Annotated in this window: 51 protein-coding genes, 1 tRNA gene and 1 other annotated feature (2 of these 53 running past the window's edge); of the genes, 19 read left to right on the forward strand and 33 right to left on the reverse strand. The window is 67.8% G+C overall.

Annotation, left to right across the window (positions count from 1 at the left end; translation table 11 throughout):
* Positions 1-410 carry the 5' portion of a c-type cytochrome gene (locus tag AC0QTQ_RS09635; protein WP_480256392.1) on the reverse strand. It extends 88 nt beyond the left edge of the window, so only the first 410 of its 498 coding nucleotides appear in the window; the start codon lies at positions 408-410; the stop codon falls past the left edge of the window.
* A gap of 291 nt (positions 411-701) precedes the next feature.
* Between AC0QTQ_RS09635 and AC0QTQ_RS09640 the strand changes: the two genes are divergently transcribed.
* From AC0QTQ_RS09640 to AC0QTQ_RS09650, 3 genes are all read left to right on the forward strand, one after another.
* Complete coding sequence (locus AC0QTQ_RS09640) at positions 702-1106, forward strand: OsmC family protein (protein WP_480256393.1); 405 nt, start codon at positions 702-704, stop codon at positions 1104-1106.
* A 457-nt stretch (positions 1107-1563) separates the two neighbouring features.
* Positions 1564-3297, forward strand: coding sequence for a histidine kinase N-terminal 7TM domain-containing protein (locus tag AC0QTQ_RS09645; RefSeq protein WP_480256394.1), 1734 nt, complete (start codon positions 1564-1566; stop codon positions 3295-3297).
* Between the two features lie 113 nt (positions 3298-3410).
* On the forward strand, positions 3411-6182 hold the full coding sequence (locus AC0QTQ_RS09650) for a DUF2339 domain-containing protein (RefSeq protein ID WP_480256395.1): 2772 nt from the start codon (positions 3411-3413) through the stop codon (positions 6180-6182).
* A 70-nt stretch (positions 6183-6252) separates the two neighbouring features.
* On the opposite strand, the gene pdxR is transcribed toward AC0QTQ_RS09650, so the two are convergent.
* A complete protein-coding gene (gene pdxR, locus AC0QTQ_RS09655) occupies positions 6253-7743 on the reverse strand; it encodes a MocR-like pyridoxine biosynthesis transcription factor PdxR (protein WP_480256396.1) in 1491 nt (496 codons plus the stop codon).
* A gap of 112 nt (positions 7744-7855) precedes the next feature.
* Here pdxR and AC0QTQ_RS09660 point away from each other — a divergent pair, with 112 nt between their 5' ends.
* Entirely contained in the window at positions 7856-8545 is a 690-nt protein-coding gene (locus tag AC0QTQ_RS09660) for a benzoate/H(+) symporter BenE family transporter (RefSeq protein WP_480256397.1), read from the forward strand.
* A 315-nt stretch (positions 8546-8860) separates the two neighbouring features.
* On the opposite strand, the gene cueR is transcribed toward AC0QTQ_RS09660, so the two are convergent.
* A complete protein-coding gene (cueR, locus tag AC0QTQ_RS09665; RefSeq protein WP_480256398.1) occupies positions 8861-9286 on the reverse strand; it encodes a Cu(I)-responsive transcriptional regulator in 426 nt (141 codons plus the stop codon).
* Complete coding sequence (locus tag AC0QTQ_RS09670; protein WP_480256399.1) at positions 9286-11763, reverse strand: heavy metal translocating P-type ATPase; 2478 nt, start codon at positions 11761-11763, stop codon at positions 9286-9288. Before AC0QTQ_RS09670 ends, cueR begins: the two co-directional genes overlap by 1 nt.
* A 169-nt stretch (positions 11764-11932) precedes the next feature.
* Between AC0QTQ_RS09670 and AC0QTQ_RS09675 the strand changes: the two genes are divergently transcribed.
* Positions 11933-12121, forward strand: a complete 189-nt coding sequence (locus tag AC0QTQ_RS09675) for a heavy-metal-associated domain-containing protein (protein WP_480256400.1) — start codon at positions 11933-11935, stop codon at positions 12119-12121.
* A gap of 633 nt (positions 12122-12754) precedes the next feature.
* Here the strand turns inward: AC0QTQ_RS09675 and AC0QTQ_RS09680 are convergent.
* From AC0QTQ_RS09680 to iscR, 11 genes are all read right to left on the reverse strand, one after another.
* A tRNA-Arg gene (locus AC0QTQ_RS09680) sits at positions 12755-12831 on the reverse strand.
* Positions 12832-12915: 84 nt separating this feature from the next.
* A complete protein-coding gene (locus AC0QTQ_RS09685; protein ID WP_480256401.1) occupies positions 12916-14136 on the reverse strand; it encodes a cysteine desulfurase in 1221 nt (406 codons plus the stop codon).
* Positions 14137-14147: 11 nt separating this feature from the next.
* On the reverse strand, positions 14148-14723 hold the full coding sequence (locus AC0QTQ_RS09690) for a YIP1 family protein (RefSeq protein WP_147435465.1): 576 nt from the start codon (positions 14721-14723) through the stop codon (positions 14148-14150).
* 11 nt (positions 14724-14734) lie between these two features.
* Positions 14735-15220, reverse strand: a complete 486-nt coding sequence (locus tag AC0QTQ_RS09695) for a YIP1 family protein (protein ID WP_480256402.1) — start codon at positions 15218-15220, stop codon at positions 14735-14737.
* Between the two features lies 1 nt (position 15221).
* Positions 15222-16508: a SufB/SufD family protein gene (locus AC0QTQ_RS09700; protein WP_480256403.1), complete on the reverse strand. Its 1287-nt coding sequence runs from the start codon at positions 16506-16508 to the stop codon at positions 15222-15224.
* On the reverse strand, positions 16505-17275 hold the full coding sequence (gene sufC, locus AC0QTQ_RS09705; RefSeq protein ID WP_121532352.1) for a Fe-S cluster assembly ATPase SufC: 771 nt from the start codon (positions 17273-17275) through the stop codon (positions 16505-16507). Before sufC ends, AC0QTQ_RS09700 begins: the two co-directional genes overlap by 4 nt.
* A 30-nt stretch (positions 17276-17305) precedes the next feature.
* Positions 17306-17911, reverse strand: a complete 606-nt coding sequence (locus AC0QTQ_RS09710) for a hypothetical protein (protein WP_480256404.1) — start codon at positions 17909-17911, stop codon at positions 17306-17308.
* Between the two features lie 31 nt (positions 17912-17942).
* Positions 17943-18476: a hypothetical protein gene (locus AC0QTQ_RS09715; protein WP_480256405.1), complete on the reverse strand. Its 534-nt coding sequence runs from the start codon at positions 18474-18476 to the stop codon at positions 17943-17945.
* Between the two features lie 105 nt (positions 18477-18581).
* Positions 18582-20096 carry a Fe-S cluster assembly protein SufB gene (gene sufB, locus AC0QTQ_RS09720; protein WP_480256406.1) on the reverse strand — a complete coding sequence of 505 codons (1515 nt, stop codon included), beginning with the start codon at positions 20094-20096 and terminating at the stop codon, positions 18582-18584.
* A gap of 36 nt (positions 20097-20132) precedes the next feature.
* Positions 20133-21209 (reverse strand): cysteine desulfurase family protein, encoded by a 1077-nt coding sequence (locus AC0QTQ_RS09725; protein ID WP_480256407.1) that lies wholly within the window; start codon positions 21207-21209, stop codon positions 20133-20135.
* 157 nt (positions 21210-21366) lie between these two features.
* The gene (iscR, locus tag AC0QTQ_RS09730; RefSeq protein ID WP_128147312.1) at positions 21367-21825 is read right to left on the reverse strand and encodes a Fe-S cluster assembly transcriptional regulator IscR; all 459 of its coding nucleotides are present in this window, start codon (positions 21823-21825) and stop codon (positions 21367-21369) included.
* A gap of 191 nt (positions 21826-22016) precedes the next feature.
* Here iscR and AC0QTQ_RS09735 point away from each other — a divergent pair, with 191 nt between their 5' ends.
* The 5 genes from AC0QTQ_RS09735 to AC0QTQ_RS09755 are packed head-to-tail and all read left to right on the forward strand — an operon-like array spanning position 22017 to position 25238.
* Positions 22017-22676, forward strand: a complete 660-nt coding sequence (locus AC0QTQ_RS09735; protein ID WP_121532364.1) for an alpha/beta hydrolase — start codon at positions 22017-22019, stop codon at positions 22674-22676.
* Positions 22676-22939, forward strand: a complete 264-nt coding sequence (locus AC0QTQ_RS09740; RefSeq protein WP_480256408.1) for a hypothetical protein — start codon at positions 22676-22678, stop codon at positions 22937-22939. The genes AC0QTQ_RS09735 and AC0QTQ_RS09740 overlap by 1 nt, the downstream gene beginning before the upstream one ends.
* On the forward strand, positions 22936-23535 hold the full coding sequence (locus AC0QTQ_RS09745) for an HD domain-containing protein (protein WP_480256409.1): 600 nt from the start codon (positions 22936-22938) through the stop codon (positions 23533-23535). Before AC0QTQ_RS09740 ends, AC0QTQ_RS09745 begins: the two co-directional genes overlap by 4 nt.
* Positions 23532-23963, forward strand: a complete 432-nt coding sequence (locus AC0QTQ_RS09750) for a hypothetical protein (RefSeq protein WP_480256410.1) — start codon at positions 23532-23534, stop codon at positions 23961-23963. The genes AC0QTQ_RS09745 and AC0QTQ_RS09750 overlap by 4 nt, the downstream gene beginning before the upstream one ends.
* A gap of 60 nt (positions 23964-24023) precedes the next feature.
* Positions 24024-25238 carry an NADP-dependent isocitrate dehydrogenase gene (locus tag AC0QTQ_RS09755; protein ID WP_121532372.1) on the forward strand — a complete coding sequence of 405 codons (1215 nt, stop codon included), beginning with the start codon at positions 24024-24026 and terminating at the stop codon, positions 25236-25238.
* Positions 25239-25293: 55 nt separating this feature from the next.
* Here the strand turns inward: AC0QTQ_RS09755 and AC0QTQ_RS09760 are convergent, their stop codons facing one another.
* Positions 25294-25530, reverse strand: a complete 237-nt coding sequence (locus AC0QTQ_RS09760) for a hypothetical protein (RefSeq protein ID WP_121532374.1) — start codon at positions 25528-25530, stop codon at positions 25294-25296.
* Between the two features lie 417 nt (positions 25531-25947).
* Between AC0QTQ_RS09760 and AC0QTQ_RS09765 the strand changes: the two genes are divergently transcribed.
* The 4 genes from AC0QTQ_RS09765 (at position 25948) to typA (ending at position 29488) form a co-directional block, all read left to right on the forward strand.
* Positions 25948-26565, forward strand: a complete 618-nt coding sequence (locus AC0QTQ_RS09765) for a YitT family protein (protein ID WP_121532376.1) — start codon at positions 25948-25950, stop codon at positions 26563-26565.
* Positions 26566-26639: 74 nt separating this feature from the next.
* Positions 26640-27254 (forward strand): YitT family protein, encoded by a 615-nt coding sequence (locus AC0QTQ_RS09770; RefSeq protein ID WP_121532378.1) that lies wholly within the window; start codon positions 26640-26642, stop codon positions 27252-27254.
* 19 nt (positions 27255-27273) lie between these two features.
* Positions 27274-27606: a DMT family transporter gene (locus AC0QTQ_RS09775; RefSeq protein WP_121532380.1), complete on the forward strand. Its 333-nt coding sequence runs from the start codon at positions 27274-27276 to the stop codon at positions 27604-27606.
* Positions 27607-27667: 61 nt separating this feature from the next.
* On the forward strand, positions 27668-29488 hold the full coding sequence (gene typA, locus AC0QTQ_RS09780) for a translational GTPase TypA (RefSeq protein ID WP_480256411.1): 1821 nt from the start codon (positions 27668-27670) through the stop codon (positions 29486-29488).
* Between the two features lie 173 nt (positions 29489-29661).
* Here typA and AC0QTQ_RS09785 read toward each other — a convergent pair whose 3' ends face one another.
* From AC0QTQ_RS09785 to AC0QTQ_RS09800, 4 genes are all read right to left on the reverse strand, one after another.
* Positions 29662-30738, reverse strand: a complete 1077-nt coding sequence (locus tag AC0QTQ_RS09785; RefSeq protein ID WP_480259216.1) for an ABC transporter ATP-binding protein — start codon at positions 30736-30738, stop codon at positions 29662-29664.
* A 44-nt stretch (positions 30739-30782) separates the two neighbouring features.
* The gene (locus AC0QTQ_RS09790; RefSeq protein ID WP_480256412.1) at positions 30783-31589 is read right to left on the reverse strand and encodes an ABC transporter permease; all 807 of its coding nucleotides are present in this window, start codon (positions 31587-31589) and stop codon (positions 30783-30785) included.
* Complete coding sequence (locus AC0QTQ_RS09795; protein WP_121532386.1) at positions 31586-32467, reverse strand: ABC transporter permease; 882 nt, start codon at positions 32465-32467, stop codon at positions 31586-31588. Before AC0QTQ_RS09795 ends, AC0QTQ_RS09790 begins: the two co-directional genes overlap by 4 nt.
* Positions 32468-32669: 202 nt before the next feature.
* Positions 32670-34082 (reverse strand): aminotransferase-like domain-containing protein, encoded by a 1413-nt coding sequence (locus AC0QTQ_RS09800; protein WP_480256413.1) that lies wholly within the window; start codon positions 34080-34082, stop codon positions 32670-32672.
* 89 nt (positions 34083-34171) lie between these two features.
* On the opposite strand from AC0QTQ_RS09800, the gene AC0QTQ_RS09805 reads away from it, so the two are divergent.
* Positions 34172-34369 (forward strand): DUF1127 domain-containing protein, encoded by a 198-nt coding sequence (locus AC0QTQ_RS09805; RefSeq protein WP_480256414.1) that lies wholly within the window; start codon positions 34172-34174, stop codon positions 34367-34369.
* A gap of 146 nt (positions 34370-34515) precedes the next feature.
* On the opposite strand, the gene AC0QTQ_RS09810 is transcribed toward AC0QTQ_RS09805, so the two are convergent.
* The 11 genes from AC0QTQ_RS09810 to lipA form a co-directional block, all read right to left on the reverse strand.
* Entirely contained in the window at positions 34516-34764 is a 249-nt protein-coding gene (locus AC0QTQ_RS09810; protein WP_121532392.1) for a hypothetical protein, read from the reverse strand.
* A 107-nt stretch (positions 34765-34871) separates the two neighbouring features.
* Positions 34872-36167: an amidohydrolase family protein gene (locus AC0QTQ_RS09815; protein ID WP_480256415.1), complete on the reverse strand. Its 1296-nt coding sequence runs from the start codon at positions 36165-36167 to the stop codon at positions 34872-34874.
* Positions 36164-37111: an ABC transporter permease gene (locus tag AC0QTQ_RS09820; protein WP_480256416.1), complete on the reverse strand. Its 948-nt coding sequence runs from the start codon at positions 37109-37111 to the stop codon at positions 36164-36166. Before AC0QTQ_RS09820 ends, AC0QTQ_RS09815 begins: the two co-directional genes overlap by 4 nt.
* Positions 37108-38154 carry an ABC transporter permease gene (locus AC0QTQ_RS09825; RefSeq protein ID WP_480256417.1) on the reverse strand — a complete coding sequence of 349 codons (1047 nt, stop codon included), beginning with the start codon at positions 38152-38154 and terminating at the stop codon, positions 37108-37110. Before AC0QTQ_RS09825 ends, AC0QTQ_RS09820 begins: the two co-directional genes overlap by 4 nt.
* Entirely contained in the window at positions 38144-39676 is a 1533-nt protein-coding gene (locus AC0QTQ_RS09830) for an ABC transporter ATP-binding protein (protein ID WP_480256418.1), read from the reverse strand. The genes AC0QTQ_RS09825 and AC0QTQ_RS09830 overlap by 11 nt, the downstream gene beginning before the upstream one ends.
* Entirely contained in the window at positions 39673-40692 is a 1020-nt protein-coding gene (locus AC0QTQ_RS09835) for a BMP family protein (protein ID WP_480256419.1), read from the reverse strand. Before AC0QTQ_RS09835 ends, AC0QTQ_RS09830 begins: the two co-directional genes overlap by 4 nt.
* 151 nt (positions 40693-40843) lie before the next feature.
* Positions 40844-43087: a Hint domain-containing protein gene (locus AC0QTQ_RS09840; protein WP_480256420.1), complete on the reverse strand. Its 2244-nt coding sequence runs from the start codon at positions 43085-43087 to the stop codon at positions 40844-40846.
* A 128-nt stretch (positions 43088-43215) separates the two neighbouring features.
* On the reverse strand, positions 43216-43974 hold the full coding sequence (locus AC0QTQ_RS09845; protein WP_480256421.1) for a Hint domain-containing protein: 759 nt from the start codon (positions 43972-43974) through the stop codon (positions 43216-43218).
* Between the two features lie 149 nt (positions 43975-44123).
* Positions 44124-45218, reverse strand: a complete 1095-nt coding sequence (locus tag AC0QTQ_RS09850) for a Hint domain-containing protein (RefSeq protein ID WP_480256422.1) — start codon at positions 45216-45218, stop codon at positions 44124-44126.
* Between the two features lie 331 nt (positions 45219-45549).
* Positions 45550-49512 carry a Hint domain-containing protein gene (locus tag AC0QTQ_RS09855; protein WP_480256423.1) on the reverse strand — a complete coding sequence of 1321 codons (3963 nt, stop codon included), beginning with the start codon at positions 49510-49512 and terminating at the stop codon, positions 45550-45552.
* A gap of 797 nt (positions 49513-50309) precedes the next feature.
* Positions 50310-51260 carry a lipoyl synthase gene (gene lipA / locus AC0QTQ_RS09860; protein WP_121532408.1) on the reverse strand — a complete coding sequence of 317 codons (951 nt, stop codon included), beginning with the start codon at positions 51258-51260 and terminating at the stop codon, positions 50310-50312.
* Between the two features lie 219 nt (positions 51261-51479).
* Here lipA and AC0QTQ_RS09865 point away from each other — a divergent pair, with 219 nt between their 5' ends.
* A complete protein-coding gene (locus AC0QTQ_RS09865; RefSeq protein ID WP_121532410.1) occupies positions 51480-52028 on the forward strand; it encodes a peroxiredoxin in 549 nt (182 codons plus the stop codon).
* Positions 52029-52219: 191 nt separating this feature from the next.
* Here the strand turns inward: AC0QTQ_RS09865 and AC0QTQ_RS09870 are convergent, their stop codons facing one another.
* On the reverse strand, positions 52220-53695 hold the full coding sequence (locus AC0QTQ_RS09870) for a SulP family inorganic anion transporter (RefSeq protein WP_480256424.1): 1476 nt from the start codon (positions 53693-53695) through the stop codon (positions 52220-52222).
* Between the two features lie 56 nt (positions 53696-53751).
* Positions 53752-53809 (reverse strand) — a sequence feature (sul1 is cis-regulatory element that is thought to sense ions involved in sulfur or methionine metabolism; They are found in Alphaproteobacteria).
* Positions 53810-54023: 214 nt separating this feature from the next.
* On the opposite strand from AC0QTQ_RS09870, the gene AC0QTQ_RS09875 reads away from it, so the two are divergent.
* The 3 genes from AC0QTQ_RS09875 to AC0QTQ_RS09885 all read left to right on the forward strand — a co-directional run bounded on the left by AC0QTQ_RS09875 (position 54024) and on the right by AC0QTQ_RS09885 (position 55423).
* On the forward strand, positions 54024-54632 hold the full coding sequence (locus tag AC0QTQ_RS09875; protein ID WP_480256425.1) for a DNA-3-methyladenine glycosylase I: 609 nt from the start codon (positions 54024-54026) through the stop codon (positions 54630-54632).
* A 69-nt stretch (positions 54633-54701) separates the two neighbouring features.
* Complete coding sequence (locus AC0QTQ_RS09880) at positions 54702-55073, forward strand: hypothetical protein (RefSeq protein WP_480256426.1); 372 nt, start codon at positions 54702-54704, stop codon at positions 55071-55073.
* Between the two features lie 167 nt (positions 55074-55240).
* On the forward strand, positions 55241-55423 hold the full coding sequence (locus AC0QTQ_RS09885) for a hypothetical protein (RefSeq protein ID WP_480256427.1): 183 nt from the start codon (positions 55241-55243) through the stop codon (positions 55421-55423).
* Between the two features lie 45 nt (positions 55424-55468).
* On the opposite strand, the gene arsB is transcribed toward AC0QTQ_RS09885, so the two are convergent.
* Positions 55469-56478, reverse strand: the 3' portion of a protein-coding gene (arsB, locus tag AC0QTQ_RS09890; protein ID WP_480256428.1) for an ACR3 family arsenite efflux transporter. Its footprint extends 10 nt past the window's final position; the window shows 1010 of its 1020 coding nt (coding positions 11-1020); its start codon lies off the right edge, out of view; it ends in the stop codon at positions 55469-55471.

Below are 56478 nucleotides of genomic sequence, written 5' to 3' on the forward strand. Positions count from 1 at the left end.
GGCTGTGCGCGCAGCCAGGTGACCAGCGCGGCAAGGTCATCGGCGTTCAGCGCCGCATAGCTTGCCCAGGGCATGACCGGGGCCAGCACCCGCCCGTCGGGCAGCACGCCGGTGGTGATCGCGGTGGCGATCTCGGCCTCGCTCCAGTCTCCGAGCCCGGTCTTGTCGGGCGTCAGGTTCGGCGGCCAGAAGGTGCCGAGCCCGGGAAGTTCGAAGCCGACGGTGCCGCCCGCCAGCCCCTTCTCGACGAGCGGCATGCCGTCGGGGGCGCGCGGCATGTGGCAGCCGGCGCAATCCATGATGCGCGCGAGATAGGCGCCGCGCGCGACGAGATCGGTGTCTTCCGCATGAAGCGCCGCCGGGGCGGTCGCGAGCGAAAGCGTTGCAACGACGAGGAACCGAAGGGTCATCTGTATCTCCTTGGAGGCCGGGCCGGCCCCGTCTGCGGTGCAGCGGGTGCCGGCCTGGCAAGGTGGATAGTGAGGGGTGGCCAGGGATGTCCTGAGGGCAGGACCCTAGGCCGGTCAGCGTCGATCCGTATGTTAAGAGAATACGAAAGGCGCCGCGGTGCTTGCTAAAAGAGTGCTAAACGCCGCAGCGGCGCCCTGCCCTTCGCGCTTGACCGCACCGGCCCGATCCGCTTCGACTGGTCGCAGGCCGGGGCGGGGAAGCCCCGACCGCTCGCAGGACTGGATCAGCCGATGATGGAATACCACGTTTCCGCCCGCCGCATCGATGCGCATGGCAGCCTTGCCCGGGCGAAGGAGGCCGAGGTGGTGCTCGATACCGACCTGGCCGGGCGGCGCGATGCGATGAACCCGGTCGAGCTGCTGCTCTCCGCCCTCGCCGCCTGCATGCTGAAGGGGGTCGAGCGGGTCACGCCGCTGCTGCAGTTCCACATCGACGGCGTCGAGATCGCGCTGGAAGGGGTGCGGCAGGACGCCCCGCCGCGGCTGGTCGCGATCCGCTACGAGATCGTGGTCGACAGCCCGGAAAGCGACCAGAGGCTCGACCTGCTTCACCGCAATATCCTGAAATACGGAACGATTTCGAATACGCTCTCGGCGGCGCTGCCGCTGGAGGGCGGATTGCGCCGCAAGGTCTAGGCCGGACCGCCCGCGCCGGCAGGGCCGGGATCGCGCGGCGCGCACTACCTTGCGGAGAGTGCGGCGGCCACGCCGGGCGGTGCCGTGTTCCGCGCCGGTGGCGCGCAAGGACGGGAGCGATAGGCCGGTGGGACGCCTGGGCTCCCGCCGCCGCACCATCCCCGCCGGACGCTCCCGCCACCATTGCCGGTCTTTCCGCCTTGTTTTCAAAACCTTCGCACTGTAGCGTCGGGAAGCTGACCCAACGACATCACGATCAGGTTGTTCAGAGCGACTTGGGTGGCCGCCGATCTCACTCCGAAGAAACCTCGACATGCTCTCGCCCCTGCACTGCCCGCCGCGCAACTCAAGGTTGTCACGCTAGACCATGCCCTGCCTGACCAATCTGGAATTCTCCCTGGCCTCCGCCACCGCTGCCGCGTTGTGGGCGGTCTGTGCGCTGATCTTGGCTTCGGTCATGCGGAACAACCGCTTCGCCGGGCAGCCGGCCTTCGTGCTGACCTTCCTCGCGATGCTGTGGTGGTTGTTCACGGTCACCATGGATCTCGCCTCACCGGGGGAAAGCTGCAAGGTCGGCTGGTCGCTTGCCGCCTGGCCCGGGATCACGCTGCTGCCGATCGCCTGGACCTTCTTCGTCTTCGATTACACGATGAACGCGAGCCGGCGCCGCCGGCCGATCCGCCTTCTGCTCTATATCGGGCTGCCGAGCCTCGTCAGCCTGATCGCGCTGACCAACAGCCAGACCCATCTGCTCTATGGCACCGGCACCCGGCTGGTGACGGAGGACGGGCGCAGCTTCGTCTATTTCGATCACGGCCCGCTCTTCTTCACCGTCGCCGCCGGGCTCTACATCTTCGTCAGCAGCGCCCTCGGCGTGCTCGTCTATGCGCTCGTCATGGCGAAGCGGATCATCCGCCCCTTCCTGAGCGTGCTGATCGTCGTCACCTCCGCCCCGCTTGCCGGCAATCTCGCCTATGTGCTGTGGGAGGTCACCGTCTTCGGCTTCGATCCGACCCCGTTCCTGTTCGCGGTCTCGCTCATCGCGCTCAGCTGGCTGCTGCTGAACAACACGATGATGGACACCGCGGCGCAGGGGCGCAACCTGCTGTTCTACGTGATCCAGGACCCGGTCATCATCATCGACGCCGCCGGCCGCTTTGCCAGCGCCAATCCCGCCGCGCGGGCGCTCTTCAACAAGAAGATGCTGAAGCACGGCGAGAGCATCGAGCGGCTGGAAAGGATCGGGCCGTTCCTGCAGTCCTTCATCGAGACGGGCGTGTTCGACAGCACCGACCCGATCCGCCTCCGCGGCCGGATCTTCGAGCCGCGCATCCGCCCGATCGACAGCCCGATCCAGACCAAGACCTCGCTGCTGGGCTGGTCGGTCTCGCTGGTCGACATCACCGAACGCGAGCACGCGGCCGAGGCACTGCGCGAGGCGCTGGCCCATGCCAAGGCCGCCAACCATGCGAAATCGCAGTTCCTCGCGATGATCAGCCACGAACTGCGCACGCCGCTGACCTCGATCAAGGGCGGGCTCGATCTGGCGCTTCACGGCGCCACCGGCGAGCTGAACGAGCCGCTGCGCAACCTGCTGACCATCGCGCAGCGCAACAGCCTGCGGCTGATGAAGCTGGTCGACGACGTGCTCGACCTGCAAAAGCTCGATCTCAGCACGATCACGCTCGAGCTGCGCGACCTGGACGCCGATGCCTTCCTGCATGACGTGATCGAGGAATACGAGGCCTATGCGACCGAGGCGGACGTGCGCCTGGTCATGGTCTCGGAGCCGGTGAACCGGCAACTGCGCGTCGATCCCGACCGGCTGAAGCAGGTGGTCGGCAACGTGATCTCGAATGCCGTCAAGTTCTCGCCCGAGGGCGGGCGGGTCGAGTGCTCGACCCGGCGGGGCGAGACGATGCTGCGGGTCTCGATCCGGGACAGCGGCATCGGCATTCCCGAGAACAAGGAAGACCAGGTCTTCGGGCGCTTCAATCAGGTCGAGAGCAGTGCCGCCAAGGCCTCGGGCGGCTCGGGGCTGGGCATGCACATCGCCAAGATCCTGATCGAGAGGATGGGTGGCGCGATCTGCTATGAAAGCCGCCTTGGCCACGGCACCACCTTCCACATCGATATCCCGTTCGCGCCGCAGGCGGCGCCCGAGGTCGCTGCGGTGCCGGCCGGCGCGTGACCGCTGCCCCGCCGGGAGGGCCCTCTGCCGCGTCAAGGCCCCCGCGTGCCGCCCGGATGATTGCTCCGGCCGGCGCGGCCCGGTAGTCTTGGGGACCGGTATTGGAGTTGCGCATGGACGGTTTCGAGTTTCTTCTCGTCATTTTCGGGATCGCCTATGGCGTGATGGTCGTGATCGGCCTGCCGGTGCTGCTGTTTCTCGTGCCCGCGTTGCGCAGCCGGGTGCGGCGGCTCGAGGAAGATCTCGCCGCGCTGAAAGCCGGGGCGCCGGCTCCGCAGCCGGACATGGCAGTCACGGCCGGCATGGCCGCCCCGCAGCCCCCCGCCAAGCCCGCGCCCGTCACGCCCGAGTCGGCCCCCTCCGACGAGGTCGCGCCGGAGGCGCCCCCGCGTGCCCTGCCGCCGCCGCTGCCCGTCCTGCCGGACGCCGCACCGACGCCGCACCCGATGCCCGAGCGCGAGCCCGGCGCGCTTGCTCCGCTCGCCGCCTGGCTGCGCGCGAACTGGACGCTGGCCATCGCCGCGCTCTCGCTGATCCTCGGCGGGCTCTTCATGGTGCAATATGGCGTCGAGAAGGGGCTGCTGACGCCGCCCCTGCGCGTCCTTGGCGGGCTGGTCCTCGGACTTGCCCTGATCGCGGGCGGCGAGGCGATCCGGCGCCGCAGCGGCGATGTCGCGACGCCGGCAACCCGCGCCCTGCCCTCGACGCTGTCAGGCGCGGGCGCGGTGGTGATGTTCATCGCGATGGCCGCGGCGCATGCGCTTTACGGGCTGATCGGCCCCGGCGTGGCCCTTGCGGGGCTGGCGCTGATCTCGGGGGCGACGGTGCTGATGGGGTGGTTCTACGGGCCGGTGCTGTCGGCGATCGGGCTGATCGGAGCGGGGGCCGCGCCCTTCCTGCTGGGCGGCGGTTCCGACAGCGCGCGGCTCTTCTATGGCTATTTCCCGCTGGTGGGCGTGGCCGGACTGGCGATCGACAGCTTCCGCCGCTGGGGCTGGGTCTCGGCGCTTGCGCTTGGCGTCGCGAGTTTCGGCCTCGTGCTGCTCTGGGGCTCGGTCCCCTTCGCGCCGGGCCTTGCCGGGGCGGCGCTGGTGCTGGGCTTTGCCGCGCTGACCTTCCCCGAGCGTCACCTGACCCCGCGCCACGCCGGCGCACCCGTCACCGCTCTCTTCCGCGGCCCGCGGCCCGAGGTGCCGACGCTGATCGCCGCTGCCGGCGCGGCGATCGCCACCCTTGCCGGGCTGATGATCGTCGCGGGCGCCGGAACGCCGGCCGAGTCCGCCCTCGGTTTCGCGCTTCTCGTCGGGCTGTTCGCGGCGGCCAGCCTGTGGCTCCACCGCGCCCCGGCGCTTGATGCGCTGGCCGTGCTTCCGGCGCTGGCCTTCCTGCTTGCCCTGATGATCGAGCCGATGCACGGCGGCCCGCTGCTCGGCGGGCTCTTCGCCGCGCTGAATGCCGCGCCCGGCGAAGAGATCCCGCACCCGCCGACGCTCTGGGCGCTGGCGCTTGCCGGCGCGGCGCTTTCGGCCCTTGCCTTCGCGCGGCTGCGCCATGCCCGGGCAAGCGGCGAGGCCGATCCGAGGCTCTGGGCCTTCGGAGCGGCGAAACTCGGCACCGCGACGATCTTCGCGCTCGAGTTCTTCTGGGCGCCGGGGCTTTTCCTCGGCCCGGGCCCGTGGTCGCTCGTGGTGATCGCGATGGCGGCGCTGATGGTGCTGTTCGCCGAGCGCCGCGCCCGGATGGGCGGCGAGGCCCTGCCCCGCGACCTTGGCCTTTTCGCCGCGGCGGCAGTGCTGCTGATCGCGCTCGCCTTCTTCATCCTGCTCACCAAGGCGGCGCTGACGCTGGGGCTGGCGCTGCTGGTCGTGCTGGCGGCGCTGACCGACCGCCGCTTCCGGCTGCCGCTGATGGGCTGGATCGCGCAGCTTGGCGTTGCCGTCATCGGCTATCGGCTGCTGGCCGATCCGGGCTTCGCCTGGAGCCTTTACAGTGCGAGCTGGCCTGCCTTCGCGCTCAGCCACCTCGGCCCGATCGCCGCTTTCGAGGCGGCGCGCCGCCTCGCCCGTCCCGAGCGGGCGGGCCTGCGCGCGGTGGCGGAATCGGCGCTGATGACCACGGTTGCGCTGTTCGTCATGCTGACCATCGCGCGGCTGATCCCCGACCGCGACACCCACACCCATTGGTTCGAAGGGCTGTCCGCGGCGATCTGGTGCGGTGCGGCCTTCGGGCAGATCTGGCGGCTGCCGAGCAGTGGCCGGGCGATCCGCCGGCTGCGCGGCGTCATTGCCGCGCTGAGCGGGCTTGCCGCACTGGTCGCGCTTCTCGCGCTGGCGCGCGATCTTGTCGACATGCTGGACTGGGGCGGCGATCCGGTGCTTGGCCCGCCGCTGCTCGACAGCCTTGCGCTCGCCTTCTGGCCGCTCGCCGCGACGCTGGCGGTGGCGGCGGTCTTCCTCGGCGCGCCGGGGCGGCCCGGCGCCCGCCTCTTGCGCCCGGGCCTTGCCGGCGGTGCGGGGCTTGCCACCCTGATCTGGGGCTGGCTCGAGATCCGGCGGCTGTGGCGCGGGGCGGACCTGTCGCTGCCGGGCCCGTCGGATGGCGAGCTTTACAGCTACACGGTCGCGCTGCTCGCAGCCTCGCTCGCGCTGCTGGTTGCCGCCGTGCCGCGCCGCTCGCTCACGCTGCGCCGGATCGCGATGGCGGGGGTGGCACTGACCATCGCCAAGGTGTTCCTGCTCGACATGGCGGGGCTGTCTGGGCTGACCCGGGTCGCCTCCTTTGTCGGGCTGGGCCTTGCGCTCACCGGGCTGGCCTGGCTGAACCGGCAGATCGACGCGCATTGGCGCGCGACCGGCCCCGAGGTGCCGCCACCGGACGCGCCCTGACGGCCCATCGTCACAGGATGGCGGGGGGCGTTCGCGGTCTGCACGCTCCCCGCCGTCGCTTCGGTGCACGCTAAGACCCCGCCACACCGCGAAGCGCCTGCGCCAGTTTCTTGACCGCGCTCTCGATCTCGGCCGGTGTGTAGGCCGCGAACCCCATCAGGAAGCCCGCCTTGCCGTCGCCGGCTGCATGAAGGGCCGATAGCCCGAGCAGTTCGATGCCGACGGCCCGCGCGGCATCGATGGCGGTGCGCTCGGAGAGATCGCAGGTCAGAACGCAGGGCATTTGCAGGCCGCCCGTCGGAACGCGCGGCGCGACAAGATCGGAAAGGTGCCTGCGGACAAGGGTCGCGAGCACCTCAAGCCGTTCGGCATAGACGCCGCGCATGGCGCGCACATGGGCTCCGAAATGCCCGCCGTCGATGAACCGCGCCAGCGTCAGTTGCGCGATCTGCGCCGTGTGCCCGTCAAGCAGCGTGCGCGCCACGGTCATCGGCGTGACGAGCTGAGGCGGCAGGACGGCATAGCCGATCCGCAGGCCGGGAAAGAGCGATTTGGTGAAGGTGCCGATATAGATGGTGCGGTCATGCGGATCGAGCCCTTGCACGCAGGCGGTCGGCTTGCCCGCATAGTGGAATTCGCTGTCGTAATCGTCTTCGATGATCCACGCCTGATGGCGGACCGCCCAGTCGATGAGGGCAAGGCGACGGTCGAGCGCCAGCGTCGCGCCGGTCGGGAACTGGTGCGAGGGGGTCAGGAAGACGGCCTTGGCCTTGCGGGCTTCGGTCAGGATCTGCTCGACCACGACCCCCTGGCGATCGACGCGCACCGGCAGGCATTCCAGCCCCGCCGCATCGAATGCCTTGCGCGCGCCGTGATAGGCGGGGTCCTCGATGAAGATCCGATCGCCCGGATCAAGCAGCATGTTGGCACACAGGGCCATCGCCTGCTGCGAGCTTGTGAGGATGAGCACGCGCTCGGCGGTGGCGCGCGCTCCGCGTTCGAGATTCACGTAGTCGGCGATGGCCCGCCTCAGCGGTTCGGTTCCTTGCGGATCGCCGTGAAGCAGCGCCTGCGTTCCGGTTTCCTTCAACACCTGCCGTTCGAGACGTTCCCACAGCCGCAGCGGGAAGCTGCGCGTTTCGGGCACGCCCGGCGCGAACGGCCGGGGGCACAGGAGCTCGCGCACGCCGCCACTGCGGAACATGGCGTTTCCGCGCGTGCTCAGGTTCGGCGCCCGGTCGCGCAAAAGCGCGTCACGCGGCGAGAGCCGTCGACCGGGCGCGAACTCCGTCATCTGTGCGACGAAACTGCCGCTTCCGACGCGCCGGTCGATGAAGCCCTCGGCATGAAGCTGCGTGTAAGCGGTCTCGACCGTGTCGCGCGAGACGCCGAGCGATCCGGCAAGTGCGCGCGAGGCCGGCAGCGGCTTTCCCGGGCCAAGCGCACCGTCGAGGATCAGTTGCCGGATCGCCCGCTGGATCCGCGCATGAAGCGGCATCGCCGCATGCGCGGGATGGGCGAGCCACGCCTTCACCGACTCGAGTTGGGAATGCTTGAACAAATGGACTGCTCATCATGAGAAAAGTGGCGGGGAACATCAGGCCATTGATCCGCTAGATGTCAAGGCTGACGCCATCGGCCTCGCGCCGCAATTCAGGAGCCCATCCAAGCCTATGCCGCCCTCTTCCTCGTCCTCCCCCATCCGTCTGACCGATCTCGCCCATCCCGTCGTCGCGGGCCTGATCTCGGTCATCGTCAACTATGGTGGCACCTTCATCCTCGTCTTCCAGGCCGCGAAGGTCGCGGGCCTCGGCCCGGAGCTGACGGCATCGTGGGTCTGGTCCGTCTCGATCGGCGTGGGGCTGACGGGACTGATCCTCAGCCTGCGCTATCGCGAGCCGATCATCACCGCCTGGTCGACCCCGGCGGCGGCCTTTCTTGTCACGGCGCTGGCGACGACGCCCTATGCGGAAGCGGTCGGGGCCTACATGATCTCGGCGCTGGCGTTCGTGCTGCTGGGCCTGTCGGGCTATTTCGAGAAGGTCATCCGCCTGATCCCGGCCGGTCTCGCGTCGGGCCTGCTTGCCGGCATCCTGCTGCAATTCGGCATCGGCGCCTTCGGCGGTGCGAGCGTCGACCCCGTTCTGGTCGGGCTGCTGATCGTCACCTATGTCCTGCTGAAACGCTTTTCCGCGCGCTATGCCGTGGTGGGCATCCTCGTTCTCGGCTTCGCCTTCCTTCTGATCGAGGACCGTGTCGAGCTGTCGGGGCTTGAGCTCAGCTTCGCCGCGCCGGTGTTCTCGATGCCGGACTTCTCCCTCAATGCGCTGCTGGGCGTCGGCGGTGATTTTGGGGGCTGGTGATCGGTCTTGTCGTCTACGGCGTGCTGAACGGCCGCCTGCCGCGTCGCGCGCGCGCCGATGCGGTCATTGGCGAGAACGCAGCGAAGTGAGGGCACCGGGACACCGGTGTCGGGCCCGCTGACCTCGATCCGCTGTGCGGAGCGCATGGGCCGCTCGGCAATTGCCGAGGCAGTTTCACGGCCGAAGGTCACGGTGGTCCCGACAGCACTCCTGTCGAACCATCCCGGCGTTGAGGCGCTGCGCGGCCGGGGGGGCGGAACGCGGCAGAAGCATGTCAGGTGACGCCTGCACGCCATGCCGTGAACCGCATCGTGCCTAGCGGGCCATCGCGTCCTGAGGGGCATGGGACGGGGCGCTGCCGCCGAGGTCTTCGAGGATCGGGCAATCCGGGCGGTTGTCGCCGCAACAGGCGTCGGCAAGATGGCTCAGGGTGTCGGCCATTGCCTGCATCTCGGCAATCCTGCGTTCCAGTGTGCTGACCTGCTCGAGCGCGAGGCGTTTGACATCCGCGCTGTGCCGGTCACGGTCGCTCCACAGCGCCAGCAGCTCTGCAATCGTGGCCACCGGGAACCCCAGATCGCGCGCGCGGCGCACGAAGCGCAGGATCTGCACGTCGCGATCGCCATAGCTGCGATAGCCCGCGCCGGTGCGTGCCGCCGCCGGGATCAATCCGATCGACTCATAATAGCGGATCATCTTGGCCGAGACCCCCGAGGCGCTGGCCGCTTCGCCGATGTTCATCAAGCAGTTCCTTTCATGGGAGCAAACCGTTTCAGCCTAAGCGCATTGCCGAGCACGAAGACCGAGGACATCGCCATCGCCCCGGCCGCGAAGACCGGCGAGAGCAGGATGCCGAAGGCGGGCCAGAGCGCGCCCGCCGCGAGCGGGATCAGCGCGGTGTTATAGGCGAAGGCCCAGAACAGGTTCTGGCGGATGTTCGCCATCGTCGCGCGCGAGAGCGCGATCGCCTCGGGCACCACGGTGAGGCGGCCCGACATCAGCACGACATCGGCGGCCTCGATCGCGATGTCGGTGCCGGTGCCGACCGCGATGCCGACATCCGCCGCGGCCAGCGCCGGCGCGTCGTTGATGCCGTCGCCGACGAAGGCGAGCTTGCCCGCCGCCTTCAGCCGTTCGACGGCCTGCACCTTGCCCTCGGGCAGCACCTCGGCCACGACCTCGTCGATGCCGAGCTGGCGGGCGATGGCCTCGGCCGTGCGGGCATTGTCGCCGGTGATCATCGCCACCCTCAGACCGAGCGCGTGCAGGGCGGCGATTGCCGCGGGCGTCGTCGCCTTGACCGGGTCGGCCACCGCGAGCACCGCGGCCACCCGGTCGCCAAGCGCGGCATAAAGCGGGGTCTTGCCCGCCTCGGCCAGCGCCTGCGCATTCGCCGACAGGGGGCCGATCTGCAGCCCGAGGCTCAGCATGAACCGGTCGGCGCCGACCGCGATCCGCCCCGCCTCGGTCTGTGCCGAAACGCCCTGCCCGGTCTGCGAGACAAAATCACGGATTTGCGGCAGATCCAGGCCTTCGGCCTCGGCCGCCTGCACCAGCGCGCGGGCGATCGGGTGTTCGGATTTCGCCTCGACTGCCGCGACTGCGGCCAGCACGGTGGCGCGGTCGAACCCGGGTGCGAGGCTCAGATCGGTCAGCTGCGGGCGGCCCTCGGTCAGTGTGCCGGTCTTGTCGAGCGCGACCACGCGCACCTCCTGCAGGCCCTGCAGCGCGTCGCCCCGCCGGAACAGGATGCCCAGATCGGCGCCGCGCCCGGTGCCGACCATGATCGAGGTCGGCGTGGCCAGCCCCATCGCACAGGGGCAGGCGATGATCAGCACCGCCACCGCGTTGACCAGCGCGAAGCTCAGCGCCGGGCTTGGCCCGAAGATCAGCCAGGCAAGGAAGGTGAGCGCGGCAAGCCCCATCACCGCCGGCACGAACCACAGCGTGACCCGGTCGACCAGCCCCTGGATCGGCAGCTTGCCGCCCTGCGCCTCTTCGACCATGCGGATGATCTGGGCGAGCATCGTGGCCTGCCCCACCGCCGTCGCGCGAAAGACCAGCGCGCCGGTCTGGTTCACCGTGCCGCCGGTGACCGCGCTGCCCGCGCGCTTCTCGACCGGCAGCGGCTCGCCGGTGATCATGCTCTCGTCGATCCAGCTTGCGCCTTCGGTGACCTCGCCGTCGGTGGGCACCCGCTCGCCGGGGCGCAGCTCGATCTCGTCACCCGCGCGCAGCTCGGCCACCTCGATCTCGCGCAGCCTGCCGTCGCGCCGCACCCGGGCCGTGCGCGGCTGCAGACCCACGAGACGCTGGATCGCCTGCGAGGTCCGGCCCTTGGCGCGCACTTCCATCCAGCGCCCGAACAGGATCAGTGTGACGATCACGGCGGCGGCCTCGTAATAGACGTTCACCGTGCCTGGCGGCAGCAGGCCCGGCGCGAAGGTCGCCACCAGCGAATAGCCCCAGGCCGCGAGCGTGCCGACCGCGACGAGACTGTTCATGTCAGGCGCCCCCTTCAGCAGAACGGGCACGCCCTTGCGATAGAACTCCCGGCCCGGCCCGATCATCACCGCCGTGGTGAGGATCGCCTGCAGCAGCCAGTTCGCCTGCTGCCCGAGCACCGCCATCACCAGCGCATGAACCGGGGCGAACAGATGCGCGCCCATCTCGATCACGAAGATCGGCAGCGTCAGCGCGGCTGCGAGGATCAGCTTGCGCTTGAGGCCGGCCTCTTCTTCGGCCTTGCGGGCCACGGTCGCTGCGGTGGCGGCACCGCCTTCCGCGGCGACATGCGCCTCATAGCCCGCCGCCTCGATCGCCCGGATCAGCGCCTCGGCCGCTGCGGTGCCGCTGACCTGGGCGTGCTCCGTGGCAAGATTGACGCTGGCCGATGTGACGCCGGGCACGGCGCCGAGGGCGCGCTCGACCCGCCCCACACAAGAGGCGCAGGTCATCCCCTCGACCTCGAGCTCGATCGTTTGCGCGCGCACGCCGTAGCCCACCGCCGCGACTGCCCTCGCAAGCGCCGCACGGTCGATCCCGCTGCCGGTGACCTCGGCCCGTTCGGTGGCGAGGTTGACCGCAGCGTCTTCGACCCCGGGCGCGGCCTTCAGCGCCTTTTCGACCCGGAGCACACAGGAGGCGCAGGTCATGCCCTCGATGTCGAGCGTGACTTTCTCGCGATGAAGGTCATGAAAAGAAGCGGGTTTCGTCATGGCGGCATCCTTCGATGAATTCGGTCCGCTGTTCCAGATAGGGGTTCCCACCATGGCAAGGTCAAGGGGGAGCAGAATTTTCGATGACCTTCGAGCGAAGACTTGACCTTGCCATGGTGGGAAGCCCTATCTGTCAGGGCATGATCTGCAGTCCCGAAAGGAGAGCACCATGCAATTCCATATCGAAACGATGACCTGCGGCGGGTGTGCGCGCGGCGTGACCCGGGCGATCCAGTCGGTCGATCCGGCGGCCGAGGTTCAGGCCGATCCGCCTTCGCGCAAGGTCGAGGTCAAGACCGACGCCCCGCGCGCGGCGCTGGTCGCGGCGCTGACCGCTGCGGGTTTCGAGCCCGCCTGACCCGGCTCCGATCGTGGCTGCGGAAGGCCGGTTGCCGGATATCATGGCCGGCAGACCGCACGCCGGCCCGGGGTCTTCCTGCCGATCCGCGGATCGACGGGAAGACCGCAACCGACCGCGGCTGTCTTGCGAGGACTTGCACCACGCATCTTGAAACGCCCGGCGCTTCCGAGAGGCTGTCGGGCCCCATCATCGCTGCCGTTCGGCCTGCACGGGCGCCGGCATCCCGTTTCTCGCGCGCCTGCGCTTCGGGTTGCAGACATCTCGATCTGATCGAGCACGGCCTGCCTTGCCTTTCCGCGCGTCCGGCGGGGGCTGCGCCTGATCCGTTCGCGCGTGAGCACGTCGAAGAACCTCCCGGCGCCCGCATTGTCATGACAGGTCTCACCGCGGCTCGTCGAATGCGCGAGAGCATGGGCGCGACCGCCCAGCCCATGCGGGTGAACGGACTGCTCTGATCCGGGCGGAGGACGGCTTGCAGGAGGACACCTGTCCCTTGCCGGCTTTGCATCGACCAGCCGATCGCCTGCCGGGAAAAGAGACCGATGACCAACAAGGATGGGAAACCGTTGCGAGTCACAGATAGTGTTGGGAAGTTTGCGGGGCAACGTCAACATGAGATGCTGAGTTGATTGGTGCACCCGACAGGATTCGAACCTGTGGCCTCTGCCTTCGGAGGGCAGCGCTCTATCCAGCTGAGCTACGGGTGCCGCGCCCGTGCTGGATAGCCGATTGCCGCGGGGCCTGCAACGGGCAATCGCGCGGCGCGGACAAGTTCCGCGCCGCGCCGAAGCTCAGCTCAGCAGCTCGTGGCAGAGCTCGAGCGCGGAGACCAGCGCGTCAACCTCCTCGCGGGTGTTGTAAAGCCCGAAGGAGGCGCGCGCGGTCGCAGTCAGGCCAAGGCTGGTGAGCAGCGGCATCGCGCAATGCGTGCCGGCCCGCACCGCCACCCCGCGCTTGTCGAGAATCGTCGAGATGTCATGCGGATGCGCCGGCCCGTTCAGGGTCATCGAGAAGATCGCACCCTTGTCCGGCGCCGTGCCCTGGATGTTGAGCCAGTTCAGCCCCGAGAGCTTCGCCGTCGCATAGTCGCGCAAGGCCGCCTCATGCGCCGCGACATTCTCCATGCCGAGATCCATCAGGTAATTCAGCGCGACGCCGAGGCCGACCTGCTGCACGATGCCGGGGGTGCCCGCCTCGAAGCGCAGCGGCGGCTTCGCATAGGTCACGGCATCGCGGGTCACGGTGTCGATCATGTCACCGCCGCCCAGGAAGGGCCGCATCTCCTCCATCCGCTCGCGGCGGATGAAGATCGCCCCGGAACCGCTTGGCCCGTAAAGCTTGTGTCCGGTGATCGCATAGAAATCGCAGCCGATGTCGGCGACGTCGACCGGCGCATGCACCGCGCCTTGCGAGCCGTCGACCAGCACCGGCACGCCCTTCGCATGGGCGCCGGCGCAGATCGCCTTCACATCGACCCGGGTGCCCAGAACGTTCGACATGTGGGTGACGGCGACGAGCCGGGTCTTCGGCCCGATTGCGGCGATCACCTTCTCGGGGTCGAGGCTGCCGTCGGCCTCGATCTCCACCCATTTCAGCACCACCCCCTGGCGTTCGCGCAGGAAGTGCCAGGGCACGATGTTGGCGTGGTGTTCGAGGATCGACAGCACGATCTCGTCGCCCGGCTGCAGCCGCGGCGCGGCCCAGGCATAGGAGACGAGGTTGATCGCCTCGGTCGAGCCGGTGGTGAACACGATTTCCTCTTCAGAGGGCGCGCTCAGAAAGCGCGCGACGGTGCCGCGGACGCTTTCGTATTTCTCGGTCGCCACATTCGAAAGGTAATGCAAGCCGCGGTGAACGTTCGCATAATCCTGTTCGTAGAACTGCGTCATCGCGTCGATCACGCAGCGCGGCTTCTGCGCCGAGGCGCCGTTGTCGAGATAGACGAGCGGGCGGCCGTTCACCTCGCGTGCGAGGATCGGGAAGTCGGCCCGGATGCGGTTCACGTCATACATCGGCGGTCCTTTCAAAGGGGTGTCGGGACCGGCACGATCCCGAACGAGAGCAGCAGCATGCCGAACAGCATCGCCGAGCCGAAGAACACCGCGATCACCCCGAAGGCGACCTTGAACAGGGTGTCAAAGCCATGCAGCGCGGCGGTGAACTGCGTCAGCAGCCAGAACAGCATCCCGATCAGAGCGAGCGTGCCGAGCACCGAGACGAGCGGGAAGAACACCATCACCAGGATCTGCGCGACCTGACCGAGGATCAGCAGGAACTCGATCCAGACGACGAGGATCAGCGCATCGGCAAAGCGGCCGGTGCCGCCGAACTGCCGGCCGAAGAACGCCATAGCGCCGGCGGCGTAGAGCATCAGCGCGCCCTGCACCAGCGCCATCGGCAGCGGGTTGGTGGGCGGGCCGAGGTCGACCTTGGTGACGAAGGAAAAGAGCAGCTCGGCCGCGGTGCCGAGCGCCGCCGACAGCGCCATCACCGCGCCAAGCGCGGTGAACCGCGCCGACATCGGCAGATCGAGCGCGATCAGGAAGCGCGCCACCTCGCGCGGGGCCTGCAGCGAGCGCAGCACAAGGGTCGTCAGCATCGGACGCGCCATCACCGGGCCTCGAATTCCGCGACGCGCATCCCTGCGCCCCAGATCGCCAGGAAGGCCACGAAGACAAGCCCCGAGATCAGGCTCAGCTGCACACCCTGCCCGAGGAACCCGGCCACGAGCCCTTGCAGCAGCATCAGCGGCGAGACGGCAAGCAGTGCCCAGAACAGCGCGATGCGCGCGCCATACCAGCCGCCCTTGCCACCGAGCAGCCTTGCCACCAGATGGGCGAGCGCGGCGAGCGCATAGAAGGCCGGCACGGTCGCCAGAAGCGCGATCGCCGTGCCGACCAGCAGCACCGCCATCGGCTGATCGGGCTGCTCGAAGCTCAGCCGCGACAGCCGCGGCCACTGGCCGACGAAGATCACCACCAGCGCCGCCAGCAGCAGCGTCAGCGCCCGCGGCTCGGAGCGGGTGCGGGCCAGATGGCCGCGCACCACCGCGCGTGGCGCGCGATAGCTGCGCAAGATGTCGTCGACCGCCGCCATCTCAGCCCCGGTGCCGCGCGAGCCAGGCCTCGAGCCGGGCGACGATCTCGTCCTTCAGCGCCGCGTCCTCGATCTCGTCGATCGCATCGGCGAGGAAGGAGAGCACAAGCAGCGCCCTCGCCTCCTCGACCGGCACACCGCGCGAGCGCAGGTAGAACAGCGCCGTCTCGTCGAGCGCGCCGGTGGTCGAACCATGCGAGCACTTGACGTCGTCGGCATAGATCTCGAGTTCCGGTTTGCCGAGGAACTGGCTGTCGTCGTCCAGCAGCAGCGCCTGGCTGATCTGATAGCCGTCGGTCTTCTGCGCGCCGGGCTTGACCAGGATCTTGCCCTGGAACACGCCGACCGCGCCGTGTTTCAGCACCTTCTTGAACACCTGCCGGCTTTCGCCGTTCAGCGCGTCATGGGTGATGAAGACGGTGTCGTCGTGGTGGAAATCACTGGTCGCGCCATCGCCAAGCGCCGCGCCCGCGACATGGGCCACGGCGTTGTCGCCGGCGAGCGTGATCACGCATTCGTTGCGCGTCAGCACGCCGTTCGCGGTGAGGGTGAAGCTCTTGAACAGGCCCCGTTCGGCCACGCGCGCGAAGATATGGGTGATCGCGCGGCGGTCATGGTCGCGGCCCTGGGCGCGGACATGATGGAAGCGCGCGCCCTCGGCGACGTCGACCTCGAGCACCTTGTTGAAGCGCGCGCCGGCCGGCCCGTTCTCCAGAAGGGTCAGTTCCGCGCCCGGCTCGAGCTTCACGCAGTTGTGCAGGATCGGGTCTGAAATGTCTGATTCATGGAAGTAAATCAGGCTGACGGGCTTCGAGGGGCGGCCGGTCACGCGGATCAGCACGCCATCGGTCGCCGCCGCGGTGTTCAGCGCCGCGAAGGGGCGCTTCACCGGGGTCTGGCCGGCTTCCTCGAGGCTGCCGTAAAAGCCCGCGGCCCAGCCCAGTTCGGGCGCCTCGGCCAGGCGGGTGATCTCGATCCCCTCGAGGTCGAGCGGGTCCGAGGCGGCGGCGTCGAAAACGCCGTCGCGGAACACGATCTTCAGCCGGTCGAAGCTGTCGAAGACGGGCGTCTCCTCGACCATGAAGGGCGCCGCGGCGACCGGATCGGCCGCGCTCAGCTCGGCTGCCTTCGTCCAGCGCCAATATTCGTCGCGCCGCCCGGGCAGGCCCATGGCGGTCAGCCGCTCAAGTGCCGCGCGCCGCGCCTTGGCCGCGAAGCTGCCCGCCGGGATCGTCAGTGCCCCGAGCCGCGCATCGAGCGGCGTCGCCTTCTCCACCGCCGACATCACACCGCCTCCGCGATGCCATGGGCCTTGAGGATCTCGGCATAGCCGTTCTGTTCGACGACGAGCGCGAGCTCGGGCCCGCCGGTCTGGATGATGCGGCCGTCGGCCATGATGTGCACCACGTCCGGCTTGATGTGATCGAGCAGGCGCTGATAGTGGGTGATGACGAGGAACGAGCGCTTGCCGTCGCGCAGCGCGTTCACCCCATCCGCCACCAGCCGCATCGCGTCGACGTCGAGGCCCGAGTCGGTCTCGTCGAGGATGCACATCGTCGGTTCCAGCATTGCCATCTGCAGGATCTCGTTGCGCTTCTTCTCGCCGCCCGAGAAGCCGACGTTGACCGGGCGCTTCAGCATCTCGGCGTCGATCTTCAGCGTCTTGGCCTTCTCGCGGACGACCTTGAGGAATTCGCCGGCCGAGAGTTCCTCCTGCCCGCGCGCCTTGCGCTGTGCGTTCACCGCGGTGCGCAGGAAGGTCATGTTGCCCACGCCCGGGATCTCGACCGGGTATTGGAAGGCCAGGAACAGGCCCGCGGCGGCGCGCGCCTCGGGCTCCATCTCGAGCAGCTCCTCGCCGTCGAGCAGCGCGGAGCCGTCGGTCACCTCATAGCCGTCGCGGCCCGAGAGCACATAGGAGAGCGTCGACTTGCCCGAGCCGTTCGGGCCCATGATCGCGTGCACCTTCCCCGTTTCGACCGTCAGGTTCACGCCCTTCAGGATGACCTTGTCCTGTTCTTCAAGTTTGACGTGCAGGTTTTTGATTTCAAGCATGTTTTCCGTCCTTCGGATGGCGGGCGCCGGTCACAGCGGGCGCAGGTAGGTGGCGATGATCTGGCCAAGATTCGCCGGCTCGATCACGGTGGGTTCCGCGCTGAAGACGGCCATCCGGCCGACCATTCCGCCCAGCGGGCAGAAGGCCTCCATCGCGTGATACTGCTCGCGCCCGGCGTAATCGTCCCACAGGATGGTCACCGGGCGGGTGATGCGGAAGAGCGTGGTCAGGAAGCAGGCGGCGCGGAAGCGGCCGTCGATCAGCACCACGTCGGGGTGGAGAAAATCGGGCCGGTCCCAGACCGACAGCGCATAGCCCGGCCAGGCGCGGAACTGCCGCTCGGTCTTCGGATAGCCCCATTCCTTCGTCGGGCCGATCTTCGCGTGATGCAGCTCGACCCGGCCCGCAGACGGGGTGGCGGCGAACCAGGCACGCATGCCCGCGAGCCATTTCGCGTCGCTCTCGACCGAGAACACCGTCTTGCCCGGCATCTCGGCCGCAAGCGCCGTCGAGCCGCCCGAGCCGTATTCGAGAATGACCTCGGCCGCCGCATAGGCCGCACGCACGGCCTCGGCCTCGGCCTCGGGCAGGGTCAGGACCGGGCGCACGGGGGCGGGTGTCGCGGGCTTTGCCATCACGCGCTCTCCCCGATCCGGCGGCGCGGGCTCAGAAGGTGAAGAGCGTCTCGCGGAAGATGAGGCTTGCCGGCGCGGTCGCCGCCTGCGTGCTCTCCACCCAGCGGGAGGTGAAGGCAAGCCTGGCCTGATCCGGCGCCCAGAAGGCCAGATTGTGCAGCGTCATCGCGGCCAGCACCACGCCCGAGAGCTGCGCCGCCCAAAGACCCGTGCCGCGCAACCGCAACACCAGCCCAAGCGCCACGGCCAGCACCAGCCCGCAGCCGACCCCGATCAGCATCGCGCGGTCGCTCAGCACCTGCCCGGCCTCGGGCAGCGACAGGAACCGCGCCCGCAGCGCCACCGAGGCGGCATAGGACACCACGCCAAGCGTCACGCACAGCGCCACGGCCAGCGTCGAGACCGTGCCATGCGGCGCGGGTGCCCGCACCCCGGCGAACTCCTCGACCGAGCGCACGAGGACCTCCTCGGCGCCCACATGCAGCACGACCCGGCCCTTGGTACGGGCGCGCTCCCGTTCGATCCGGCTCAGCCGTTCGTTGAAGGATGCCGTCGAAATGGTCATGCGCCGCCCCCATCCGGGTGTTGTCGTCCGAACGGAACCCAACACCCCGATCTTGCCGGAATTGCGGCAAGCGAGCGGGAAAAGCGTGACCTGCGGCGGCGTGTCTCACCCGACCGACCCTTCGAGGCTGATCGCGACGAGGCTTTGCGCTTCCATCGCGAATTCCATCGGCAGCGCCTGCAGCACCTCGCGGCAGAAGCCGTTCACCACCAGCGCCACGGCCTCTTCCTCGTCCATGCCGCGGGCGCGGCAATAGAAGAGCTGATCGTCGTCGACCTTCGAGGTGGTGGCCTCGTGCTCGACCCGGCTCGAGTTGTTCTTCACCTCGATGTAGGGCACCGTGTGGGCGCCGCACTTGTCGCCGATCAGCAGGCTGTCGCATTGCGTGTAATTGCGCGAGTTCGTGGCGCGCGGGTGCATCGAGACGAGGCCGCGATAGGTGTTCTGCGCCTGCCCGGCCGAGATCCCCTTCGAGACGATGCGCGAGCGGGTGTTCTTGCCCAGATGCACCATCTTCGTGCCGGTGTCGGCCTGCTGATAGTTGTTGGCGATCGCGATCGAGTAGAACTCGCCCTGGCTGTCGTCGCCGCGCAGCACGCAGGACGGGTATTTCCAGGTGATCGCCGAGCCGGTCTCGACCTGGGTCCACATCACCTTGGCCCGGGCCTCGCGGCAATCGGCGCGCTTGGTGACGAAGTTGTAGATCCCGCCCTTGCCGTTCTCGTCGCCGGGGAACCAGTTCTGCACGGTCGAATATTTCACCTCGGCATCCTCGAGGATGACGATCTCGACCACCGCCGCGTGCAGCTGCGCGGTGTCGCGCTTCGGCGCGGTGCAGCCCTCGAGATAGCTGACATAGGCGCCGCGGTCGGCGATGATCAGCGTGCGCTCGAACTGCCCGGTGTTCTCGGCGTTGATGCGGAAATAGGTGCTGAGCTCCATCGGGCAGCGGGTGCCCGGCGGGATGTAGACGAAGGAGCCGTCCGAGAACACCGCGGCGTTCAGCGTGGCATAGAAGTTGTCGGTCTGCGGCACGACCGAGCCGAGGTACTTCTTCACCAGCTCGGGGTGGTCCTTGATCGCCTCGGAGATCGAGCAGAAGATCACCCCCGCCTCGGCAAGCTTCGCCTTGAAGGTGGTGCCGACCGAGACCGAATCGAAGACCGCGTCGACGGCGACCTGACGCTCGCCCTCGGGCATGTCCTCGGCGCCCTCGACCCCCGCGAGGATCAGCTGTTCCTTCAGCGGGATGCCGAGCTTCTCATAGGTGGCCAGAAGCTTGGGGTCGACCTCCTCGAGGGACTTCGGCTTCTTCTCCATGCTCTTCGGCCGGGCGTAGTAGTAGAGATCCTGGAAGTCGATCTTCGGCACATCGAGCAGCGCCCAATGCGGTTCCGCCATCGTCACCCAGCGACGATAGGCGGCCAGTCGCCATTCGAGCATCCACTCGGGTTCGTCGTTCTTCTTCGAGATCAGCCGCACGATGTCTTCGGAAATGCCCTTCGGGGCATAGTCCATCTCGATCTCGGTCTCCCAGCCGTATTTGTAGGAGCCCATGTTCTGGACCGTCTCGATGGTCTCGCGGTCCACGCCTTCGCGGATCTCAAGTTCCTGTTCCAACGCCGTCTTCCTTTCCGCGTCTGCGCCGGGCACGTCTCAGCGCCTTGCGCGGTGTTTGCGAAGCGCCCCGAGGAATGCCTCGGCGAAGCGCAAAACCTCGTCCCGTCCGATCCCGGGGCCAAGCGAGATCCGCAGTGCCGAGGCGGAGGCCTCCTCCGGCCAGCCCATGGCGCGCAGCACCTTGCTCGCGCGGACCTTGCCCGAGGAACAGGCCGAGCCCGCGGAAACCGCGTAGCCCAGCAGATCCATCCGCATCACCTGCGTTTCCCCCTTCCAGCCGGGGCTTATCACCGAAAGCGTGTTGGGCAGGATCGCGGGCGCGTCTCCCTGCGCCCCCGATCCACCCTCAGCGATCTCCCAGCCCGGAAAATAGACTTCTTTCGTCGGGTATTCCAGAGCATTCTTTAGAATATTTCTAACTTCGGCGACCTCGTCCCAGACGCCGGCCGCCAGATCGCGCGCCGCGGCCTCGGCGGCGGCGCCGAAACCGGCGATGCCGATCAGGTTCTCGGTGCCGGCGCGGCGCCCCATTTCCTGCCCGCCGCCCTTCAGCTGTGCCGCGATGTCGGTGCCGCGCTTCACGACGAGCGCGCCGATGCCCTTCGGCCCGCCCAGCTTGTGCGCCGAGACGATCCCGGCGGTCAGCCCGAGCCAGTTGAAGGCGAAGGGGATCTTGCCGAAGGCCTGGGTCAGGTCGCTGACCGCCAGCCCCTCGGGCAGGGTCTGGATCACCCCGGTCTCGGAATTGGCGAGCTGCAGCGTCGCCTGCGCGGGGTCGGGCACGCTGACGCGCCCCAGCCCGTCGACCGCCAGCGTGGGCGCGCACCAGGCCTGAACCGCGTCATGCTCGACGCCGGCGCAGGCAAGCTCGCGCCCGGCAAGCGCCAGCGAGGCTGCCTCGGTCGCGCCCGAGGTGAAGATCACGTCCTGCCCCTCGGCGCCAAGTGCCGCCGCGACCTGCGCGCGCGCGCGCTCGATCAGCGCCTTCGCCGCCCGCCCCTCGCCGTGCACGGACGAGGGGTTGCCGGGCACCTCCATCGCCGCGACCATCGCCGCCTTCGCCTCGGGGCGCAGCGGCGTCGTGGCATTCCAGTCGAGATAGAGGCGGGACATCAGGCCGTGCCCCCGGCCCCGGCCGAGGATGCCTCCGGCGGGAGTGTTTGGGCAAGGAAAAGCCAGGATGCCGCAAGACCTGCCTCGGCGGCTTTTCCGTGGCGCAAATCTTCCCCGCGGAGCGTCCCGCAGGTGCCGCCCGTGCTGCCCTCGGGCATTACTCGTCCACCACCGAGAACAGGCTCGGCACCGCCGGGCAGGGCTTGAGCCCGTTCTTCACCACATCCTCGAGCGAGGTCTGGTGCAGGAAGACGAAGACCTGCGCGCTCAGGCTTTCCCACAGCCGGTTCGACAGCGACTGCGCGCGCGAGCCCGAGATACCGCCCGAGGCGCCGGCGCCGACATGCAGCGCCGAGACGGTCTCGTCCACCGCCTCGAAGATGTCGGAGATGCGGATGTCCTTCGGCTCCTTCGCCAGCTTGTAGCCGCCGCCCGGGCCGCGCACCGAGGTGACAAGCCCCGCCCGGCGCAGCCGCACGAAGAGCTGCTCGAGATAGGGCAGCGAGATGTCCTGCCGTTTCGAGATCTCGGCAAGAGATGTCATCTGACCGGCGCCCACCGTCGCCAGGTCGACCAGCGCCACCATTGCGTAGCGCCCTTTCGTCGAAAGCTTCATCCTCCACCTCCCGCGCCGCAGCGAAATCCCCGCCCAAGCATTGACGCCGGGCCCTGGGCCGCTTAACTCGAAAGCACCCGAACCCCGGCATGATGCCGGGCCCGTTCGTCCTAGGGTGTCCGAGCGAAAGCGTCAAGAACGCGCACCGCCGCACCCCCTCGGGGCGCACGCGAATGAGCAGGCGAGAGACGATGCCCGAAGTCATTTTCCCCGGTCCCGAAGGTCGCCTCGAGGGCCGCTACCATCCGCAACCCATCCCGGACGCGCCGATCGCGATCATCCTGCACCCCGATCCGAAGTTCGGCGGCACGATGAACAATCGCGTCGTCTACAACCTGCACTATGCCTTCCACAAGATCGGCTTCACCGTGCTGCGGTTCAACTTCCGCGGCGTCGGCCGGTCGCAGGGCGAATATGACGAGGGTATCGGTGAGCTGTCGGATGCCGCCTCGGCGCTCGACTATCTGCAGGCGATGAACCCGAACTCGAAACATTGCTGGGTCGCGGGCTTCAGCTTCGGCGCCTGGATCGGCATGCAGCTGCTGATGCGCCGGCCCGAGATCACCGGTTTCGTCTCGGTCGCGCCGCCGGCGAACATGTATGATTTCAGCTTCCTTGCGCCCTGCCCCTCCTCGGGTCTGATCATCAACGGCACCGCCGACCGCGTGGCGCCGCCGAAGGACACCCACACGCTGGTCAGCAAGCTGCGCGAGCAGAAGGGAATCACCATCTCGCACGAGGAGATCGAGGGGGCCGACCACTTCTTCAAGGACGACGAGGCGCATATGAAGCCGATGATCGACCATGTGCAGACCTATGTCCGGCGCCGCCTGACCGAGGGGTCGCGCTGATGGCGCTGATCGACGAGCTGGCCGACGACCTCGCCGCCAAGACCATGGCGGCGATGAAGGAGCTCGACGACGACCGCTTCTACATGCAGGTGGCGAAGGTGATCGGCACCTCCTCGCCCTCGCTGCAGGAGGCCTTCATGACCTCCTGCCGGCTGCGGCTCTCGGCGCAACGCGGAGAGTCCTTCCTCAACGACGCGCTGAAGGCCTGGCGCGAGGGCGCAACCGCCCCCTCCGCGCCGCGCGATGCGGAGGGCGGGCATTGACCGAGGCCCGCCTTGCGCAGCAATTCGCCTTCCTGCTCGAGGCGGAAAAGCTGAAATCCGTCACCCGCGCGACGCCGATCGCCGACAACAGCCGGCGCGAGAACTCGGCCGAGCACAGCTGGACGCTTGCGCTTTACGCGCTGGTGCTGGCCGATCAGGCGGCGCCGGGCGTCGATGTGAACCGCGCGATCCGCATGCTTCTGCTGCATGACCTCGTCGAGATCGACGTGGGCGATGTGCCGATCCATTCGGGCAATGGCGCCGCGCATGACGCGCCCGCGGTGCAGGCGGCCGAGGCCGCGGCGGCCGAGCGGCTGTTCGGCCTGCTGCCCGCCGATCTCGGCCCCGAGCTGCGCGCGATCTGGACCGAGTTCGAGGCGAACGAGACCCCGACCGCGGTCTTCGCGAAATCGCTCGACCGGGTGCAGCCGGTGCTGCTCAATCACCTGGGCGGCGGCGGGTCGTGGCTGGAATACGACGTGACCTGGCCACAGCTCGAGACCCGGGTCGGCGGCAAGGTCGCGCGCGGGTTGCCGCGGGTCTGGGGCTGGGTCGAGGCGAGGATCCGGCCGTGGTTCGAGGATCGCGGCAGATGATCCCGCTGGCGTCGATCGTGGCCCGTTTTGCCGCCGCGATCGCGCTGCCGGTTCTGGCGTGGCTGATCGGTGCCCTTGCGGTGCACCTTGCCCTGCCCGCCCCCGGGACCCCGCCCGAGAGTTTTCCCCTTGCGGCCCTCGTGTTGCGTGCCCTGCCGATGCTGGTGGCGATCGCGCTGTGCGGTGTCATCGCCGAGGATCGCGCGCCCTACATGGGCTTCGTGAATCTGCTCACCACCGCCTGGGTCGCGCTCTTCATCGTCAACCTGCTCGGGGCGCTGGCCGCGACGCCGGAGGGCGAGGACGGACAGGCGGCGCTGATGGCCGCCGTGGTGCTCAGCGCCGCCGCGGCGCTTCCCGGCAGCGCGCTGGCGATCCTTCTGTGGATGCGGCGGCGAAAGTCGGTATACCAAGGCATACAGCACTAGTCAGGCCCCCGGAAATCGGCTAAGACGCTGCCGACGAGTCATCCAACCGAGGAGGCACCTGTGACGAAGATCAAGGTAGAGAACCCCGTCGTCGAGCTCGACGGCGATGAAATGACCCGGATCATCTGGGACTTCATCAAGAAGAAGCTGATCCTTCCCTATCTCGACGTCGACCTGAAGTACTACGACCTCGGTATCGAGCATCGTGACGCGACCGAAGATCAGGTCACCATCGACGCCGCGAACGCGATCAAGCAGTATGGCGTGGGCGTGAAATGCGCCACCATCACGCCGGACGAGGCCCGCGTCGAGGAATTCGGCCTGAAGAAGATGTGGAAGTCGCCGAACGGCACGATCCGCAACATCCTCGGCGGCGTGATCTTCCGCGAACCGATCATCTGCAAGAACGTGCCGCGTCTCGTTCCCGGCTGGACCCAGCCGATCGTCGTCGGCCGTCACGCCTTCGGCGACCAGTACAAGGCCACCGACTTCCGCTTCCCCGGCAAGGGCAAGATCACGATGAAATTCGTGGGCGAAGACGGCACCGTGCAGGAATATGACGTGTTCGACGCCCCCGGCGCCGGCGTCGCCATGGGCATGTACAACCTCGACCAGTCGATCATCGACTTCGCCCGCTCGTCGATGAACTATGGCCTGCTCAAGGGCTGGCCGGTCTACCTGTCGACCAAGAACACCATCCTCAAGGCCTATGACGGCCGCTTCAAGGATCTGTTCCAGAAGGTCTACGAGGAAGAGTTCGAGGCCGAGTTCAAGAAGGCCGGCATCCATTACGAGCACCGCCTGATCGACGACATGGTCGCCTCGGCGCTGAAGTGGTCGGGCGGCTACATCTGGGCGTGCAAGAACTACGACGGCGACGTGCAGTCGGACACCGTGGCGCAGGGCTTCGGCTCGCTCGGCCTGATGACCTCGGTGCTGATGACGCCCGACGGGAAGACGGTCGAGGCGGAAGCGGCGCATGGCACCGTGACCCGTCACTATCGCCAGCACCAGGCCGGCAAGGAAACCTCGACGAACTCGATCGCCTCGATCTTCGCCTGGACCGGCGGTCTGAAGCATCGCGCGAAGCTCGACAACAACGCGGCGCTGATGAACTTCGCCACCACCCTCGAGAAGGTCTGCGTGCAGACCGTCGAGGACGGCTTCATGACGAAGGACCTCGCGCTGCTCGTCGGCCCGGATCAGAAGTGGCTCACCACCATGGGCTATCTCGAGAAGGTGGACGAATACCTGAACAAGGCGCTGGTCGGCTGAAGAAGCCCACCGCGCAGGGAGGGAAGGGCCGGCGCTTGCGCCGGCCCTTTTCATGTCACCACATGTGTCTCTGCCAGTCCGGCATCGGCGGCGAGGCCCCCCGCGGCGGCAGACCGACGTCGCGCCGCAGGTGATCGTCGAGCATGTCGAGCCGGGCTTTCGTGCGCCGTGCGCCCTCGCCGCGCAGCGCGGCGGCCAGCAGGGCAAGGAAGACGCGCCGCAGCCCGTGACGGGCGACGATCGCATCGAGCAGCGACAGGCTGAGGGTGGAAACGGGATCGTTCCTGGTCATTTGCGTGTTCCGGGGCGGCACGCGCCACCGGCCTCCTTGGGGTGTGAAAGGAAGACCGGACACGACGGAACGCGACGGGGCCGAACGCGGCCGCGGGCTGTCAGGGGGATCCGGTCGGGGGTTTCAGAAAAGGCGCCGCAGCGCCCGGGGCAGGAAGGTCAGGCCTGTCGGTAATAATAGGCCTGTGCCGAGGTGCCATGAGTGGCGTTCTGCCAACCGGCGGGGAGTGCGAATGCATAATTGGTCATGACCCGCCCTCCTCGTCTGAAATTGCCGGATGGCGGCACCCTGCCCTGCGACCGCGAGTCGCGCCAAGGCAAAAGTCGCCGCGTTGCGGCCTGGCGGACACGGGCGTTGCGCATCGGCCACAGTTGCGCCCTCTTGCCGCAGTGCGCCGCGCGTGAGAGAACCGCAGCCATGATGCTGCTCACCTCGCCCGCCCCCGACCGTCACACCGCCCTCGAAGATGCGCAGGGACTTGTCTCCGGCACGATGCTGACCGCGCTGTCGGTCAGTTTCCTGCATGCGGCGGGGCTGTTCACCGGGCAGATCGCGGGGCTGTCGCTGGTGCTGAGCTATGTCACCGGGATCGGCTTCGGCACGCTGTTCTTCTGCCTGAACCTGCCCTTCTACTGGCTCGCCTTCCGCCGCATGGGCGCGAAGTTCACGCTCAAGACCTTTGCCGCGATCGCGCTGATGTCGGGCTTCACCACGCTTGCGCCACATCTTCTGGACTTCAGCCGGCTGAACATCGCGGCGGCGGCGGTGCTGGCGGGGGTGATCTCGGGCGCGGGTCTGCTGATGCTGTTCCGCCATGGCGCAAGCCTTGGCGGCGTCGGCATCGTGGCGCTCTACCTGCAGGACAAGACCGGCTTCAAGGCGGGCAAGACGCAGGTGATCTTCGATTGCGGCGTGTTCCTCTTCGCGGCCTTCGTTCTGCCCTTCGACAAGGTGCTGTGGTCGCTGCTTGGCGCGATGGTGCTGAACATCATCATCCTGATCAACCACCGCCGCGACCGCTATATCGCACACTGATCATGCGTCCAATGCATGGCAGCCATGCGCAAGGATGAATGGACGGCGCTTCCGTGCGGCGCGATGATTAGGTCATGGATGCTGACCTTCGCCCCGAGAAACACTACACCCTCTTCGAGGACCTGCAGGGCCTCGTGATCGCCTCGGCGCAGGCCGCGCTCGGGCTGCACCTGCTGCGCGCGGCGGGGCTGGTGACGGGGGGCACCGCGGGGCTTGCGCTGATCCTGAGCTATGTCACGCACTGGAGCTTTGGCGCGATCTTCTTCGTCATCAACATCCCGTTCTACGGCTTCGCCTATTACGCGCGGGGCATGGTGTTCTGCATCAAGAGCCTGATGACCGTCACCTTCGTGTCGCTGATGGCCGAGGCGCTGAAGCCGCTGGTGCAGATCACGGCGATCAATCCGGCGGCGGCGGCGGTGCTCTTCGGGGTCTCGACCGGGGTCGGGCTTCTGGGCCTCTTCCGGCACTCGGGCTCGCTCGGCGGGGTGTCGATCGTCGCGGTGATCTTGCAGGACAAATTCGGCTTCAAGGCGGGCTGGACCCAGACCATCCATGACCTGATCCTGTTCGCCGCCGCGCTGACCATCATGCCCTGGCACCAGGTCGCCTGGTCGCTTCTGGGCGCGGTGGTGCTGAATGTGGTGATCGCCTTCAACCATCGGCGCGACTGGTATATCGTCACCTGACACCTGCCGGGGCCCGCGCTTGAAAACCTATCTCTTCCTGCTGATCGCCGTCGCCTTCGAGACCTTCGGGTCGAGCTGTCTTCAGGCCTCGAACCAGTTCACCCGGCTCTGGCCGACGCTGGGCGTCATCGCGGGCTTTGCCGGCGCCTTCTGGTTCTTCTCGCTGGTGCTGCGCGATCTGCCGCTTGGTGTCACCTATGCGCTGTGGTCGGGCATCGGCATGGTGCTGATCGCGGGCTCGGGCTGGCTGCTCTTCGGGCAGAAGCTCGACCTTGCCGCAATTCTCGGCATCGGGCTGATCCTCGCCGGAATCGTCGTCATCAACCTGTTTTCATCGGCCGCTACGCACTAGGTGCTGGCATCGCCGCGGCTTTTGCCTTAAGGCCGGGCCAAATTCTGACAAGGCTGAACTCATGGACATTCGCAACATTGCGATCATTGCACACGTCGACCACGGCAAGACGACTCTCGTCGACAAGCTCCTGCAGCAATCGGGGGCCTTCCGCGAGAACCAGGCGGTTGCCGAACGGGCGATGGACAGCAACGACATCGAACGCGAACGCGGCATCACCATCCTGGCCAAGTGTACCTCGGTCGAATGGAAGGGCACGCGCATCAACATCGTCGACACCCCCGGCCACGCCGACTTCGGCGGCGAGGTCGAACGCATCCTGAGCATGGTGGACGGCGTCTGCCTGCTGGTCGACGCGGCCGAAGGCCCGATGCCGCAGACGAAATTCGTCACCTCGAAGGCGCTCGCGCTCGGCCTGAAGCCGATCGTGGTGCTGAACAAGGTCGACAAGCCGGCGGCCGAGCCCGACCGCGCGCTGAACGAGGTCTTCGACCTCTTCGCCAACCTCGGCGCCACCGACGAGCAGCTCGACTTCCCCCACGTCTATGCCTCGGGCATCGGTGGCTGGGCGGACAACGAGCTCGACGGCCCGCGCAAGGACCTGTCGGCGCTGTTCGACCTGATCGTGAAACACGTCGAGCCGCCGAAGCAGATCGCGCGGCAGGACGAGTCCTTCCAGATGCTCGCCACCACGCTGTCGGCCGACCCCTTCCTCGGCCGCCTGCTGACCGGCCGCGTCGAGGCCGGCAAGCTCAAGGTGGGCGATGCGCTCAAGGCGCTCTCGCGCGAGGGCGACCGGCTCGAGCAGTTCCGCTGCACCAAGATCCTCGCCTTCCGCGGCCTGAGCCAGCAGCCGATCGACGAGGCCGTGGCGGGTGACATCGTCACCGTCGCCGGCATGGCGAAGGCGACCGTCGCCGACACGCTCTGCGCGCTCGATGTCGACACCGCCCTGCCCTCGCAGCCGATCGACCCGCCGACGATCTCGGTCACCTTCGGCATCAACGACAGCCCGCTTGCCGGCAAGGACGGCACCAAGGTGCAGTCGCGCGTCATCCGTGACCGTCTGATGAAGGAAGCCGAGGTCAACGTCGCGATCAAGGTCGAGGACACCCCCGGCGGCGAAGCCTTCGTGGTCTCGGGCCGCGGCGAACTCCAGATGGGCGTGCTGATCGAGAACATGCGCCGCGAGGGCTTCGAGCTGTCGATCTCGCGTCCGCGCGTGATCTTCCGCGAAGAGAACGGCGAGCGCCTGGAGCCGATCGAGGAAGTGATCGTCGACGTCGACGACGAATACTCGGGCGTGGTGATCGAGAAGCTGACCGGCAACCGCAAGGGCGACCTGGTCGAGATGCGCCCGGCCGGTCACGGCAAGACCCGCATCGTCGCCCATGTGCCCTCGCGCGGCCTGATCGGCTATCAGGGCGAATTCATGACCGACACCCGCGGCAACGGCGTGCTGAACCGCATCTTCCACAGCTGGGCGCCCTACAAGGGCACGATCACCGGCCGTCGTCAGGGTGTGCTGATCTCGATGGAATCGGGCGTCTCGGTGGCCTTCGGCCTGTGGGGTCTCGAAGATCGCGGCAAGCTCTTCATCGGCGCGCAGGAACAGGTCTATGTCGGGATGATCATCGGCGAGCATTCGCGCGAGAACGATCTCGAGGTGAACCCGATGCGTGCGAAGAAGCTGACCAACATGCGCGCCTCCGGCTCGGACGAGGCCGTGCGCCTGACCCCGCCGGTGCGGATGTCGCTCGAAGAGGCGATCGCCTACATCAACGACGACGAGCTGGTGGAAGTGACGCCGAAGATCGTGCGTCTGCGCAAGCGCTTCCTCGACCCGAACGAGCGCAAGCGCCAGGCGCGCGCCGGGGAATAAGAAAAAGGGGGGCGCTGCCCCCCTCTTTCATTCGTCCCGAATGAAATTCACCCCCCGGGATATTTCCGGCAATTGGAAGGGAAGACCGCGCTCGGCTTCCAATTGCCAAAAATATCCCGGGGGGTGAATTTGGCACAGCCAAAGAGGGGGGCAGCGCCCCCCTGTTCTGTGTCTCAGCGGAAGAGCACGAGCGCGCCCGGCGACCAGGCGACGCGGGTGCGGGTGCCGACATCGAGCACCGGGCGGCCGAAGACATTGCGCATCGAGATCCGCACCGGCGCCGCGACACCGTCGAGCTTGACGTCGTAATAGGTCATGTCGCCGTAATAGACGACCTCGTCGATCGTCGCCGGCGCCTCGCGGTCATGCGCCTGCTGGCCCTCGTAGAGGATGGTCAGCGTCTCGGGGCGGAAGCCCACAACCGGCTCGGCGCCCGAGGCGCGGGCCGAGGCCTGTTCCTCGGTCACCTCGAAGCGGCCGAGACCGCCGACGTCAAGCTGGACGTGGCCCGCCGCCTCGCCGAGGATCTGCGCCGGCAGGAAGTTCATCACCCCGATGAAGTCTGCGACACGGCGCGAGTTCGGCCGGCGGTAGAGGGTTTCCGGGTCGGCGAGCTGGGCGATCTCGCCCTCGAACATCACCGCGATCCGGTCCGACATCACCAGCGCCTCTTCCTGGTCATGGGTGACGAGGACGAAGGTGATGCCCACCTCGCGCTGCAGCTTGATCAGTTCGACCTGCATCTGCTCGCGGATCTTCTTGTCGAGCGCCGAGAGCGGCTCGTCGAGGAGCAGCACCTTGGGCTTCAGGATCAGCGCGCGGGCCAACGCCACGCGCTGCCTCTGGCCGCCCGAGAGCGCATGCGCGGCGCGCGCGCCATAGCCCTTGAGGCCCACCATCTCGAGCGCCTCTTCCACCGCCTTCGCCTTCTCCGCCTTCGAGCGCGGATCGCGGCGCAGGCCGAAGCCGACGTTCTCGCCCACCGTCAGATGCGGGAAGATCGCGTAGGACTGGAACACCATGTTGGTCGGGCGCTTGTTCGGCGCGACATCGGACATGTCCTTGCCGTCGATCAGCACAGCGCCCGAGGAGATGTCCTCGAACCCCGCGATGGTGCGCAGGAGCGTGGTCTTGCCGCAGCCCGAGGGGCCGAGGAGCGAGAAGAACTCGCCCTCGCGGATCGTCGCCGAGATCCCGCGCAGCGCGTGGTAATCGCCGTAGTATTTGTGGACCTCGTGGAACTCGATCATCTTCGCGCGGCTGTCGAGCGGCGCGCGGGCGGCGTTGAGCTGGGTCACAGGAAACCTCCGGTATCTTTGGCGCCGGTCTTCGCGAGGCCGCGGCGGCGGAAATATTCGGCAGTGGCAAGAAGCACGATCGAGGCGACGACAAGGCAGGTGCCGAGCGCCATGATCATCGGGATCTGCTTCGGGAAGCGCAGCTGCGAGAAGATGTAGATCGGCAGCGTGGTCTCCTTGCCCGCCAGCGAGAAGGCCACGATGAATTCGTCGAGCGAGATGGTGAAGGACATCAGCGCCGAGGAGATGATGCCGGGCGTGACAAGCGGCAGGATGATCAGCCGGAAGGTCGACCATTTCGTCTCGCCGAGATCATAGGCCGCCTCCTCGAGCGAGCGATCGAGCGAGGAGAAGGCCGCGTTCAAGACCGCGATCGCATAGGGCGTCGCCATCAGCGTGTGGCCGAGGATGACGGTGAAGAGCGACAGCGGCATGCCGACGGCCAGCAGCACGACCAGAAGCGAGGAGGCGATGATGATCTCGGGCAGCACGAGGGGCAGCATGATCAGCCCCATCACCCCCGGTTTGCCCGGGAACTTAAAGCGGGTGCTCGCCCGCGCGGCGAAGACGCCGAGCGTCGTCGACAGGATCGAGGTCGAGACCGCGATGATCAGCGAGTTCTTCAGCGCGAGGCCCAGCGTCTGGTTGGCGAAGAGGTCGCGGAACCAGTCCAGCGTGAAGCCCTTCAGCGGAAAGGCGATGATCGTCCCCGAGTTGAAGGCGAAGACCGGCAGGAGCACGATCGGCGCGTAGAGGAAGACGAGGTAGAGGAAGGCATAGCCCTTGAGCGAGGAGAACTTCATTTCGACCCCCGCAGGAAGCGCCGGTTCAGGAACAGGAACAGCAGTGCCACCGCCGCCACCACCAGCATCGCCGAGATCGCCATCGCCGAGCCGAGCGGCTTGTTGTCGATCTTCAGGAGCTGCTGATAGATCACGTTCGCCACCATCGGGAGTTTCCCGCCGCCGATGAGTTCGGGCGTGACGTAGTCGCCGATGGTCGGGATGAAGACGATCATCACCGCGCCGATCACGCCGGGCATGGCGAGCGGCAGCGTGACGCGCCAGAAGGTCATCAGCCGGTTCTCGCCCAGATCGAGCCCCGCCTCGAGCAGCGAGCGGTCGATCTTCTCGAGGCTGACGAAGATCGGCAGGATCGCGAAGGGCGCATAGGCATGGGCGAGCGTGATCGAGATCGCGCCGATCGAGTTCAGCATCTGCAACGGATGATCGGTGATGCCGAGCCCGGTCAGGATCGAGTTGATGACGCCGTTGTAGTTCAGGATCACCTTCCACTGGAACACCCGGATCAGATACGAGGTCCAGAACGGGATGGTAATCAGGAACAGCCAGCGCGACTTCTTCGTGGCCGGCACGTGGAACGAGATGAAATAGGCGATCGGGAAGGCGAGCACCACGGTGACCAGCGTCACCAGCGCCGAGACGATCACCGAACGCGTCAGGATCGCGCGGAAGATCGGGTCGCTCCAGGCCTGGGAATAGTTCGCCGTGGTGAATTCCGGGATCACCACCAGATAGCCGTCGGTGAAGAAGGAATAGGCGACGAGCGTGACGAGCGGCGCCGCCAGCAGCAGGATTGCATAGATCAGCGTCGGGCTGATCATCAGATAGCCGTTCACGGCCTCGGACCGGGCCCATCGCTTCAGGGGGGATGCCGCCATTTTCCACCGTCTCCCAGGGACGCCGTCCGAGCGGCGCCGTCGGGCTCACGAAAGCACAAGGTTCCGGCGGAGGAAAGGGGGAGCTTTCCGGGTTTTCCGCTGCCGTTGCAGAGCTCTTTGGCAGATGCCTGAATTTTCAGCGCGTTTTCCGCGCCCGCGCCGCGATGGCATGCGCGGGCGTGGCATGGTTACCGCCGCCGGATCAGATCGGCAGATCGCCCGGCGGATTCTCCAGAAGCCGCGCCAGGCGACCGATGGCGCGCTGGAAGCGTTCCTCGGGCACGCCGCCCGCAAGCGCGATGCGCACCGCGTTCGGCGCCGCGCCGTCCTGCAGGATGTATTCATCGGCCGAGCGCAGCAGCACCCCCTCGGCCTCGGCGACGCGGGCGAAGGTCGAGGCCCGCCAGCCCAGCGGCAGCCGCAGCCAGATGAAGCTCAGCCCCGGCTGCCAGCCGATCTCCTGCCCCCTGAAGCGGTCGACCAGAATCTCCAGCCGGCGCGTCATCACCTCCTGCGCGGCGCGGCGCAGCCGCATCGCATCGCCCGAGCGGAACAGCCGGGTGATGATGTCGGTGACCGGCCGCGGCAGGCCGAAATAGCTGTGCTGTGCGGTCAGCCGCCCGGCCTCGCCCATGCCCTCGGGAGCGACGACGATGCCGAAGCGCATGCCGGCCGAGATCGTCTTCGACAGCGAGGTGACGTGCCAGGTGCGCTCGGGCGCGATCGCGCGCAGGCTGTCGAGGCCCGAGACCGGCGCGGTGTAGCAATCGTCCTCGATGATCTGCAGGTCGTGGCGGCGGGCGACCTCGGCGATGGCGGCGCGGCGCTCGGCGCCCATGCGGGCGGTCGTGGGGTTCTGCGCGTCGGGCGTGACGCAGACCACCTGCCCGCCATAGCGCCGGCAGGCGGCATCGAGCGCCGCCGGCACCATCCCCTCGTCATCAAGCGCGACCGGCACCACCTCGGCCCGGTTCAGCCGCGCGGCGTGGCGAAAGCCCGGATAGGCCAGCTCCTCGCACAGCACCACCGGCCGGTCGCCGCGCAGGCAGCATTGCAGCACGATGTTGATGCCGTTCTGTCCGCCATGGGTCAGCACCAGGTCGTCGGGGGTGATCATCGGCTCGAAGGTATAGCCCGAAAACCACTCGATCACCGCCTCGCGGCAGAACAGGTCGCGCCGCAACCCGGGATATTCGAGATATTGCCGGCCGAGGTTCTCGGCGGCCTCGGTCATCGCCTGTTTCAGCGCCTCGGTCTGGCCGACATCGGGCAGCTGCGGCGAGCGCAGGTCGACGACGCCGTCGTCATCGTCGCAATCGGTGAGCGGCTGGCGATAGAGCGGTTCGGTCGGGCCGAGGCGGCGAGATTGTGTCGATACAAACGTGCCGCGCCCCACCGCGGCCTCGAGCAGCCCTTCCTGCGTGGCGATCTGATAGGCGCGCGCCACCGTGCCGGGCGTGACGCTCAGCCGCCAGGCCAGGTCACGCACCGTCGGCAGGCGCGATCCCGGCGGCAGGTCGCCCCGCCGCACCCCTTCGCGCAAGGCGCGGACCAGCGAGAGATATTTCGGACCGGCGTTCTGCGAGAGGTCGGGTTTCCAACTTGTATCTGGCACAATGTTTCCCTGGCACGAATTGTAACCCTTATTGTATGGTCCCTATAGCAGAGATCACAGGATTGTATCAATACAGAAAAGGGTTCCCCATGTCGTCGCTCACGCTGCGCCGCTCGTCTCTCCGTTCGCTCAAGGCCGTGGCCCTGCTGCGTCTTGTCGTCCGCCGGATCGAGACCCGCCGCACCCGTCTGGCCCTTGCGCATCTCGATGCGCATCTGCTGCGCGACATCGGCATCTCCCGGGAAGCGGCGCGCGCCGAAGCGCAGCGCCCGTTCTGGAGAGCCTGAGTTCGGGTGCCGCAGTCCCCTGTCGGCCCTCTTCCTGAGCCGGGTGCTTGCACCCGGCTTTTTTTCTGCGTTCCGGCACGCCGAATGTCACAAACGCCGAAAGGCCGCGCGAGGCGCGGCCGGGGTCTTGGCGACGAAAGCCGGGGTCAGTGCAGCACGGCCTCGATCGCGATCGAGCGGCGGCGGAGTTCGGCATAGAGCGCGGGCAGCACCTTCAGCTGGCGCGAGGCGCGGGCAAGCGCTTCCTCGAGCTGCGATTCCGAGGTCTTGCCGCGCACACGCCACACCATCCGGCGCGAAACGCCGTCGTCATAGACGATTTCAAGCGCGTCCTCGCGCTTGCGCATGCCAATGAAATCGAAGCCCCCGTCCGGGGCGTGAAAGCCTGTCTGCATCTGTCCGCTGCCCGATTATTTTTTTGTTTCGGTGCATAGGTGATGCACCCGCATCGCGACTCGGGTCAAGACACGGGGGCGTGAGGGCGGACCGTGCGCGGCCTGCGTCACGTCGTCGCCACAGGCGCCCCCGCCGCATGGCGGCGCGCGACACTCGCGGGGCGCCCGGGCAGGCTCAGCCGCGCGTCGTTGCGCGCGCGTTCGGACACCACGCGGCCCTTGGCGATCACGCACAGCCGCTCGGCGCGCAGGCGCAGCGCCTCGACCGGGTGGCCGGCATCGAGCACGACGAGCGAGGCGGTGCAGCCGGGCGCGATGCCATAGCCCTCGAGCCCGATGATTCGGGCGTTGCCCTCGGTCACCATCTCGAAGCAGCGCGCCATCTCGGCCGGTGCCGACATCTGTGCCACATGCAGCCCCATGAAGGCGACGTCGAGCATGTCGGCGGTGCCGAGCGAATACCACGGGTCGAGCACGCAATCCTGACCCCAGCCGACCTCGATCCCCTGCGCCAGCATTTCCTTCACCCGGGTCAGGCCGCGCCGCTTCGGGAAGCTGTCGTGGCGGCCCTGCAGCATGATGTTGATCAGCGGATTGGGGATCGCCGCGATGCGCGCCTCGGCGATCAGCGGCAAAAGCTTGGACACATAGTAATTGTCCATCGAATGCATCGAGGTCAGGTGACTGCCGACGGCCCTGCCCTGCAGCCCGGTGCGGGTGACCTCATAGGCCAGGGTCTCGATGTGGCGGCTCATCGGGTCGTCGGTCTCGTCGCAATGCAGGTCGATCGGCAGCCCGCGCCCGGCCGCGATCTCGCACAGGTCGCGAACCGAGGCCGCGCCCTCGGCCATCGTGCGCTCGAAATGCGGGATGCCGCCGACCACGTCGACGCCCATGTTGAGGGCGCGGATCAGGGTCTCGCGCCCGCCCGGGGCGCGGTAGAGTCCGTCCTGCGGGAAGGCAACCAGCTGCAGGTCGAGCCAGTCCTTCACCTTTTCCCGAACGTCCAGAAGCGCCTGAACCGTACGCAGCGCGGGATCTGTGGTGTCGACATGCGAGCGGATCGCCAAAAGCCCCATCGAGGCCGCCCAGTCACAATAGGAAAGCGCGCGCTCGACCATCTCGTCGACCGTCGCCTCGGCGCGCAGCTCGCCCCAGAGCGAGATCCTCTCGAGCAACGTGCCCGAGGCGTTGATCCGCGGCGTGCCATAGCTGAGCGTGGCATCGAGGTGGAAATGCGGGTCGACGAAGGGCGGCGCCACCAGGCAGCCGGTGGCGTCGACCACCCTGCCCGCCTCGGCCTCGATCCGGCCGACGGCGGCGATGGTGCGGCCCTTGATGCCGATATCCGCCTGTCGCCCGTCGGGCAGCACGCCCCCCTTCACCAGGATGTCGAAGCTCATCTTTCCCCCTTATTGAACGGCACCATCAGCGCCGCCGGCACGCTCGCGCGGCGCGACATGACGACGAGCGCGAGGATCGACAGAAGATAGGGCGCCATCAGGAACACCTGATAGGGCAGCGTGGCGCCAAGTGCGGTCTGTTGCAACCGGATCTGGCCGGCATCGAAGGCGGCGAACAGCAGCGCGCCCAGCACCGCCTTGCCCGGCTTCCAGCCGCCGAAGACGACCAGCGCGATGCAGATCCAGCCGCGGCCGTTCACCATCTCGAAGAAGAAGGAGGAAAAGGCCGAAAGCGTCAGGAAGGCGCCGCCCACGGCCATCAGTCCCGATCCGACCGCAACCGCGCCGATGCGCAGCGCGGTGACGGAAAGGCCCTGCGCCTCGACCGCGGCCGGGTTCTCGCCCGCCGCGCGCAGGGCAAGGCCGAGCGGCGTGCGGAAAAGGACGAGTGCCGTCAGCCCCGCCACGACAAAGCCCGCATAGGTCAGCGGCGTCTGCGCAAAGAACCCCTCGCCGATCAGCGGGATCGCGGCCAGCCCCGGGATGGGCCAGGGTGCGAAGGGAGTGATCTTGGGCGGGCTCGTGACCTCGGGCAGCACGAGGCGATAGGCGAAATAGGCCGCCGCCGTCGCCAGCAGCGTGATGCCGAGACCGACGACATGCTGGCTGAGGCCGAAGGGCACGGTCAGCACGCCATGGAGCAGGCCGAAGGCCATGCCGGCGAGCATCGCGACGCCCACGCCCAGCCACAGCCCGCCGCCCAGATAGACGGTCAGCCAGCCGGCGAAGGCGCCGAAGACCATGATCCCCTCGATGCCGAGGTTCAGCACCCCGGCGCGCTCGCAGATGAGCTCGCCCATCGTCGCGAAGATCAGCGGCGAGGCGATGCGCACCAGCGCCACCCAGAAGCTTGCCGAAAGGAAGATGTCGAGAAGGTCAGTCATCGCCACACCACCCGATAGCGCACCAGCTGCATCGCCAGCACCATGTAAAGCAGCGCCGAGGCCAGCAGCAGATCGGCGATATAGCTCGGCACGCCGGCGGCGCGGCTCATCGCATCCGAGCCGACGAAGACCCCGGCGACGAAGAGCGCCGCGACCACCACGCCACCCGGATGCAGGGCGGCCAGCATCGCGACGATGACGCCGGTGTAGCCAAAGCCCGGGCTGAGATCGAGGGTCAGCGTGCCCTTGAGCCCGGCAACCTCGGAAAAGCCCGCAAGTGCCGCAAGCCCGCCCGAGATCAGCGCCGTCTTGACCAGCACGGCGCCCACCGGCACGCCGGCAAAGCGCGCGGCGGCCCGGTTCAGCCCCACCGCCCGGATCTCGTAGCCAAGCCGCATCCGCGCCTGCATCAGCCACACCAGCCCCGCCGCGATCAGCGCCAGGCCAAAGCCCCAGTGCAGCCGCAGCCCCTCGATCAGCCGCGGCAGGCGCACGGATTTCGCGACCGGCGCCGATTTCGGCCAACCCATCCCCATCGGGTCCTTCAGCACGCCCTCGAGCAGCATCGACACGACGAGCAGCAGCACGAAGTTCAGAAGGAGTGTGGTGACGACCTCGTCGACACCGAGCCGGGTCTTGAGCAGCACCGGGCCGAGCAGCACCAGCGCCCCGGCAAGCGCCGCGGCAAGCCCGATCAGCGCCATGCCCGGAAAGCCGGTCACGATCGGATGCGCGCCAAGCACCGCGGTGACCAGCGCGCCCGCATAAAGCTGCGCCTCGGCGCCGATGTTCCACAGCTTCGCGCGGAAGGCGACGGCCACGGCAAGGCCGGTGAAGATCAGGGGCGTCGCCCGGTTCAGGGTTTCGAGGGCCGCGAATTTCGAGCCGACGGCGCCCGTCACGATCAGCCCGAGCGTGGCGAGCGGATCGGCCCCGGCCGAGAGCGCCAGCAGCGAGCCGGTGACGACCGTCGCGACCAGCGCCGCGGCGGGCAGGCCGAGGCGGCGCAGCAGGCCCGGATTGGCGACGGGCTCAAGCCGCATGATCGAACCCCGCGCCCGCCATCCACTGTCCAAGCTCGGCCGCGCCCATCGTGCCGCGGGCGAAACCGGGCGACAGCCGACCTTCGGAAATCACCTGAACCACGTCCGACAAACCCATGATTTCATCCAGATCCTCGGAAATGAGCAGGACCGCCGCCCCGGCATCGCGCGCGGCGATCAGGCGGGAATGGACATAGGCCACCGCGCCGATATCAAGCCCGCGCACCGGCTGGTTCGCGAGGATGATCCTCGGCCGCGCCTCGAGCACCCGGCCAAGGATCAGTTTCTGCATGTTGCCGCCCGACAGCAGCCGGATCCGCGCCTCCGGCCCCGGGCAGCGTACGTCGTAATCGGCGATCAGCTCCTCGGTGAAGCGCCGCGCCGTGCGGTGGTCGAGAAGCCCGGCGCGGGTGAGCTGAGGATAGGTCTCGAGGATCGCGTTCTCGGTCAGGGTGAAATCGGCGATGGTGCCGGTCCGGTGCCGGTCCTCGGGGATGCGGCCGATGCCCGCGGCCAGCGCCGCGCGCGGGCTCCAGTCGGCCGTCGCCTCGTCCGACAGGATGAGCCGCCCCGAGGCCGGAACGATCAGCCCCGACAGCAGATCGGCCAGCGCCGCCTGCCCATTGCCCGACACGCCGGCAAGCCCGGTGATCTGCCCCGCGCGCAGATCGAGGCTGACCTGTTTCAGCCCCGGCCGCGCGCCCTCGTCGGGCGTCGTGACATCGTCAAGCCGCAGCAGCACCGGCCCCGGCACGCCCGCCGCCACCCGCGGCAGTGCGACCTCGGCCCCCACCATCATCGCGGCGAGCGCCGCGGGGCTGGTGTCGGCGGTCGCGACCTCGCCCACCACCTTGCAGTGGCGCAGCACCACGACCCGGTCGGCCGCCGCCATCACCTCGTGCAGCTTGTGCGAGATGAAGATCACCGACAGCCCCCGCGCCGTCGCCCGCCGCAGCGTGGCAAAGAGCGCCTCGCTCTCCTGCGGGGTCAGCACCGCCGTCGGTTCGTCAAGGATCAGCACCTGCGCCTCGCGGTAGAGCGCCTTCAGGATCTCGACGCGCTGACGCTCGCCCACCGAAAGCGCGCCGGTGCGCGCCTCGGGGTCGACCTTCAGCCCGAAATCCTGCGCGAGTGCCCGCACCCGGGCCCGCGCCGCCGCCCGGTTCAGCCGCAGCGACCACAGCGGCCGGGTGCCCAGAAGGATGTTGTCGAGCACGGAAAGATTGTCGGCCAAGGTGAAATGCTGATGCACCATGCCCACCCCCGCCGCGATCGCCGCGCGCGGGGTGCCGGGGGGCAGCACCTGCCCCATCACCTCGACCGTGCCGGCATCCGCCGTGTAATGGCCGAAGAGGATGTTCATCAGCGTGGTCTTGCCCGCGCCGTTCTCGCCGAGCAGTGCCACCACCTCGCCGCGCGCGAGGCTCAGGCTCACCGCGTCATTCGCGGTGAGCGCTCCGAAGCGCTTGGTGATGCCGTCAAGGCGCAGGACGATCTCCCGCGCCGTGCCTGTCCGGGTCACGATGCCTTGGGCTCGCTGTCGTCGACGGTCACGGTGAAGCTGCCGGCCTTGATCGCGGCCTCCTTCTCGGCCACCAGCGTCATCGCCGCGGCGGGCACCTTGCCCTCGAAGGTGCCGAGCGGCGCAAGGCTGCAGCCGCCGTGGAGCATCGTCGAATAGACGCCGTAATCGGCGGCGGCAAAGCTGCCCGCGGTCACCGCCTTCAGCGCGGCGTCGAAGGTGGGCTGGAAGTTCCACAGCGCCGAGGCGACGACGGTGTCCGGGTAATCGGCCTGTGTGTCGATGACATTGCCGATCGCCAGAACGCCCTTTTCCTTCGCCGCATCCGACACGCCGAAGCGTTCCGCATAGAGCAGGTCGGCGCCGCCCTCGATCATCGCGAAGGCAGTCTCCTTCGCCTTCGGCGGGTCGAACCACGAGCCGATGAAGCTGACCATGAAGGTCGCATCGGGGCGGGTTTCCTTCACGCCGGCCATGAAGGCGTTCATCAGCCGGTTCACCTCGGGGATCGGGAAGCCGCCGACCATGCCGATCTTGCCGGTCTTGGTCATTGCCCCGGCGATGATGCCGCTCAGATAGGAGGCGTCCTGGATGTAATTGTCGAAGACGCCGAGGTTCGGCACCTCGTCGCTCGGCGGGAAGGAGGAGCCGAGCAGGAAGGCAGTGTCGGGATAATCGGCACAGACCTCGCGCGCCTCCTGCTCGACGCCGAAGATCTCGCCGACGATCAGCTTTGCGCCGCCCTCGGCATATTCGCGCATCACCCGCGGATAGTCGGTGTTCGCGGTGTTCTCGGACCAGCTGTAGTCGATCAGCCCCGCGTCCTTCGCCGCCATCGCGGCCTTGTGGATGCGGCTGACCCATTGCTGCTCGACCGGGACGGTGTAGACGCCGGCGACCTTCACCGGCGCGGCGGCGCGCAGCCGGCCGGGCAGAACGGCCGTGGCCAGCACCGCGCCCGAGGCGGCAAGCAGGTGGCGGCGCGAAAGGGTGAGCGTCGCGGTCGTCGGTTTCATTCCTGTCCCCCATGTCTGGTGTTTGACCAGACGGTAAAGGCGGGCGGGATTCGCGCAAGCGAAGCCCGGTCCGTTCGGGGGAAGGAAGGTGGGGCGCCGGGCAGGCGCCTGTTTCCCGGGCGCGACCGCCCGGGTTTTGGGCAGGCCCTGCTCAGGCTGCCATCAGCACCCGCACCTCGTGGCGCTTGAGCGACAGCCGCGCCGCCGCCCAGTCCCCGGTTTCGACCTGTGTGCGCAGCTCGGGGAAAAGGGTGAACAGCTCGTCGCGCTGCGGCGCATCCATGCTGCCCAGCGACAGGTCGCCGGGCTGGAAGCTTTCGGTCCAGGCGCCGTTCGCCAGGATGATCTCGTGGCAGTCGAACAGCAGGTGCAGATAGCTGACCTTCTCGACCTCGAGCCGCTCGATCCCCGGCATGCCCACCATGTGCAGCGCCGCGGCCAGCACCTCGCCCTCGCCGAACAGCAGCTCGGCGCGCGGGCCGGTCAGCAGCATCCGGTGCTGCGGCGAAACGATCATGTCCGCCTCGGGCATCGAGGGGCCGAGCGCGTCGCGGCGGATGCGCACCGGCTGCAGCTGCGGGCGCAGCAGCAGCTCGACCGGGCCGAGATCGCGCCGGCCGATCCAGCGGATCGTCTGATAGCCGTTGTCGCGGGTCAGCACGCGCATCCCCTCGGTCAGCTCCTCGACCGCGACCGGGCCCTCGTTCGTCTCGATCATCGTGCCGGGGGTGAAGCAGGGCACGACCTGCACATGCTCGATGTTCGAGAAGGTGGTGGTGGTGCCGTTCGCCCAGCGGATGGTGCCGCTTTCGCCGGTGGGGTCGTTCGGGTCATAGATCACCCGGGCACGGCCGTTCAGGATCAGCGTGTCCTGGTCGGTGCCGTCCGCGTCCTCCTCGCCGTTGATGATCGCGGTGTCACCGTAATCGACCACGATCGTGTCGCTGCCGGTGCCGCCGTCATAGAGGTCGCCGCCATCGCCGCCGACGATGTAGTCATTGCCCGCGCCGCCATAGATCGTGTCTTCGCCGTCGCCGCCATAGAGCACGTCATTGCCGTCGCCGCCGTCGATGTAATCGTTGCCGGTGCCGCCATAGATCGTGTCGTTGCCGGTGCCGCCGTAAAGCGAGTCATCGCCCCCTGCGCCATCGATGTAATCGTTGCCCGCGCCGCCGTAGAAGACGTTGGTGTAGGTATCGCCGGGGGTCGTGCTTGACCCGTCATAGCCGATCAGCGTGTCGTTGTAGGCCGAGCCGTAGATGCCGTCGATGCCCGAGAGCTGATCGCCCGCCGCGTCGCCGCCCTGGCCGGTGCCGGTGGCAAGGTTGACGTTCACCCCGGCGCCGGAATCCGAGTAATCGGCATAGTCCATGCCGGAGCCGCCGGAAAGCACGTCGGCCCCTGCGCCACCGTGCAGCGTGTCGTCGCCGGTTCCGCCCTGCAGCGTGTCGTTGTCGGCGCCGCCATCGAGGCTGTCGTTGCCGTCATCGCCCGAGATCAGGTCGGCGCCCGTGCCGCCGCTGAGGGTGTCGTTGCCGTCGCCGCCCGACATGGTGTCGTTGCCGGCATCGCCCGACATCAGATCGTCGCCCGCGCCGCCCGACATCGAATCCGCGCCGTCGCCGCCCCACATCGTGTCATTGCCGTCGCCGCCCGACATGGTGTCGTTGCCGCCGTCGCCGGTCATCGAATCGTCGCCGGTGCCGCCGTCGATCGAATCCTCGCCTGCGCCGCCGATCAGCGTGTCATTGCCGGCCATGCCCGAGAGCGTGTCGTTGCCCGCCCCGCCGTCGAGCAGGTTCGCCGCCGAGTTGCCGGTGATGGCGTTGGCGCCGCTGTTGCCGATGACGTTCTCGAAATTCTTGACGACGGTGCCGAAACTGATCGTGGTGGCGCTGCCGTCGTCATTCAGCGTGATGCCGAAATTGACCGTGTCGCTGTTCGGCGCGCTGAGCGAAAGCGTGTCGTTGCCGGTGCCGCCGTCGATCGTGTCGGGCGTGCCCGAGGTGAACCAGCCGATGGTGGCGTAATCGTCGCCATCCTCGAGATAGACCGCGTCGGAGCCCGATTGCGTGTCGCCCGGCAGCCAGACGTCATTGCCTGCGCCGGCATAGATGGTGTCGTCGCCCGCGCCGCCCTCGATCGTGTCGTTGCCGTCGCCGCCATAGATCAGGTCGTTGCCGGTGCCGCCCAGAATCGAGTCGTTGTCCGCATCGCCATAGATCGTGTCGTTGCCCGCCCCGCCATCGATGACGTCATTGCCGGTGCCGCCGTGGATCAGGTCGTTGCCGTTGTTGCCGTAGATGGTGTCGTTGCCACCATTGCCGTTGATCGTATCGGCCGAGATCGACCCGTTGAGGGTGTTGTTGTTGTTGTCGCCGTTGTACGTGCCCATACTCGCCCCACGATCTCAAGACCGCGCAGAACGCGGTTTCCCGAGGGCATGATCGGGGGACGTCATGGCGCCAGCACGTCATGGGTGGGGCAATTCCGGGCTGGCTTTGTGACCGAAAGATGGCCGGGTCAGAGGCCGGGCGTCGCCACCTCGGCCAACGGCCGGACCGGGCATGCGGCACTGGCGCGCTCCTCGGCGGAGAGCTCCGCCGCGAGCGTCGCGACCGCCCCGTGGCCGAGTGCGGCCAGCGACAGCGCCGTCGGGCGGAAGCTTTCCGACCAGCAGCCATCGACATGCACCAGCTGATGGCGATCGAGCAGAAGCTGGAAATAGGTGACCTCTGTGCAGGGCGGCACCGTCACCCCGGCGAGCCCCACCAGATCGCGCGCCATCGTCAGTCGCTCGCCGCTTTCGCCCTCGCCCGGCAGACGGGTGAGAAAGCGGTGATTGGGCGAGACGGTGATCGCGCGTTCGGGCTGTTCGCCGCCAAGCGCGCCGGCCGCGATCCGCACCGGGCGCAGCAACGGGTTGAGGCCGAGCGCGCGCCAGCCGAAGCTGCGCCGGCCGATCCAGCGCAGGCTCTGCAGCCCGTTGTCGCGCGTCACCAGTCGCATGCCGGGAACCAGCTCGGCCACCGGGCACGGCCCCTCGGCGGTGGCCACGAGGCTGTCGGCGGTGAAGCAGGGGATGGCGCCGAGGAAGGTGGAGAAGGGGCCGGCGAAGATCACCTGCCCCTCGTCTGAAACCGCGGTGATCTCCCCTTCCCGGCTCTCGAAGCCGGAGAAGGAGAGCCTCACCTCGGCCGGCAGCGCGCTGCCGGCCGACACATGACCGGAGAAGGCGGAGAGACACCGCGCTAGGTCGAAAGACTCCGGATCAGGTTGCATCTCTGCTGTCCTCTTCATCCCACCGCCGGGGCCGGCGGGCTAGACCCCCTTGAATTGACGTTAACCAAGAAAAACGCCCGGCGCCATGTCAACCATGGCGTGCCGGGCGGTCTGACCGTTCAACTGTCCGTTTCGATCTGCGAAACGCCTCAGGCGCGGCGCAGCATCGCCGCCTCGTGGCGCTTCAGCGTCTTGCGCGCTGCGATATAGCCCTGGCGGCCGGTCTTTTCCCGCAGTTCCGGGAACAGCGTGAAGATCTCGGCGCGCTGCTCGCGGCCCATGCTGTCAAGGGTCTGGTCGCCGGGCTGGAAGCTCTCGGTCCAGGTGCCGTCGGCCAGCACCACCTCGTGGCGGTCGAACATGAAGTGGATGTAGCTGGTGCCCAGCGTCTCGATCGCCTTCACGCCGATGTTGTCGACGAGGTGCTTGGCCGCGACCAGGACCTCGTGTTCCTCGAAGTAGAGCGAGGTGCGCTCGTTCGCCACCAGCATGCGGTGGTTGGGCGAGACCATCATGTCCCGCTCGGGCAGGCCGCGGCCAAGCGCGCCGGCGCGGATCAGCACCGGGCGCAGGTTCGGCGAGACGGCCAGCTCGGCCGCCGAGAGGTCGCGCCGGCCGGTCCAGCGGATCTCCTGGATGCCGTTGTCGCGGGTCAGCACCTTGTCGCCCGCCCGCAGGCTCTCGACCGGCTTCTCGCCGGTGGGGGTGGCGATCATCGCGCCGGGCGTGAAGCAGGGCACGAATTTCTCGATGTCGCAGTAGTTGATGTTCGCCCAGTCGCCGGTGGTCGGATTGAAAAGCTGGATCTGGCCGTTGAAACCGGGCTGGCCGTTGTTTTCCGGGTTCTTGACGAAGTTCTTGATCTCGAAGCCCTGCTGCAGCAGCGCCGAGAAGTCGAGCGTGTCATAATCGTTGCCGCAGCTGTCGCCGTTCACCGTGGTGTTGAGCGTGCCGCCGCAGGAATCCGGGGTGGACGAGAGGTTGACGATGAACACGTCGGCATCGTCGCCGCCGTCCAGCACATCATTGTCGCCGCCGCCATAGATGGTGTCGTTGCCATCGCCGCCATAGACCTTGTCATAGCCGTCACCGGCATAGATCAGGTCGTCGCCATTGCCGCCGTAAATGGTGTCATTGCCGGCCTTGCCGACGATGGTGTCGTCGCCGTTTCCACCGGAGATGTAATCTGCGCTGTTGGTTCCGACGAGCGAGTCGTCACCATTACTTCCCGGAATCCAGGCCATGAGCATCCTCGAAATTGATCGCTGAAGGGCGGCTCACGGTGCTCACTGCTCTGGCCCGCGATGCTCGAATTAAGGAAACATTAAGGCATTTTGCGGTCGCAGAGAAGCCGCCTGGCGCTCTGAAATGCGATTATGCGTGCGATTGGTTAATTTCGCGGCATTTCGCGGCTCCAGAGGGAACAATCCACAGGCCCTCCCGCCGTCGTTTCCAAAACGCCAACAGTTCTCGCGCCTTCCTGTGGCGACCGTGGCGAATCGCCACAGGCCATATCGTCGCAAGACAGCGGCGCCCGGGTCGCCCCGGGCGCCGCCCTGCCGTTTCCGGCGCCGCTCAGCGGTGCATCAGCAGCTTTGCCTCGTGCCGCTTCAGCGTCTTGCGCGCCGCGCCATAGGCCTTGCGGCCCTCGCTGTCCTGCAGTTCGGGGAAGATCTCGTAGATCTCGGCGCGCTGCGCATTGCCCATGCCACCGAGCGTCTGGTCGCCGGGCTGGAAGCTTTCGGTCCAGGCGCCGTTCGCCAGCACCACCTCGTGGCGGTCGAACATGAAGTGGATGTAGCTCGTCCCCAGCGTCTCGACCGGCTTGATGCCGATGTTGTCGACCAGGTGCTTGGCGGCGACCAGGACCTCGTGCTCCTCGAAGTAGAGCGCGGTGCGCTCGCTCGAGACCAGCATCCGGTGGTTGGGCGAGACCATCATGTCCCGCTCGGGCAGGCCGTTGCCAAGCGCGCCCGCACGGATCAGCACCGGCTTCAGGTGGCTCGCCACCGCCAGCTCGGCCCGGTTCAGGTCGCGCCGCCCGGCCCAGCGGATCTCCTGGATGCCGTTGTCGCGGGTGATGACCTTGTCGCCGGGCTGCAGCTCCTCGACCAGCCGCTCGCCCTTCGGCGTCGCGACCAGCGTGCCGGGGGTGAAGCAGGGCACGATCTGCTCGATGTTGTGGAATTCCATCGAGCCGGTGACATTGCCGTAATCATCCAGGAACTGCACGGTGCCGTTCTCGTGGTCGGGCGTCGTGTAGAGGATGTTCAGGTGATCGCGGCCGATGGCGCTGAGGTCGAGCACATCCCAGTCGGAGTTGTCCGGGTCCTCGTTGCCGTCGACGAAGTCGTGGTTGCCGTCGTCGATCGAGCCGACGATGAAGGTGTCGCTGCCGAGACCCCCGATCAGCGTGTCGACGCCCTGCCCGCCGGTCAGCGTGTCATTGCCTGCGCCGCCGTCGAGGCTGTCCTGGCCCTGGCCGCCGGTGAGCAGGTCGTCGCCGTCCTCGCCGAAGATCCGGTCGTCGCCGTCGCCGCCATTGGCGATGTCGTTGCCGGTGCCGGCGTGGATCGTGTCCTGGCCGGTGCCGCCCTCGATGCTGTCGTCTCCGGCGCCGCCGGTGATGCTGTCATCGCCCTCGCCGCCGATCAGCGTGTCGTTGCCCTCGCCACCGTCGATGGTGTCCGAGGCCGCGCCGCCGTCGATATAGTCGTCGCCCTGCCCGCCGATCAGCGTGTCGTTGCCTTCGCCGCCCTCGATCGTGTCGTTGTCGATGCCGCCGTCGATGTAATCGTCGCCGCCGTCGCCGTAGAGCATGTCATTGTCGTCGGCGCCGTAGATCACGTCATTGCCGTCACCGCCGTGGATCGTGTCCATGCCGTTGTCGGGGCGCAGGTCGGTGGCATCGGGCACGTTCAGCGAGTCGGGATAGCCCGGTGCCAGCCCGCCATAGATCGTGTCGTTGCCGGTGCCGCCGAAGATCAGGTCCGAGCCCTCGGCGCCCACGATGACGTCGTTGCCGTCGCCGCCAAAGACGGTGTCGTCGTCGCAGCCCGCGTCGATCGAGTCATTGCCGGTGCCGCCGTCGATATAGTCGGCATCGTCGCCGGTGCTGATCGTGTCGTTGCCGCCGCCGCCATAGACGGTGTCGCGGTCGTTGTAGGGATCGGTGTCGCCCGGGAACAGGCCCGGATAGCCGCGGTCGGGGGCATAGTTCGCCAGCCCGTCGGGACCGGTGGTGATGACGTCATCGCCCTCGCCGCCGTCGACGTAGTCGTTGCCGGCCCCGCCCGAGATCACGTCGGCGTCGTTGCCGCCCTCGATCGTGTCGTTGCCCGCGCCGCCCGAGATCGTGTCCTTCCCCTCGCCGCCGATCAGGCTGTCATCGCCCGCCTCGCCGAAGATCGAGTCATTGCCGAGGTCGCCCCAGACGGTGTCATCGCCCACGCCCGCATAGACGGTGTCATTGCCCGCCCCCGCAAGCACGCGGTCGTCATTCGCCGCGTCGCCGGGCAGGATCGCGTCATTGTGGTCGATCATGTCGCCTTCGGGGTCGCCGGTATAGGCGGTGTCGATCAGGTCGTCTCCCGAGGTGCCCTCGACATAGCCGTCGCCGTGATCGACGATCACGTTCTCGATGTTGACGAAGTCGAGCGTACCGACGACGTTGCCATCGGTGTCGAGGAAGCTGACGGTGCCGTTCTCGGGGTTGGTGTTGTCATAGGCGATGCTGACCGGGCCCGCGCCGGTCAGATCGAGCACGTCATAATCGTCGCCGCCCTCGCCGCCGTCGATGTGGTCGCCCACGCCCTCCGCGGCCGAGCCGACGAGGAAGGTGTCGCGGTCGTCGCCACCCGAGAGGTGGTCCGCCCCGGCCCCGCCCGCGATCAGGTCGTTGCCGCCCTGGCCCAGAACGGTGTCATCGCCGTCGCCGCCCAGAAGCGTGTCGGCGCCCTCCTCCTCATCGGTCGCCGCGGTGGTGGTGGCGGTGATGTCGGTGATGGTGATCGCCTGATCGGTCGGGCCGCCATTGTCGTAATCGATGACGATGCGTGCGACGTTGCCCTCGATCTGCACCAGCACCGAGCCCGCCTGCGAGGCGGAGGTCAGCGAGCCGTTGTCGACGTTCTGACCGGTCACGGTATTGCCCGAGACGGTCTGGCCGCCCTCGGGGGTATAGGTCACCGGCAGCAGGTTGCCGTTCGCGTCATAGGCATAGACCGTGACGATATCGCGGTGGTAGTCCGCGCTGGTGCCCTGATCGAGATCGTTGATCCGGAACGAGACGTTCGAGATCGCGTCGCCATAGGCGGCGTCGTTCGAGGCGAAGCTCAGCGTGGTGGTCGAGGTGTTGTCGATCCCGCCCTCGCCGCCGCAGCCGTAAAGCCGCAGCCCGCCCGAGGCGGACAGCCCGTCGCCGCTTTCGACATATTGCGTGTCATTGGTGACGGTCGCCGTGGCGCCCTGATCCTGCGCCTCGAAACCGAAGGTGACGGTCACGCCGCCCATGTCGGCGGTGGCGCCGTTCGAGATGCCACAGCCCGAGCTGCCGAAATCCGACCAGTCGAGGGTCAGCGCCTCGCCCGCGCCCGACCCCGTGGTGTCGCCGCCGTCGCCCTCGATGTAATCATTGCCCGCGCCGCCCTCGATCGAGTCATTGCCCGAGCCGCCGTACAGGCTGTCATCGCCACCCGCGCCGGCGATCGTGTCGTCGCCGCCGTTGCCGTAGAAGACGTTGGTGAAGGTGTCGGCCGTCGTCGTGCCCTGCTGGTCGAAGCCCGCGAGGCTGTCGCCATAGGCCGAGCCGATCACCCCGTCGATGCCGCCGGCGATCGAGTCACCCGCCGCGTCACCGCCCGAGAGCGCGCCGGTCGCGAGGTCGACCGAGACGCCGCCGGTCGAGTCGGAATAGTCGATCAGGTCGAGGCCCTGGTTGCCCTCGAATGTGTCGTTGCCGGCCCCGCCATGGAGCGTGTCATCGCCCTTGCCGCCCGAGAGATAGTCGTCGCCCGCCCCGCCATCGAGGCTGTCGTTGCCGTCTTCGCCATAGACCTCGTCATTGCCCGCGCCGGCCAGAACCGTGTCGTTGCCGGTGCCCGCCTGCACGATGTCGTCATTGCCGGTCTCGCCGGGAAGGATCGCGTCATTGTGGTCGATCATGTCGCCGTCAGGGTCGCCGGTATAGGCGATGTCGATCAGATCGTCGCCCGTGGTGCCCGAGACGATGCCGTCCGAGGGCGGCTCGCAGACGGTGACGGTGGCGGTGGCGGTGTCATAACCGCCGTGGCCGTCCGAGATCTGATAGGTGATCGTCGCGTCGCCAGAGAAGCCCGCGGTCGGGGAGAAGGTGATCGAGCCGTCCGAGTTCACCGCAACCGTGCCGTGGCTTGCCGTCGGCGTGCCATAGACGCTGATCCGGTCGCAATCGGGATCGTAGTCGTTCGCGAGCACGTTGATCGTCACCGCGGTGTTGTAGGCGGTGCTTGCGACATCGTCGCGCGCAACCGGATCGTGATTGCAGATAATCCAGGTCATGGCAGCCTCTCCTTCGCCCGACGGACCCTGCGGCCCGGCTTTCCTTGGCGCGCAACGGCGGCGCCTGTGACACACACCGGAAGATCACAGGATCCCCCGGACGACTTCACGGCGCGGCAGCGCGTCAACGCGCTGGTTCGGGCTGCAATGGACCGCCCCGCAAAATGCGGGTGACGGCCTCGACTTTGTTTCAAAGGCGTTTCGGGGTTATTCCCTGCCCCGAACTTTGGCAGCACCACTCACGAACCAGTGCGCATCGGCAGATGCCGCACCGCGATTTGACCGCCCCCACGGTCCGTTGCCCCCCAATCGGGCAGGGCTGTGATAGCCTCGGCCCTGCCCCCGGGAAAAGGAAAAACTTGCCACATTCCTGCCAGATTTCGGGCCCGGTTCTGCCGCGGTTCGGTCAGTGAGGGCCGACAGCGCCGTCCGCGGGGCGAGATTGTTTCCGTTTTCACCTCGTGGGGCGCTGGCTCTGATCCCCGGGGCTCGCGGTTTTACTAGTCATTAGCCAATGCTATGGAGGCCGGCCCGGGGGCGGTCGTCCGGCACGGAGGCCAATCTCGTTCACGGTTAAGAAACAGTGAACAACACCCTCTGTTTCGCAGGCGGGATCAATCTCGCCGCCATGCGGCAACAATCCGCGCAGATCGATTGTGCACAAATCATCTCCAAACATGAAAAGGGGCAGGATTTGTCGCCCTGCCCCTCCGGCTCACGCCGAATCACGTTTTGGTCATCCTGCCGTACCCGTCGCCCTGCCCCGGCGCTGTCCGGGGCGACCGCCGGCGGCTGGCTCAGGCGCGGCCGAGCTTCTCGAGACGGGCGGCGCGCAGCCGGGCGAAGTCGTCGCCGGCGTGATAGCTCGAACGGGTCAGCGGCGTTGCCGAGACCATCAGGAAGCCCTTGCCATAGGCGGCGCGCTCGTATTCCTTGAACTCGTCGGGCGTCACGAAACGGTCGACGGCGTGGTGCTTCGGCGTCGGCTGCAGATATTGGCCGATGGTCAGGAAGTCGATGTCGGCGGCGCGCATGTCGTCCATCACCTGCTTGACCTCCATCGCGCTCTCGCCCAGCCCGACCATGATCCCCGATTTGGTGAACATCGCGGGGTCGAGCTCCTTCACCCGCTGCAGCAGGCGCAGCGAGTGGAAGTAGCGCGCGCCGGGGCGCACCTCGGGATAGAGGCCGGGCACCGTCTCGAGATTGTGGTTGAACACGTCGGGACGCGCCTCGACCACCTTTTCCAGCGCCTCGGGGCGGCATTTCAGGAAGTCGGGGGTCAGGATCTCGATCGTGGTGTCGGGTGCGCGGTGACGCACGGCGCGGATCGTCTGGGCGAAATGCTCGGCGCCGCCATCCTCGAGATCGTCGCGGTCGACCGAGGTGATGACGACATGCTTCAGGCCCAGCGTCTGCACCGCATGGGCGACGCGGCCGGGTTCGAACACATCAAGCGCATCGGGCCGGCCGGTCGCGACGTTGCAGAAGGAACAGCCGCGGGTGCAGACCTCGCCCATGATCATCATCGTGGCGTGGCCCTGGCTCCAGCATTCGCCGACATTCGGACAGCCCGCCTCTTCGCAGACGGTGACCAGCTTGTTCGACTTCAGGATCTCGCGCGTGTCCTTGTAGCCCTGCGAGGTCGGCGCCTTGACCCGGATCCAGTCCGGCTTCTTCGGTTGCGCATGATCGGGGCGATGCGCCTTCTCGGGGTGACGCTGGCCGGGAAGTTTCAGGTCGCGCATCGCGGGGATATCCTTTCCGATCGGGGTTGCCCTCCACATAAGGCGAAAGCGGCCGCAATGCAATTTCCGCGCGCGTCAGTCCCCTCCCCCCCTTGCGCCCGTTTTTCCGGCGCCCCCGCCGCGGCGCCGCATTTTTCGCTGCAAGTGCAAGGTCAGCCATTGTGACGGGACTGGCCTTGGCTTAGAACGATTCCAGAAATTTCCAGACAGGAGAGTCCCATGCAGGCTGGTGCCAAGCTTCCCGAAGTCACCTTCCACACCCGTGTCCGCGACGAGAGCGTCGGCGGCCCGAACCCGTTCCGCTGGGAGGACAAGACCACCGCCGATTACTTCGCGGGCAAGCGCGTCGTGCTGTTCGCGCTGCCGGGCGCCTTCACCCCCACCTGCTCGACCTACCAGCTGCCGGGCTACGAGAAGGGCTTCGGCGATTTCGCCGCCGAGGGGATCGACGCGATCTATTGCCTCTCGGTCAACGACAGCTTCGTGATGAACCAGTGGGCCAAGGCCCAGGGGCTCGAGAACGTCACCGTGATCCCGGACGGCTCGGGCGAGTTCACCCGCCGCGTCGGCATGCTGGTGCGCAAGGACAACCTGGGCTTCGGTCTGCGCTCGTGGCGCTATGCGGCCGTGGTGAACAACGGCGTGGTCGAGGCCTGGTTCGAGGAACCCGGCCTGATGGACAACTGCCCCGAGGACCCCTACGGCGTCTCCTCGCCGGAAACCGTTCTGGGCTGGCTGCGCGAGGCCAACAAGGAACAGGCGGCCTGAGCCGTCACCGCTGTCGCGCCCCCGGGAAAGGGCGCGAACGGGAAGGGTCGGAGGGAAACCTCCGGCCCTTTTTCTTTCGGGCACCAAGAAAAAAGGAGGGGGCGCCGCCCCCTCCAGGCCTGCGGCCAATTCACCCCCGAGGTATTTGAGGGCAAGGAGAAAGACATCGGGCCTTGTGGCCCGGGGCCTCTTCAGCGCGCGGCGGCGGAACGGTCGCGGCGGCCGAGCCGGTCGAGCAGGGTTTCCGAGGCCGCGTTCATGCCGGTGACCTCGACCTCGGCGCCGGCGCGGCGGAACTTCGTCACGGCGAGCTCGAGCGCCTGCACCGCGGAGATGTCCCAGACATGGGCGCGGCTGACATCGAGGATCACCGTCGGCGCCGTCTCGCGGAAATCGAGGGCGGCGAGGAAGGCCTCGACCGAGCCGTAGAAAAGCTGTCCTTCGACCACATAGGTCCGGACCCGGCCGTCGGCGGCGAGGGCGGAGGTGACCTTGAAGAACCGCGCGATCTTTGCCGCGAAGAAGATGCCCGAGAGCAGCACGCCCACCAGCACGCCGATGGCGAGGTTGTGGGTCCACACGACGATCGCCACGGTGGCGAGCATCACCGCCGAGGAGGAACGCGGGTGGCTGCGCAGGTCGCGGATCGAGGACCAGGAGAAGGTGCCCACCGACACCATCACCATGATCGCCACCAGTGCCGGCATCGGGATGCGGGCGACCCAGTCGCCAAGGAAGACGACGAGGATCAGCAGCACCAGCCCCGCGGTGAAGGTCGACAGCCGCCCGCGCCCGCCCGATCTGACGTTGATCATGCTCTGCCCGATCATCGCGCAGCCCGCCATGCCGCCGATGAAGCCGGTCACGGCATTGGCGACGCCCTGTCCGATGCACTCCTGATCGCGGCTGGTGGTGGTGTCGGTCAGGTCGTCGACGAGGGTCTGCGTCATCAGGCTTTCGAGCAGCCCGACCACCGCGATCGCCAGCGCATAGGGCAGGATGATCTGCAGCGTCTCGAGGGTCAGCGGCACCTGCGGCAGGGCGACGAGCGGCAGGGTGTCGGGCAGCGCGCCCATGTCGCCCACGGTCCGCACCTGCCAGCCGAAGGCGATGCTGGCCACGGTGAGCACGACGATCGCGACGAGCGGCGAGGGCACGGCCTTCGTCAGTCGCGGAAAGAGGTAGATGATCGCAAGCGCGGCCGCGACCAGCACATAGGTCAGGGGCGGCACCCGTGCGGGGTCAAGCTCGGGCAGCTGCGCCATGAAGATCAGGATGGCGAGGGCATTGACGAAGCCCGTCATCACCGAGCGCGAGACATGGCGCATCACGAAGCCGAGCTTGAGCAGGCCCAGCCCGATCTGGATCACCCCGGTCAGCACCGTCGCGGCAAGGAGGTATTGCAGCCCGTGCTCGCGCACCAGAGACGCCATCAGCACCGCCGTTGCGGCCGTTGCGGCCGAGATCATCCCGGGTCGGCCGCCGACGAAGGCGATCAGCACCGCGATCGAGAAGCTCGCGTACAGCCCGACCTTCGGGTCCACCCCGGCGATGATCGAGAAGGCGATCGCCTCGGGGATCAGGGCAAGCGCGACGACGAGGCCCGAAAGCAGGTCATTGCGGATATTGCCGAACCATTCGGTCCGGTAGTGTTCGAGTGAAAACATGAGGTCTTTCCCGACCGGGCAAGGTTCGTGCCGGTCTGCGCGGTCTGGTTCGTTCGGGTTGTCCGGCGGATCGGCGGCCGGAAGAGCCAGCCGGGGATCGCACCCGGCTCCATGTTCGCTGCAGGAGCGCATAGCGGAAAAGACCGGACAGGCCAAGGCCGGCGCCGCGCGGCGGGGGCGGCCGCCGTTGCCGGACTGGCAAAGCTGCCCTAATCTGCCCGAAAGCCAACCGGAGTCCCGCCATGCCCGCCCCTGCCCCCCTGCGCCTGACTGCGACATCGCCACCGGTCCGCGCGGTGCCGGCCTTGGCCTGTCCGGCGGCCGCAAGATGAGCGGGACCGTGCCCGGGCCGGATGGCCGGCCGCGCTGTGGCTGGTGCGCCGCGGCCCCCGAATTCATCGCCTATCACGACCGCGACTGGGGCATGCCGGTCACCGATGACATCCGCCTGTTCGAGAAGCTCTGCCTCGAAAGCTTCCAGTCCGGCCTGAGCTGGCGCACGATCCTGAACAAGCGCGAGAATTTCCGCGCGGCCTTTGCCGGGTTCGACTTCCGCGCCGTCGCGCGCTTTGACGAGACGGATGTGGCGCGGCTGCTCGCGGATGCGGGCATCGTGCGCCATCGCGGCAAGATCGAGGCGGTGATCCACAATGCCCGCTGCGCCTGCGAGCTGGTCGCGGCCGAGGGCTCGCTTGCCGCGTTCATCTGGCGGTTCGAGCCGCAGGAGGATGCCCCGCCGCAGACGCGCTCGACCTCCCCCGCCTCCGAGGCACTGTCGAAGGCCCTGCGCAAGCGCGGCTGGAAGTTCGTCGGGCCGACGACGGTCTATGCCTTCATGCAGGCGATGGGGCTGATCAACGACCATGCCGACGGCTGCGTGATGCGCGCAGAGGCCGCGCGGGCGCGTGCCGCTCTCGATCGTCCGCCGGCGCGGTGACCGGGGGCGCCGGGCCCGCGGAGGGCGGCGGTGATTGCGCCCCGCCCCGCCTGCCCTTATCCTGAGCGGATGACAGCACAGGCCGCCTCCTTGCGATCCGACCTTGCCGCGCGAGTCCTTCGCGCGGGGCTCGGCGTCATCTTGCTGTTCGTGCTGTGCCTCGGGCCGGGGGCGGCGCGGCTTGCGCCTTCCGAAAGCCCGTTCTTCGCCGCGAAGGCCGCGCAATATGTGGCCCTGCCCGGCGAGCTGCGCTTCACCCGCCCGGGCAAGGCGCCGCTGCCCGAACCCCCCGCCGCGCCCACGGGGCTGCCGCCCGCGGCGGCGGCGGTGCCGGCTGTCTCCTCGTGGCGCCTTGCGGCGTGGAGCGGCGACACGTTCGGCGTGCTGCCGGCGCTGCCGCCGGTGCGCCCCGCCTCGCAGGCGCCGCCGCTGACGGCCTGAACCGATCCCGCGAAATCCGCCGCCCGGCCCGGTCACACCGATCCGGGTGGCCTGCGCGTCTGCGACTTCGGTCCCGGGCGCAAGGTTCATGCAGTCACGGAAATCCTCATGACTTTTCACATCGGCCGCTCCGGCCATACCCCGCCCCGCCGTGCGAGGCTGCCGCGATGACCCAGACGCTCTGCCCTGCCTGCGGGCAGCCCATTCCCGATGGCCAGATGAGCTGCGCCTGCGGCGCCCCGACACCGCGGATCTATCCGTCGCAGGGCCGCACGGTGCTGCTCAGCTGGATCGCCACTGTGGGTGGCATGGCGGGCCTGCTCTGGCTCGCCGCGACCTACCTGCGCTAGCGGCCTGACCATGGCGCCGACCGGGATTGCGCCCGGTCGGCGCCGCTATGACGCGAACCGGTCACGGGTGCGGTTGGCAAAGGCGACGAGCGACAGCATCACCGGCACCTCGACCAGAACGCCCACCACGGTGGCAAGCGCCGCGCCGGAATTGAGGCCGAAGAGGCCGATCGCCACCGCCACCGCAAGCTCGAAGAAGTTGGAGGTGCCGATCAGCGCGCAGGGGGCGGCCACCTTGTGCGGCAGGCGCCACGCCCAGGCCCAGGCATAGCCGAGGGCGAAGATGCCGTAGGACTGGAGCAGGATCGGCACGGCGATCAGCGCGATCAGCAGCGGCTGCGCAAGGATCACCTGCCCCTGGAAGCCGAACAGCAACACCACGGTCAGCAGCAGCCCCACGGCCGAGGCCGGCTTGATCCGCGCGGTGAACTCCCGGACGGCCGCCTCGCCGCCCCGGGCCAGAAGCGTCTGCCGTGTCGCCGCCCCGGCGATCAGCGGGATGACGATGTAGAGAATGACCGACAGGATCAGCGTCGCCCAGGGCACGTTGACCTCGGTCACCCCCAGCAGGAAGGCGACGATCGGCGCGAAGGCGACCACCATCACCAGATCGTTCACCGACACCTGCACGAGGGTGTAGTTCGGATCGCCCCGGGTCAGCTGCGACCAGACGAAGACCATTGCCGTGCAGGGCGCCGCGCCCAGCAGGATCAGCCCCGCGATGTAGTCCGACGCCTTCGCCGGATCGATCAGCCCGACGTAGAGATGATGGAAGAACAGCACGCCCAGAGCGGCCATGGTGAAGGGCTTGATCAGCCAGTTCACCACCAGCGTGATGATCAGTCCCTTCGGCTTGCGCCCGACGTCCCTGAGCGATCCGAAGTCGATCGCGATCATCATCGGATAGACCATCGCCCAGATCAGCACCGCGACGACCAGGTTGACCGAGGCATATTCGAGACCGGCGAGCGCGCCGAAGACCCCGGGCAGCAGATTGCCCAGCACCAAGCCGGAGAGGATGCACAGCGCCACCCAGAGGGTCAGCCAGCGTTCGA

The organism is Paenirhodobacter sp. YD-8, from assembly GCF_056590935.1.

Coding starts and splice junctions, on each gene's coding strand:
- AC0QTQ_RS09640 (WP_480256393.1), top strand. CDS start 702: ATGATGGAATACCACGTTTCCGCCCGCCGCATCGATGCGCATGGCAGC.
- AC0QTQ_RS09645 (WP_480256394.1), top strand. CDS start 1,564: ATGCGGAACAACCGCTTCGCCGGGCAGCCGGCCTTCGTGCTGACCTTC.
- AC0QTQ_RS09650 (WP_480256395.1), top strand. CDS start 3,411: ATGGACGGTTTCGAGTTTCTTCTCGTCATTTTCGGGATCGCCTATGGC.
- AC0QTQ_RS09660 (WP_480256397.1), top strand. CDS start 7,856: ATGCCGCCCTCTTCCTCGTCCTCCCCCATCCGTCTGACCGATCTCGCC.
- cueR (WP_480256398.1), bottom strand. CDS start 9,286: ATGAACATCGGCGAAGCGGCCAGCGCCTCGGGGGTCTCGGCCAAGATG.
- AC0QTQ_RS09670 (WP_480256399.1), bottom strand. CDS start 11,763: ATGACGAAACCCGCTTCTTTTCATGACCTTCATCGCGAGAAAGTCACG.
- AC0QTQ_RS09675 (WP_480256400.1), top strand. CDS start 11,933: ATGCAATTCCATATCGAAACGATGACCTGCGGCGGGTGTGCGCGCGGC.
- AC0QTQ_RS09685 (WP_480256401.1), bottom strand. CDS start 14,136: ATGTATGACGTGAACCGCATCCGGGCCGACTTCCCGATCCTCGCACGC.
- AC0QTQ_RS09690 (WP_147435465.1), bottom strand. CDS start 14,723: ATGCTGACGACCCTTGTGCTGCGCTCGCTGCAGGCCCCGCGCGAGGTG.
- AC0QTQ_RS09695 (WP_480256402.1), bottom strand. CDS start 15,220: ATGGCGGCGGTCGACGACATCTTGCGCAGCTATCGCGCGCCACGCGCG.
- sufC (WP_121532352.1), bottom strand. CDS start 17,275: ATGCTTGAAATCAAAAACCTGCACGTCAAACTTGAAGAACAGGACAAG.
- AC0QTQ_RS09710 (WP_480256404.1), bottom strand. CDS start 17,911: ATGGCAAAGCCCGCGACACCCGCCCCCGTGCGCCCGGTCCTGACCCTG.
- AC0QTQ_RS09715 (WP_480256405.1), bottom strand. CDS start 18,476: ATGACCATTTCGACGGCATCCTTCAACGAACGGCTGAGCCGGATCGAA.
- AC0QTQ_RS09725 (WP_480256407.1), bottom strand. CDS start 21,209: ATGTCCCGCCTCTATCTCGACTGGAATGCCACGACGCCGCTGCGCCCC.
- iscR (WP_128147312.1), bottom strand. CDS start 21,825: ATGAAGCTTTCGACGAAAGGGCGCTACGCAATGGTGGCGCTGGTCGAC.
- AC0QTQ_RS09735 (WP_121532364.1), top strand. CDS start 22,017: ATGCCCGAAGTCATTTTCCCCGGTCCCGAAGGTCGCCTCGAGGGCCGC.
- AC0QTQ_RS09740 (WP_480256408.1), top strand. CDS start 22,676: ATGGCGCTGATCGACGAGCTGGCCGACGACCTCGCCGCCAAGACCATG.
- AC0QTQ_RS09750 (WP_480256410.1), top strand. CDS start 23,532: ATGATCCCGCTGGCGTCGATCGTGGCCCGTTTTGCCGCCGCGATCGCG.
- AC0QTQ_RS09760 (WP_121532374.1), bottom strand. CDS start 25,530: ATGACCAGGAACGATCCCGTTTCCACCCTCAGCCTGTCGCTGCTCGAT.
- AC0QTQ_RS09765 (WP_121532376.1), top strand. CDS start 25,948: ATGATGCTGCTCACCTCGCCCGCCCCCGACCGTCACACCGCCCTCGAA.
- AC0QTQ_RS09770 (WP_121532378.1), top strand. CDS start 26,640: ATGGATGCTGACCTTCGCCCCGAGAAACACTACACCCTCTTCGAGGAC.
- typA (WP_480256411.1), top strand. CDS start 27,668: ATGGACATTCGCAACATTGCGATCATTGCACACGTCGACCACGGCAAG.
- AC0QTQ_RS09785 (WP_480259216.1), bottom strand. CDS start 30,738: ATGATCGAGTTCCACGAGGTCCACAAATACTACGGCGATTACCACGCG.
- AC0QTQ_RS09790 (WP_480256412.1), bottom strand. CDS start 31,589: ATGAAGTTCTCCTCGCTCAAGGGCTATGCCTTCCTCTACCTCGTCTTC.
- AC0QTQ_RS09795 (WP_121532386.1), bottom strand. CDS start 32,467: ATGGCGGCATCCCCCCTGAAGCGATGGGCCCGGTCCGAGGCCGTGAAC.
- AC0QTQ_RS09805 (WP_480256414.1), top strand. CDS start 34,172: ATGTCGTCGCTCACGCTGCGCCGCTCGTCTCTCCGTTCGCTCAAGGCC.
- AC0QTQ_RS09810 (WP_121532392.1), bottom strand. CDS start 34,764: ATGCAGACAGGCTTTCACGCCCCGGACGGGGGCTTCGATTTCATTGGC.
- AC0QTQ_RS09815 (WP_480256415.1), bottom strand. CDS start 36,167: ATGAGCTTCGACATCCTGGTGAAGGGGGGCGTGCTGCCCGACGGGCGA.
- AC0QTQ_RS09820 (WP_480256416.1), bottom strand. CDS start 37,111: ATGACTGACCTTCTCGACATCTTCCTTTCGGCAAGCTTCTGGGTGGCG.
- AC0QTQ_RS09825 (WP_480256417.1), bottom strand. CDS start 38,154: ATGCGGCTTGAGCCCGTCGCCAATCCGGGCCTGCTGCGCCGCCTCGGC.
- AC0QTQ_RS09835 (WP_480256419.1), bottom strand. CDS start 40,692: ATGAAACCGACGACCGCGACGCTCACCCTTTCGCGCCGCCACCTGCTT.
- AC0QTQ_RS09840 (WP_480256420.1), bottom strand. CDS start 43,087: ATGGGCACGTACAACGGCGACAACAACAACAACACCCTCAACGGGTCG.
- AC0QTQ_RS09845 (WP_480256421.1), bottom strand. CDS start 43,974: ATGCAACCTGATCCGGAGTCTTTCGACCTAGCGCGGTGTCTCTCCGCC.
- AC0QTQ_RS09850 (WP_480256422.1), bottom strand. CDS start 45,218: ATGGCCTGGATTCCGGGAAGTAATGGTGACGACTCGCTCGTCGGAACC.
- AC0QTQ_RS09855 (WP_480256423.1), bottom strand. CDS start 49,512: ATGACCTGGATTATCTGCAATCACGATCCGGTTGCGCGCGACGATGTC.
- lipA (WP_121532408.1), bottom strand. CDS start 51,260: ATGCGCGACCTGAAACTTCCCGGCCAGCGTCACCCCGAGAAGGCGCAT.
- AC0QTQ_RS09865 (WP_121532410.1), top strand. CDS start 51,480: ATGCAGGCTGGTGCCAAGCTTCCCGAAGTCACCTTCCACACCCGTGTC.
- AC0QTQ_RS09870 (WP_480256424.1), bottom strand. CDS start 53,695: ATGTTTTCACTCGAACACTACCGGACCGAATGGTTCGGCAATATCCGC.
- AC0QTQ_RS09875 (WP_480256425.1), top strand. CDS start 54,024: ATGAGCGGGACCGTGCCCGGGCCGGATGGCCGGCCGCGCTGTGGCTGG.
- AC0QTQ_RS09880 (WP_480256426.1), top strand. CDS start 54,702: ATGACAGCACAGGCCGCCTCCTTGCGATCCGACCTTGCCGCGCGAGTC.
- AC0QTQ_RS09885 (WP_480256427.1), top strand. CDS start 55,241: ATGACCCAGACGCTCTGCCCTGCCTGCGGGCAGCCCATTCCCGATGGC.